Source organism: Dorea sp. AM58-8 (assembly GCF_003464045.1).
Taxonomy (GTDB): domain Bacteria; phylum Bacillota; class Clostridia; order Lachnospirales; family Lachnospiraceae; genus Claveliimonas; species Claveliimonas ammoniilytica.
This window is the reverse complement of the sequence record NZ_QSDM01000013.1, coordinates 57,672-101,911: the sequence shown is the minus strand read 5'-3', so window position 1 is coordinate 101,911 and position 44,240 is coordinate 57,672. Positions and strand designations below refer to the sequence as shown.

Below are 44,240 nucleotides of genomic sequence, written 5' to 3'. Positions count from 1 at the left end.
GAGGTGCGGTTGGGGACCTTATTTTCGTAGGACCTTTGAGGTCCAAGCCGGTAATAGTCCCTTACAGGGACAGAGCAAACCACCAGCTAAGCTGGTGGTGCTGATTGATTATAGAGATGGGGAGTAACTATGAAAAAAATCGAGATGCATTGTCATATCCTCCCGGGGATCGATGATGGTGCTGAAGATATGAAACAGAGCCTTCAGATGCTGCATATTGCTATGGAGCATGAGATCGTGGGAGCGATTGTTACGCCACATGGTTCTGCCAGAGATGCCTCTCGTGAACGGACAGAAAAGATCCGCAAGCTGTGCAGGATATTCCGGGCAAAGGCAGAGCAGCAATTTGATGTGATATTTCCGGTGTTTCCGGGACAGGAGATCCTGTATTCATCCGATGCCAGAAGACTTCTGGATGAAGGAAAGCTACTGACACTGGCAGATACCCGGTATGTGCTGGTGGAGTTTATGCCATCCACACCGTACTCCATGCTGTATGGAGCAGTGCGGGAGATGCGCATGGGCGGATATGTCCCGATTATGGCACACGTAGAACGGTATAATGCTTTGCGCGAGGGAGACAGGCTCGCAGAGCTCGCGGAAGCCGGAGCAAAGATACAGATGAATTACAGTTCGGTAGGCGGCAGCATTCGCAGTCAGACCACCAGATGGTGCAGAAAGCAGTTGGAAGAGCAGTGGGTCGATTTTTTATCGACAGACATGCATGATCCGGTACACCGCAAGCCGGATACGAGCAGCGCAGACCGCTGGATGCAGAAGCATCTGGATGAAGAATATATCAGGCTGCTGGTGCAGGGCAATGCACGAGCGATTCTGGAAGAAAAAAGACAACAGGCTAGAGGAAAGAGATAGATGGAAAAGAGATTTGAGAATGACGAGATGGAGATCGATCTGTTAGAGATCTTCTATATATTAAGATCAAAGATACTGATCATTATACTGACAGGCATTATATTTGGAGCAGCAGCGTTTGGGTATGCCGGATTTCTGGCGACGCCGAGCTATACCTCATCATCCATGATGCTGGTACTTACAAAGGAGACGACGCTGAGTTCGCTGGCAGACCTGCAGATCGGTTCACAGCTGACCAAGGACTATTCGATCCTGATTACGAGCAGACCGGTGCTGAATGATGTCATCGATAACCTGGATCTGGATATGAATTATAAGCAGCTGCGCGACTGCATTACGGTTAATAATGAATCGGATACACGTATCCTGCAGATATCAGTAGAATATCCGAATGCAAAGAAGGCAAAAGAGATTGTAGATGAGCTGTCTACCGTATCTTCCGAGTATATCGGAGATAAGATGGAAGTTACACCGCCTAAGATCATTGAAAAGGGTGAGGCATCCTACGAAAGAACAGACTTGAGCGTAAAGAAGACGATCGCGATTGGGGCACTGCTTGGCATGATCCTGTGTGCAGCTATTGTGATAGTGCGTGCACTGATGGATGACAGCATCTGCGTAGAAGAAGACATTGAGAAATATCTGGGTATCTCTACACTGAGTGTGATCCCGGACAGAAAGGACTATATTAATGGATCAGGAAAGAAGAAGTCAAAGAAGTGATGGCGCGTCGAAGCTTCGACCGACTGTCACACTGACGGACCGACGCAAAGAAGACTATTTTTATGAAGAAGCATTAAAGACTCTGCGAACCAATATTCAGTTCGCGGGAGCAGACATACATTCGATACTGGTGACCAGCTGTTTCCTAATGAAGGAAAAAGTGATGTGATCTCACAGTTGGCAAAAGAGATGGGCAAGGCAGGCAAGAAAGTCCTGCTGATCGACGCGGATATCCGTAAGTCATCCTTTGTACAGAGATATCAGGTACAGCAGGAGGTCAAAGGACTGTCGCAGTATCTGAGTGGACAGGTGCCGATCAGAGAGATCCTGTATTCTACGAACTTTGAGAACGTAGACATCATCTTTGCAGGACCTGTGGCTCCGAATCCATCAGAGCTGCTGGAAGGCAAAGGGTTTGGCAGACTGATCGAAGGCCTCAGCCAGCGTTATGACTATGTGCTGGTAGATACTCCGCCGATGGGCAGCGTAATCGATGCTGCGATCGTAGGCGGTGCGTGCGATGGAGCGATCCTTGTGATCGAGAGCGGTCGCGTAGGCTACCGCATGGCACAGAAGGTCAAGAGCCAGCTGGAAAAGAGTGGCAGCCACATCCTGGGAGCTGTATTAAATAAGGTCGATATGAAGAAAGGCAAGTATTATTCATATGACAAATACGGCAAGTACGGTAAATATGGTAAGTATGGGAAGTACTAGATGATGAGAAAGAAGAGTATCATACATAGTCTGCTGATTATTACACTTGTACTGGGCATGGTCGGTATGACAGGATGCCATAAGAAAGACACGGATAGCACGGCGAAGCAGCAGGCACAGACAGAAGACGAGAAAGAACCGACGATCCAGTGGCAGGGCAAGAACTGGCAATATAATAAGAACATCAGCAATTATCTGTTTATCGGTGTAGACACCAGAGAACAGAGCGATACACGAGTGGGACGAAGTGATGCCGGACAGGCAGATGCATTGTTCCTGTTGTCGCTGAACCGCAAGAACGGAGAAGTGACGATGATCTCCATTCCACGAGATACCATGACGGCGGTCGAAAGTTTTGATCTGGAAGGCAACAGCCTTGGTACCTCCACCGATCACATCAGCTTATCCTATGGATATGGCGATGGCGGTCAGGAGAGTTGCAAGCTCACACAGAAAGCGGTGGAGAATCTAATGTATGGCGTGCCGATTCAGGGCTACATTGCGTTGAATCTGGATGGACTGCCGGCACTCAGTAAAAGCCTGGGCGGTGTGACGGTGACTGTACCGAATAACAGCCTGGCAAGCGCGTATCCGGAATACACGCAGGGTACAGAAGTAACACTGGATGAAAGCAATACCGAGCTTTTTGTCAGAAGCAGAGATGTCGAGACTAGTCAGAGCGCTATCGCCAGACTGGAACGCCAGAAGGTCTATATCAATGCATTTATCAAGAAGGCGAAAGAGCGCTATGCAGAGAGCAAGACTTACGCGGCAGAACTGTATCAGACGCTTACACCGTATATGGTAACAAATATCAGTCAGGATCGTCTGCTGACATTGATCCAGTCCGTAGACCAGGACAAGGATTATACAGAATGGACCATTCCGGGCGAAGGCGTGGAAGGCGAGTCCTTTGATGAATATCACGTAGACGATGACGCACTGTATGAGCAGATCATACATACTTTCTATAAAGAAGTGAAATAAAGGAGAATCAGAGCATGAAGAAGCGTACCGCGATCGCGGGCATCCTGGTACTTGCCGGAGTCATCTGTGCAGGAGTGGCTGAATATCAGTACTACCAGGACAGACATGCAGGTAAGGAATACGATAAGCTAAAAAAAGAAGTAGTAAAAGAAGATACCGATCAGGCGGAGGAGAAGCCTGCGCTTGACATACCGATAGACTTTGCCACACTGCAGAGCAAGAATCCGGAGATCTATGCATGGATCCGGATACCGGGGACAGTGATCGATTATCCGATCGCACAGAGTGAGACGGATAATGCTTACTACCTGGATCACAATGCTGAGAAAGAAGAGAATGCGGCAGGAGCCATATTCACCGAGGATTATAATTCGAAGACATTCGAAGATCCGAATACCGTGATCTACGGTCACGGCATGACGAATGGAACGATGTTCAATGGCTTACATCAGTACATGGACCGCTCGTTCTTCGATGAGAACAGAGAGATCATCATTTACATGCCGGATCAGATCCTGCATTATAAGATTTTTGCAGCATACTTATATGACAACAGACATCTGATGCAAAGCATCAATTTCAATAATAAAGATATATTTCAGGCATATCTGGACAATGTATTCAACATCCGTGATATGCAGGCATCGGTCGATACCTCTATGAAGGTAACGGCAGACGACAAGGTCATCACGCTCTCCACCTGTTACGGGGGGATGAGCGATAAAAGATATCTGGTACAAGCAGTACTGGAGTCTAAAGAACAATAATGATGATAGAAGGAGGAAAACAACAAATGAAGAAGAAACTCATTGGATTGGCAATGCTCGTAACTCTGGCAGCTATGCAGGTTATGGGTGTGTCAGCAGCAGGAAGCAAGACTACAGGAATGGCAGTCGTTGGTGATACTCAGGGTTCATATGCATTTGAGGACGTGTCAAAAGCACAGGGACTGGATGCAGATACAGCAGATCTGATCAGCCAGATCAACGCTGGTACTAAGACTCTGGATGACCTTGCTAAGGCAGCACCGGAGATCGCATCTTCACTGGAAGGCAAGAGCCTGGTTACATCAATCCAGGATCTGGCAGCCCTGGATGGAGCTTCAACTACAGATGTTAAACTGACAATGTCTGTACCTGCTCTGACAAGCGGAATGACAGATGTAGCCGTACTGCACTACAGTACAGCTCGTTCTACATGGGAAGTTATTACACCGGACAGCGTAGACCTGGAGAACAAAGAAGTTACAGCTTCGTTCAAAGATCTGTCTCCAGTAGCAGTTATCGCTAAGGTAGATGCTACAAAAGCAGCTGACAATGCTACAGGTACAGCTCCTAAGACAGGAGTAGAGGCTAACAACTCATGGATGGCATGGGGATGTGCAGCAGTAGTTCTTATGGCAGCAGCAGTTCTGACATTCAAAAAGAAAAGAGTGTAAGATAATATTCGGAGATCATCCGAAAAGGTAAGAAGCTGGCATATGATATCTGGTATGTCAGCTTCTTAATTGAAGCGAAAGCAGTATATGTGATTGATGATAATTTAAATAAATGGAACAATGGTAGAAAATGCCATACGGGATTGTTTCTTAGTAGTATTGAATGTAATATACAAAGCTCTGTGGCGGACTTTGTATTTCTTATAAAAAGGCTTTGTTCGTTGGTAAGTAAGAGGATTGTAACAGCTAGTTAAAAACGAACGTAATAGGATCTGGGAAATGAGAAAAGAGGAAAGAAAAGTATGTATAGAAAAGATTCTGTTGGATGGATAAAGCATGTGGATTTTATCATCTTAGATTTGATCTGTTTGCAGGTGGCGTTCGTTCTGGCGTATGCATTAAGCGGATATGGAGCTAATCCATACCAGCTAATTCTTTATAGAAATATGGCTGTCTTTATGGAAGTAGCAGATCTGGTAGTGCTGTTTGTAATGGGGACGTTGAAAAACGTTCTGAAAAGAGGACATTATAAAGATTTTGTTGTAACTGTACAGCATGGAGTGATTCTTGGAGCATGTTTATTGCTTTATTTGTTTATGCTTCAGGAAGGACAGCGATATTCCAGACTGGCATTAGTACTGAATCTCGTTATCTATATTCTACTTACTTATCTGGTAAGAGAGCTGTGGAAATATTTGCTTAAAAAGAAAATGGAAGATGGTGAAGATCGTTCCTTACTTCTTGTAGTTTCAGCAGATGTAGTGAGTTCAGTAGTAGAAAGCATGAAAGAGCATAATTATGCCCTGTATAAGATTGCTGGAATTGCTGTCATAGATAAGGAAATGACAGGAAAGTATATAGATGGCGTGAAAGTAGTTGCCAATATGGAAAACGCAGCAGAGTATGTCTGCAAAGAATGGATTGATGAAGTTCTCATAGTGACATCCAGTGCAGTTCCATATCCAAAAGAACTGATCGAGCAGTTTACGGAAACCGGAGTAACCGTGCATCTGAATCTTGCAAAGGTACAAAGCGTGTCGGGGAAAAAACAGTTTGTAGAAAAAGTTGGAGATTATACAGTATTGACTACCAGTATTAACTCCGCATCTACAAGAGATCTGATGCTGAAACGACTGATGGATATTGCCGGAGGTCTGGCAGGATGCCTGATTACCGGAATCTTGTGTATATTTGTTGCTCCGGCAATTTACATAGCATCACCGGGACCGATCTTTTTTGCACAGGAACGTGTAGGAAAGAATGGAAAAAGATTTAAAATGTATAAATTCCGAAGCATGTATATGGATGCAGAAGAACGTAAGGCTGAACTGATGAAAGATAACAAACTTGGGGATGGCAAGATGTTTAAACTGGACTTTGATCCACGTGTTATCGGAAATAAGATACTTCCGGATGGAACGCATAAGACAGGAGTCGGTGATTTTATCAGACGAACAAGCTTGGATGAATTTCCGCAATTCTTTAACGTATTACGTGGAGATAGCGGTATAATAGGGACAACCAAGAAAAACCTTGATTTTACAAGGGTTTCGCTGGCTTAGTCGAATTTTGTTATGATAATTTTTCTGTATGGTTGTGTCGAGTAAGTTGCGAAACTGCGAAAAGTGAATGGTTTCTTGGATGCTTATTTTGACCCACACTATAAGCTGAAAAATTATGATAAGGAGGTTTGACCTAGCCTGCGAATGATCTTTTTAATAAGAACATTCACAGGCTAGTCGTCGTGTTGAAGAGCTTACCTAATAAAAATAAATAATTATGAGGAGTGTGTTGAAAATGAGAAGAAAATTATTAATTGTAGCCTCTAAAAGATATGGAGATTATGTGAAAGAGATAGCAGAGTCAATGGGTTGCTTTGAAGAAATCTCCTTTGTAGATAATGACAGAGAAGGTGCTATTGGAAAACTGGAAGAAGTAGAAACTTTTTATCCAGAATATAACTGTGCGATAGCTGCATGTGATGATGGAACAGAAAGACTTGAATGGAATAAGAAATTAGAAACACTTTATAATATTCCGGTTTTATTCCATATGGATTCTACAATTTCTCCATCAGCTAATTTAATGCCTGGTTGTATTGTTGAGCCGAGAGCAGTTGTTGGTTGTGGAAGCACTATCGGTCAGGCAACAGTTATAGGTGCTAATACAGTAGTGGAGCCATATAGCTTTATTGGAGATAGCTGTACATTAAAATCTGGAACGATTGTGAAATCAACAAGTGTACTTGAAATGGGAACTGAAACAGAGCAGGGAACTGTTTTATTTACACCGCTTGAAAAGAAGTAAATCACGAAATTGAAAAGAATTATGAAAGGATGAAACCCGCCCAATTTTCGTGGGGGGGTAAACAATGAATAGAGCGAATGAGAATAATATGAACGTGAATCGTACAAAGCAGAACAGTACGCCAAATATCAGATGGATGCTGGTCGGGTATGATTTGATTGTGTATGCAGTAGTAGCAGTAATACTGTTGGTGCTGTACGGAGGAATGGATAAGTTATCAACTACAGGAATACTTCAACAAGTATGCCTCTCTGTACTGTGTATTTTTGTAGCACGTCTTATTGGTAAAGTATATGGGCAGGTATGGAGATATGGTGGGATACAATGTTATATCCGGCTGCTGTTTACCGATTCTATTGCTTTTGTTGCCTATCTGTGTCTGGAGTTATTACTTCCAGTTCAAAAAATTACATTTGCCAGAATGCTTTCGCTTGTCTGCCTCAATCTCTTAGGGGCTTTAGCACTTCGTATGATGTATCGCTACGCATATAAGTGCGGAAATCAGGAAACAACAAGAGGAAAAATTCTTTCTACATTATTACATATGTTTTCTGGTATAGAGGCAGGAAATGAAAAAGAAGTTCAGAAAATCAAAGTTGCAATTATTGGCGCTGGTCGAGTAGGAGTCAGTTTAGCTGAGGAACTTTTGAATAACTCAGAAGCAGCTTATATTCCAAGGGGATTTATTGATGTAAACAAAGAGAAAGTTGGGCGTGAAATTCATGACATTCCAGTTTGGTCAGAAGATGAGGCAACACTTCAGAAGTTAGGAGAGTTTGAAGTGCAGGAGATTATTTTTGCTATTCCATCTATGGATGCCGAAAAGAAGAAAGCTCTTTATGAATATTACAAAAACGCAGGATATAAGTTAAAGGTTTACGATTATCCGACCATGTACACTGCAGGTGGAAAGAGGCATCTTAGAGAATTTGATATTGAAGAACTTCTGTTTAGAAAGCCATTAGTGGTTTCTGATGAAAGAACAAATGCTTACTACAAAGACAAGATAGTACTTATCACTGGCGGTGGTGGTTCCATTGGATCAGAGCTTTGCAGACAGTTGGCAAAGATGAATCCGAAGAAAATCATTATCTTAGATATTTATGAGAATGGTGCATATGATGTTCAGCAGGAATTGAAGATTGCCTATGGAAATAAACTGGATTTACAGATTGAAATTTGCTCTATTACGCATAGAAAAGCACTGGAAAAAGTATTTGAAAAATATCATCCGCAGATCATCATCAATGCAGCCGCTCATAAGCATGTTCCTTTGATGGAGCATAACTGTGTAGAAGCTATTTACAACAATGTATTTGGTACACAGAATCTGGTAGAGCTTTGTGAGGAGTATGGTGCAGAACGCTTTATGATGGTATCAACGGATAAAGCAGTTAATCCTACAAATGTTATGGGCGCAACTAAGAGAATGTGCGAGATGATTGTCCAGAGTGCAAGTACACACGGAAAAGTAAAATACAGTGCAACACGTTTTGGAAATGTACTTGGCAGTGCCGGATCAGTTATTCCGTTGTTTAAGCGTCAGATCGCAAATGGGGGTCCGGTTACTGTTACAGATAAGAGGATTATCAGATACTTTATGACAATTCCAGAGGCTTCACAGCTTGTTCTGCAGAGTGGGGCGATTGCGAATAATGGAGAATTATTTGTTCTGGATATGGGACAACCGGTTAAGATTATGGATCTGGCAGAGAATATGATCCGTTTATCTGGTGTCCAGGGAATTGAAATTGTTGAAACTGGATTAAGGCCAGGAGAAAAGTTGTATGAGGAACTGTTAGTTAAGACAGAAGAACTCGATAAAACAGACAACAGTATGATTTTCATTGAAAGAGATAATGCACTGAGTAAAGAAGAAATCTATAAAAAGATTAATGTACTTAGAGATGCATGTGATACAGGTGATGATCTGATTGCAAAAGAAGCTCTCCGAAGTGTTGTTCCAACATTTAAAAGACCGGAAGACGTAAATAAAGAGATTGCTTAATAACAAGTTAATACATTCTGAAAAAATGAGATTAGGCGAAAAGAGGTAGAAAGTTATGTTTAAAGAAAATAATAAATTTGAAAAATTTGAGTCTAAAGTATGGTTGAGCAGCCCAACCATGCATGGTCTGGAAATTGAATATGTGAAAGAAGCGTATGAAACAAACTGGATGTCCACAGTTGGTAAGAATATCAATGAAGTAGAAAGAATGGCATGTGAATATATCGGCTGCAAATACGCAGTTGCATTATCAGCAGGAACAGCGTCACTTCATCTTGCAATGAAATTGGCTGGTATTGAAGCATATGGAATGCCGAAAGTTGGACATGGTGCATTAGAAGGGAAAAAAGTATTTTGTTCTGATATGACATTTGATGCAACTGTAAATCCGGTAGTCTACGAAGGCGGAGAACCTGTATTTATTGATACAGAGTATGATACTTGGAATATGGATCCGGTTGCGTTAGAAAAAGCATTTGAAATTTATCCAGATACAAAAGTAGTTGTGGTTGCACATTTGTATGGTACACCTGGTAAAGTAGATGAGTTAAATGCAATCATTAAAAAGCATGGTGCCATTTTAGTAGAAGATGCAGCAGAATCTATGGGAGCTACATATAAAGGCGTGCAGACAGGTACATTTGGAAAATATAACACTATTTCTTTTAATGGAAATAAGATCATTACCGGCAGTGCTGGTGGATGCTTCCTGACAGATGATGAAGAAGCAGCAAATAAGGTTCGTAAATGGTCTACTCAGGCGAGGGAAAATGCTGCATGGTATCAGCATGAAGAACTGGGATACAACTATCGTATGAGTAATGTGGTTGCTGGTGTTGTTCGTGGACAGTTCCCTTACCTGAAAGAACATATTGCACAGAAGAAAGCAATTTATGAGAGATATAAAGAGGGCTTAAAAGGACTGCCGGTATCTATGAATCCAATGGATCTGGAAAACTCTGAACCAAACTATTGGCTGTCTTGTCTGATTATTAATAAGGAAGCCATGTGCAAACAGGTTCGTGGCGAGCAGGATGTGTGCTATGTAAAAGAAACAGGAAAGTCTTGCCCGACAGAGATTCTGGAAGCGATTGCATCTATTAATGCTGAGGGGCGTCCAATTTGGAAACCAATGCATATGCAGCCGATTTATCGTTTGAATCCATTTGTTGTCAGAGATGGAAACGGACGTGCCAGATCAAATGCGTATATTGCAGGCGGAGTAGCTGATGTAGGTATGGATATTTTTACAAGAGGATTATGTCTGCCAAGTGACAATAAAATGACAGCAGAGCAGCAGGATAGAATTATTGAAGTAATAAAGGCTTGCTTTGAATAAGGAAGTGTTTTAGGAGAGATTTATGAAGAAAGAAAAAAATCATAAATTGTACCGTAAAATGGGATTTTACGAAAGATACATAAAAAGAGCGATTGATATTTTTTGCTCTGGATTGGCAATTATTGTATTCTGTTGGCTGTATGCAATCATCGCTCTGCTGGTTCGAATCAAACTGGGAAGTCCAGTGTTGTTTACTCAATATAGACCTGGACTGATTGATCCGAAAACGGGAAAAGAACGAATTTTTAAAATGTATAAATTTCGGACTATGACAGACAAGAAAGATGCAGAGGGAAACTTGCTGCCCGATGAAGTGCGTCTGACAAAATTTGGTGCATGGCTTAGATCTACCTCTTTGGATGAACTGCCAGAAGCATTTTGCATTTTAAATGGCACGATGACACTGATAGGGCCACGTCCGCAGTTAGTTCGAGATATGGTGTTTATGTCAGAAGAACAAAGAATGCGTCATACTGCAAAACCTGGATTGTCTGGGCTTGCACAGGTAAGTGGCAGAAATGCAATTTCATGGGATAGAAAATTGCAGTATGACTTGGAGTATATAGAACATGTTTCTTTTGGGCGTGATTTAAAAATTCTTTTTAAAACTGTTGAAAAAGCATTTATTAAGCAGGAGGGAATTACAGAAGAAGGTAGTGTAACTGCTGCAGATTATGGGGATTATCTTCTCCAAACAAAACAGATAAGTAAAGAAGAATACGATAAAAAACAGAACGAAGCAAAAGAACTACTAAAAGGATTGAAGTAATGAACGAGTTAGTTTCAATAATAATGCCCTCATATAATACTGCGAAATTTATTAGTAAGACAATAGAATCTGTATTAGAGCAAACATACAAAAATTGGGAACTGTTGATAGTTGATGATTGTTCAACTGATAATACAGATGAGATTGTATCGAAGTATGATGATGACCGAATTATTTATTTAAAAAACAAAAAAAATTCTGGTGCTGCCGTATCAAGAAATAAAGCATTAAAAAATGCAAAGGGTAAGTGGATTGCATTTTTGGACAGTGATGATTTATGGTATCCGACCAAGCTGGAAGAACAAATAAAGTATATGAAAAAAAATAAATACTCTTTTTCATATACTAGTTATGAAGAAATTGATGAAAATGATGTGACGAATGGAGTGAAAGTAACCGGACCTAAGAAGATTACGAAAATGGGAATGTATCGTTATTGTTGGCCGGGGTGTTTGACCGTAATGTATGATGCGGAGAAGATTGGCAAAATACAGATTGCAGATATTAAAAAGAATAACGATTATGCCATGTGGCTGAAAGTAATCAAAAAGGCAAACTGTTATCATTATGATAAAGTGCTGGCACAGTATAGAAAACGGTCAGGATCAATATCTAATCATGGCTATTTAAAATTAGTAAAATGGCACTATAAGTTATTCAAGGAAGCAGATAATAAGAATAGTATTGCATCGTTATTTTTGACTTTACAAAATTTAATTTATGGATGCTGGAAAAAGGTGCGGTACGTTAAAAAGGTGAGTTAATTATGGGTATGAATGATATGCTGCGTAAAATGGCTGTTCTTTTGGAAAGAAGGCAAGACGCATTATTCTCATATGATGTCAGTAAACAAAAAAAATACATTGCTAAATTAGGAAATCCACGAGATGAGATTGAAAGATCGTATTTTCAGTATAAGTGTCAGATGCAGTTTAATGGAAAAGGAATCACTTTTTTGTTAAATCTGGTTTCATTTCCAGTGGCGATTCTCTATTGGTTCAAATATGGAAAAAAGGTTCAGGTGAATCGGCTAGAGCATAAAAATTTGGTATTTTTTAGAGATGGTAAACCGGAAAATATTTTGCCAAAGTCTTTGAAAAAAAGGTATAAAGCAATTGAAAGTAATCCGGTAGAAGGAACTTTATTAACTGCAAAAGATAAAAAGTTTATAAAAGGAATAATATGTAGATATCCATTTTCTTGGCAGTTTATTTTAAAATGTTTGATTAAAATTGGAAGATATAGTTTTGCCATTGAAGAATATTCACCTGAAGCAATAGCGGTTTGTGCGGAATACTCTTTTACGTCTTCAGTACTGACAGCTTACTGTAAACAAAGAAATATCAAGCATATAGATGTCATGCATGGAGAAAAAATGTACTATATGAGAGATTCGTTCTTTAAATTTGATGAATGCTATATTTGGGATGAATACTATGGAAAAATATTAGCTTCTATGAAGGCAGATAAAAATCAGTTTGTTGTTGAAGTTCCGGCTTCTTTGAAATTCGATGGAGAGCTGATCAGAACACAGAAATATGATTATACATATTATTTAGGTGCAGAATCGGAAGAGGTATTAAAGGAAATATCAAAAATATTGGAACAGTTATATAAGAGTGGAAATAAAATTTCAATACGTCCACATCCGAGATATTCTAATATGGATATTGTTAAAAAGATATTTACTTTTGCAGATGTAGAGGATACAACCCAAATTTCGATAGAGCAATCTTTATTACAATCTGGTGCCGCAATTTCGCTTTATTCAACGGTATTGAATCAGGCATTATGCAATTCAATTCCAATAATAATAGATAATATGAGTAATCCTGAAAATTTTAATAAATTGAAAGAATTGGGATATGTTTGTCTTTATAAGGAACATAGACTTTTATCAGAAGTATTGGAGAAAAGCGTATGATAGGAAAAATTATAAAAAAAATACGAACAGGTTTTTATACAAATCTATGTAAAAAAACAGCCAAGCAATATGGAAAGGGATTACATATAAACCATTGGAGTAAATTTACATCTAAGACTTATATCGGAGATAATTGTCATTTTAATGGGATGAAAGTTACAGGAAATGGAAATGTTACTATTGGAAATAATTTTCATTCAGGAGGAGGAATATTGATATTAACCTCTAATCATAACTATGAGGGAAAATCTATTCCTTATGACGAAACGACTATAGACGGTGATGTCGTGATAGAAGACAATGTTTGGCTTGGGCAAAATGTTACAATTTTACAAGGGGTTAAAATTGGTGAAGGGGCTATTATTCAAGCTGGAAGCGTTGTTGTATCGGATATTCCATCATGTTCAATTGCAGGAGGACATCCGGCGAAAGTATTTAAAATGAGAAACGAACAACATTATTATGAATTAAAATCAGAAAACAAATTTTTTTAGGTGACGATATAAATGAAAGTAATGATTATTGCTCCGTATATATATGATGACAATATAATTGAATTTACTAAAAATAAGACTGGATTTGGAATAATGGTTCAAAATATAGTAAGTTCAGTGGCCGAATTAGAAAATGTTGTTTTATTAACACGAGTTATTACAAAGGGAAAAAATGAAAAGAATTTTAAAATCCTTTCTCATACATGGGGACAGTTCTTTTCTAATGCAAAATTAAAGGATTGGTTAATAGGAATAAAAGCATTTTTTGCGAATGGTGTTACAGTAAAAGATAGAGCCAGACATGTTTTTTATGAAGTAGATGGTGGATATGTTAGAAAACAAATTCAAATGGAAAAACCGGATATAGTTCATATACATGGTATAGGAACTATTACAGAAAGCTATATTAGAATTTGTGAAGAAATGAAAGTAAGGTATACAGTTACTTTACATGGTTTAATTGGTTTGAATGATTCGGTTTCTGCACCGGTATATGAAAAGCAGATAGAACGTGATTTTTTAATAAAAGCAGAAAAAAACAATATACCAATTAGTGTAATTAGTAGTGGTATGAAAGCCAGAATAGAAGAAAACTATTTAGGAAAAAAAGCAAATAATATCACTGTTATTACGAATGGAACGAAAAAAAACGATGAAAATGATACAAAGTTTATTCGAGAAGAAGGCACTTTAACGCAAGAAAAGTTTCAGGAATATTATAGCGATTGTTTGAATCAGAATGATTTATATCCAAAGTTGAGTGATACATATGCTTATTTGCAGCATAGCAAAAAAAATGGTAAGAAAATTCTCTTTTTCGTGGGAAATATAACCAAAAACAAAAATCAAATGCAAGCAGTAGAAATATTGAAAAATACAAAAGTATTTGAAAACACCCTGTTGGTGCTTTGGGGAAGAGAAGTAGATAATGGAGAAGTCCGAAAAAAAATTGTGGAATATCAATTACATAAAAATGTTATTTTAGGCGGATTTAATGATCGAATGGATATTTTTTGGAAATTCTGTGATGTAAATTTATTTTTGAGTTTAAATGATGGGTTTGGATTGCCTATTGTTGAGGGATATATGCATGGAGTACCATGCGTTACCTTTGAGGATTTAGATGCAACACAGGATTTATATTATCCAGAAGCAATGTTAAAAGTAAAAGATAGAAGTAATGAATCAGTTACAGATACATTAAAGACAGCATTGGATAAAAATTGGAAATATGAAGAGATTATTGAAATAGGTAATATGTTTTCGATTGATATTATGTCTGAAAAATATGTGAATTGGTATAAAGAGGTCATGGCGTAGTCAAAGCCTTAGAAAGATTTTATTGATGTGAGGGAAAATAATGAATGAAGGAATAAATAATAGACAAAAAAAGAAGATAAGTTTGATGGAAATTTTTATCCCATTGTTTTGCCTGATCAATCAGTATGAAATTGCAGGTCTTCATTTAGGATTAATTTGTGTAATTGCTGTTGTAGCTATTTATTTTATAAAATATAGAGAATTTTATTTATATAAACCATTATTTATATTTTTTCTATTTATGATAGTACATGATTTTTTCAGGATGTTTATAACTGGATTTAATACAGGACTCTGGGTAGAGAGAGTTTTATACTTATTAATTTTATCGTGTATATATAAAAAAGTTGATGAAGAAAATCTATTTAGGGTTTGGAAAATTATAGGAATTATTGTTATGGCTGGAATTTTTTACCAATCTTTCCAGGTATATATATTGGGACAATCAGTGTCTACAATTAATATATTTCCATTTTTGCAGTCAAATAGCGAAAATTATTTATTGGGTTATGATAGACCACATTCTTTCTTTTTAGAACCGGCAGCATACTGTACATGGATATTACCGCTTTTATGTATGTGTATGAAAAGAAAAAAGCATATCTGGATGGTATTTATTTCGATAAGCATTTTATTATCGACATCTTCAACGGGAATATTAATGACCGGAGTAATATGGCTGTTTTATGCGTTTGTAAGTGCCAGAAGCGAAGGGAAATATTTTAATTCGTTAATGATAGTAGGTGTTTTGATAATAGGTATAGGAGCATTTTCAAACTTGAGTATTTTTTCAATGGCATTAAATAAGTTGACGAATATTTCGGTTACAAATACATCTAATTCAGTTAGGCTTGTGTTGGGATTTCAATTGTTTTGGGCTGCACCTTTGATCTATAAAGTATTAGGAATACCATATATGAATGTAGAGAATTATATGCGTTCTGGAGAAGTGGCATTAAGTAAATATAAATTAAGTCTTAATCTTTCATATTTGGGCTTTGTTAATGCTATTGGAAATTGCATGTTAATTTACGGTGTATTTGGATTGCTTTTATATTTGAAACTTTTTTGGAATATATGGAAAGAATCAGATTTATATAGTAAATGTTATGTTTTAACATGTATCATTTCAATATTTGGTCAATCGGTATTTTGGAATAGTCTTTTCGTAACGCAATTTGCGGTGATGTTATGCTCAGTAGAAAGAACATCATTTATTAGAGTGACGTTGGGTCAAGGAGTAACGAGCAATTCATATGAATAAGAAATATAAATATTTATCGAAAAATTTTATTTTGTTTGGGATAAGTAGTTTTGGTCCTAAGATAATAGCATTCCTTATGGTTCCTTTATATACTAATTGTTTATCCACAGCAGACTATGGAATCGGGGACATAGTAAGTACTTCTGCCAATTTGGTATTACCAATCATTATCCTTTGCATCGAAAGTGCAATATTAAGATTTTGCTTTGATAAAGAGTATGAATCCGATGAAGTAATATCAAGCGGGTTATTTGTTTGCCTGAAGGGAATGGTGTTATGTGCTATTTGTACAATTATGATAGGAATACTTCCTTTCTTTAAAATTAATACATCATATTTAGTTGCATTTTATTTAATGGTATTGTCTACAGGACTGTATAATGTACTGACTAATTATGCCAGAGGCATTGATAAAGTACAATATATGGTTGAAATGAGTTTGATTACCACAATAGCATCATGTGTATTAAATGTTGTTTTGTTGGTTGTGCTGAAGTGTGGATTAAATGGATATTTAATAGCTAATTACCTGGGAACCTTTATGGCTGTAGCTTGGGGATCTGTACGACTGAAAATACATAAACACATTAAGTTTAATAAAGTAAATAAAACTACAGTTAAGGAATTGCAAAAATTTGGGTTCCCATTAATTTTTAATAAAATTGGTTGGTGGATTAATAGTTCATCGGATAGATATATTGTTACATGGATTTTAGGTGCAACTGCGAATGGAATTTATACGGTATCATATAAAATACCGACTATGCTGACTGCATGTAGTGATATATTTACGCAGGCATGGCAGTTATCAGCCATAAAAGATTTTGATCCAGAAGATAGTGATCATTTTGTTGCTGATATGTATGAGGCATATAATGGTTTTTTAGTTTTGTGTTGTTCAATGTTAATTATATTAACTATTCCATTTGCACATATTTTATATGCAAAGAGCTTTTTTGTAGCATGGAAATATGTTCCTCCATTGATGATTTCTTTCGTCTTTGGTGGTTTGGCTGGCTTTTTAGGGAGCATTTTTACAGCAGTAAAAGATACTAAAATATTCTCATATTCAACTATGATAGGTGCAGTCGTAAATACCATATTAAATTTTGTATTAGTGTCTTATATTGGTGTAATGGGTGCTGCAGTTGCAACACTTGTGTCTAATATTGTTATTTGGTTAGTTAGATTACAAAGAAGTAAAAGATATATACATATACGAGTGAATTTTCTAAAACATACAATAATGTATATCTTGTTAGTTGTACAATTCATAGTCTGTTTAGGTGGATTTACTATAGTGCCTGTAATAATACAATTAATAATTCTTGTTGCTTTGATTGCTGCTAATAGAAAATTGATAATTAATATAATGAGAAAAGGAAAAATAATGTTAGCAAAATATTTACATCGTTAGGAGAAATAAATTATGAAAACAATAGGAATAATTACATATCATCATTATTATAATTACGGTACAATGCTGCAGGCTCTTGCCTTGCAGGAAAAGGTAGAACAACTAGGCTATCAGGCAGAGTTAATAGATTTTAAACAAGATAATTCTCTATCAAGATATGAAATGCTTAAATTAAGAATAAAAAGAATGCCAGTGTATATTAAAGAAAGAAAAAAATATCGAGCGTTGGCTGATTCGAGAGAAAAAATAAAGGAAAAGAATGAATTATTTGAACAGTTTTATAAAACATATTTGCATGTAGGAAAAAAGAAATATACAACCACACAGCAGTTAATGGAAAATCCACCAGTATATGATGGATATGTAGTAGGTAGTGACCAGACTTGGAATCCTTTTGTTGCGAACTCGCCGGAAGCATTTTTTTTACCATTTGTTGAAAACAAATCGAAAAAAGGCAGTTATGGTCCGAGCTTAGCGGTAAAATCATTATCTGACGAGAAAGAAAAGGAATATAGAAAAAAATTATCTAATTTTTCCTTTTTATCATGCAGAGAGCAGGATGGAGCGCAATTGTTAAGCCGTATTACACAAAAAGAAGTTAAATGTGTATTAGATCCAACATTGTTATTATCTGCTAAAGAGTGGGGAAAATATTGCGAGTTTGAGATACCTAAAGAGCCATATATTTTGGTTTATTTTTTGGGAGAAAAATCAGAACATAGAAGGGCTGTAGAAAAGATACAAAAATTAACAAATTGGAAAATAATAAGTCTTCCGGCAGCATATTTAGAAATGGAAAATAATGATTATAAAAAAGTATGGGGAGGTCCTAAAGAATTTTTATCATTGATAAGAGGGGCTGCTTTAATTTGTACAGATTCATTTCATGGAACTATGTTTTCGATAAATTTCCAAAGAAATTTTTTCTCTTTTTGTAAAAGCAGTGATTCAGAGGAATCATCTGAAAATTCCAGATTATATAGTGCTTTAAATATCTTTGGATTATCAAATAGAATAATTCATAATATGGATAATTTGACTGCAGAAGATATTTCTATAGATTACAAAAATGTGATTCCGATTTTGGAGGAACAGAGAAGGGATTCGATTGAGTATTTAGAAAACATGTTATTCGAGATGACGAAAGGATAAAAAATGAAAGTTGCTATTCGGGATGATGATACATCATATTTTACAAAACCTAAAGATTTACAAAGAGCATATGATTTTTTAAATGAGGATGATTGTGTATCTCTTTCAGTTGTGCCGTATACGGTTCCAGTTCATAGAGATGATGTGTTTCCATATGGAAAAGAAATTGGAATGGGATATTATGATATAGCTGAAAATACAGAATTATTAGAATATTTAAAGAAAAAATATAAACAGGGAAAAGTTGATATATTGTTACATGGCTATTCACATGAATATCAGCTAAGTGAAAACAAATGGCTTGCTGAAATGAAATGGAAAAGTAGTAGTCAATTAAAAGAGGAAATACCGAAAGGAAAAAAACATTTAGAGAAATTGTTAGGTATGAATATATCAGTATTTGTTGCACCTAATAATAGTATTGATAAAAAAGCTATTTCAGTATTAGAAGATCTTCAAATGAATTACTCTGGCATTATTGGGGTGAGAGATAGAAAAGTAAATTTAAGATATATATATAATTTTATAATTCGTTGGGGATTTAGGATAGTAAAAAAAGTACAGTATCCAGGTATTATGAACTATGGAAAGCATAAAGAACTGAATGCATATACAATAGATAATTATGAACGGCTGATTTATGAGTACCATATTTGCAAAGCAAGAAAAGTGCCATTTGTTATATATACTCATTATTGGCAATTAAATACAGATGAAAAAGCGAAAAAGTTAATTAAACAAATATATAATTATGTAATTAAAGATGGTGCAGAAATAGTTCCTTTAAGTGAGTGTTTTAAATAATATGATAAATTTTGATTTTAAAGAAAAATGTTACTCTTGTTCAGCATGTGCAGAAGCTTGTCCAACCAAAGCAATATCATTTGATGAAAACATACATCCAGAAATTGATTTGCAAAAGTGTATTAATTGCAATAGATGTGAAAGAGTATGTATTGAATTGAATAAACCTGAAGATATAGAAGAACTGAATTGTATTGAGGGATATATAGTTAAAAACAAAAACAATGAAATCAGAAAAGTAAGTTCGTCAGGCGGTGTTTTTTTTCAAATAGCACAAAAAGTATTAGAAATGGACGGATATGTTTGTGGTTGTATATATGATGACAAGTTTATGCCCAAACATATTGTTTCTAATGAGATAGAAATTTGCAAAAAAATGATGGGATCAAAATATGTGAAAAGTGACTTAAATGATTGCATAGTGAAAATCAAGCAGATTGTAGAAAAGGGAAAAATAGTACTTTTTTCAGGAGTCCCATGTCAAGTTGCAGCAGTAAAAAAGTGTGTTAAAAGTGATAAATTAATTACGCTGGCAGTTGTATGTCATGGATCTATAGAACGTAAAATATGGAAAAAATATTTAGCTGAAGAGGAAAGAATGAGTGAAAGTTCAATTATTAAAGTGTCTATGAGAGATAAAACAAAAGGATGCTTAAATTATGGATTGAAGTTTCAATTTAAGAATGGAACTGAACATATAACGTTTAGAAAAAATGATGGTTACTTTTTGAAATGCTTTACAGATGGTTTGTTTGAAAGAAATAGATGTTTGAGTTGCGAATATAAGGGACAGAATATTATGAGTGATCTATTGATAGGAGATGCGTGGGGAATGGAAAAAGTATGTCCCGAATTTACAGATAGTCTTGGGTGTTCGGCAGTATTAGTGTTGACTGAAAAAGGAAAAAAAATTTTTAATGAAGTAGAAAAATACTTTTTAATTAGAAATGTAGATAGCCAAGAAATAATTCGTAATAATCCAAGAATTATATTACCAGCGCCACGAAATACTTTTCAGAAGAGTTTTGAAAAGAAGTTAGAAAAATCAGATGCGAATATTCATTTCTGGACAGAAAAGTATGCAAAACCAACTATTTTGAATCGTATAAAATGGAAAGTATTGGGAGGAGAAAATTAAAATGTTTAGTATAAAAAAGATGTTGGTAGATTTATATGATAGTAGAACAGCTCAGTCATGTAGTGCTTCTATTGGAGATATAATGAATTTAAGAAGAAATGTAGAACATAATCAGTTTCTAGCTACTACGAGGTATTTGGATATAAAGGATTATGTGGAATATAATAAACAAACATTTGTATGGCAAAATACGGTTAGTAGGGCAGCATATGGTAATAAACATCGGGAGGAAGATGGGAACATGGCTTTCTCAAAATTAATTACATCATATCAAAGCAAAGGATATGATCCGAATTCTTTATTTATAGTAGATAAGGATATGAGGCTTCTCGATGGTAATCATAGAATGGGGATGAATTTATATACAGATCAACATAAAATAAATGTTCGAGTTTTGAAGAGAAAAAGCAAAAATCCAGGTAATTTGGATTGGTATTTACAAAAGAAAATATCGGCAGATTTTTTGAAAAAAGTCTATAATGCATATTTACAAATACAAGAATGGTTAATTGAAACGGGAGATACTTTTTGTTGTATTGTGCCTGAAAATGAAAAATTATCCGAATTGGATTTAATGGTTAATATAAAAAGTGTACACAGATATAGATTACAGAGTCCATTATTCGTGGGGGGCATAAAGCTTAATCAAGCAGGAAAACTTATACAGTTTACGTTAGATGAACCAGAATACATGATTGAGGATAGTAAAGCTGTATCAAAAAGGATAAGAGATATAAAAAATATTTTGGAAATGAGATATGGTATGGAATTTGTTTCACAAATTTATTTTTCACAATCTTGTCTTGAGGGTAAGGAAATTTTTGATAAAGTAAAGAACGATTTTATAGAATAAAAGTGAGTGGATTAAATGGAAAAGTTTATATTGATAGCCACATGTACATATGTAAAAAATGAATAAAAGAATAGTGTCATCATTTGTTAAAATAGGTATAAAAAATTGGAATAAATTGAGAGAGTATCTTAGAAAATAGACTTGAGGTGATTTTAGATGAAAAAACTGATTTTAATAGGAGCTGGTGGACATGCAAAGTCAGTTGCAGATTCAATTAATAAATCAGAATATGAATTATGTGGATTCATAGATAGCAACAAAAAAGGTATGCATATGGGATTACCAATCTTGGGTACGGGACTTGAAGATATTCTAAATTGTGAAAAATATAGTTATTTTGTTTCTATTGGAGATGTTGGATACCGTAAGTTATGGTTTGACAGAATTAGAGAACGAAGATTGAACATAATCAATATTATTGATTCTTCAGCAATTATATCGGCCAGTGCAAAAATGGGAATAGGGAATTTTGTAGGTAAAATGGCAGTAATAAATGCTGATGCAGAGATAGGAAATAATAATGTTATAAATACAAAGGCTTTGATTGAACACGAGTGTAAAGTGGGTGATCACAATCATTTATCAACAAATTCTGTTATAAATGGAAATGTAATTGTAGGAAATAGTGTTTTTTTGGGCAGTTCATCTGTGTGTAACGGTCAATTGAAAATCGGTTCCAATGCAATTATTGGTTCAGGTAGTGTGATTATTAAAGATATACCGGAGAAAGTAACTGTAGTAGGTGTACCTGCTAGAGTTATAAAGAGGAGAGATTAGAAATGAGTGATATTCAAATTGTTGCAGAGATTGGCTGCAATCATAATGGAAGTGTTGAATTGGCAAAAACAATGATGAAAAAAGCGAAAGAAGCTGGAGCAGATGCAGTTAAATTCCAAAGTTTTGTGCCAGAAAATCTTGTTTCAAGATATGCCCCTAAAGCCGAATATCAGAAAAAAAATGATGGAAATGGTTCACAGCTAGATATGTTAAAAAAATTGGCATTAACGGAAACTGAATATTTGGAATTGGTACAGTATGCTTCTACTTTAGATATTCAGATTTTTTCTACGCCATTTGATTTTGAATCTTTTTCATTTTTGCAAAAAATCGGTCAGAATATATGGAAAGTACCATCAGGAGAGATTACAAATCTTCCTTATTTACAGAGGGTAGCAGCAATTGAATGTCAAAATAAACAAGTAATTCTATCAACAGGAATGTCTACGATTGATGAAGTTAAATATGCAATAAATGTTTTGCAACAAAGTAAAGACACAAGTTTTACGGTATTACACTGTAATACACAATATCCAACAGAGCCGGAAGATATGAATTTGCTTGCCATGAATAAGCTTCAAGAATTAGCACCAGATTGGAAAATCGGACTTTCAGATCATTCAGAAGGAATTGTTGCTTCTCTTGTGGCGGTTGGATTGGGAGCTAAATTTATCGAAAAACATTTTACTTTAGATAAAGCTATGCCAGGACCTGATCATAAAGCGTCTATTACACCAGAAGAACTAAAAGAATTGTGTGTAGGTGTGCATAAAGCTGAAATTATGCTTGGAAATGAAACGAAAGAAGTGACTGAATCTGAACGAAGCAATATATTCGTTGCAAGAAAATCTATTGTAGCAAAAAGAAAAATCATGAGAGGTGAAATGTTTTCCGAAGAGAATATCACTTGTAAAAGACCAGGAAATGGAATTTCTCCGATTCATTGGTATGAGGTGTTGGGGAAAGAAGCTGAAAAAGATTTTGAAATAGATGAATTGATTTCTTGTAAAGGAGTGAATAGAGAAGATGAATAATTTAGCAATAATACCTGCAAGAAGCGGTTCGAAAGGCTTGAAAGATAAAAATATAAAATTATTAAATGGAAAACCTTTAATTGCATATAGCATAGAAGCAGCGAAGAAATCAGAGATTTATTCACACATATTGGTTTCTACGGATTCTGAAAGATATGGCGAGATTGCAATACAATATGGAGCAGAAGTACCTTTTTATCGATCAGAAGAAAATGCATCAGATGTAGCGTCATCATGGGATGTTGTAAAAGAAGTATTGAAAAAATATCAGGAGATGGGAATTGTATTTGATACATTTACGCTTTTACAGCCAACATCTCCATTGCGAAAGTACGAAGATATAAAAAAAGCTTATGAATTATTTAAAGAGAAAGATGCAATAGCGGTTGTATCAGTTTGTGAAATGGAGCATTCGCCATTGTGGAGTAATACTTTACCAGAAAATAATTCGTTATCCGGATTTTTGCGGGCAGACAGTAATAAACAAAGACAGAAATTAGAAACGTTTTATAGGATAAATGGGGCAATTTATATGGCAGATGTGAAGGCTTTTTTGGAAAATACAAATCTGTATAGAGAAGATTGTTACGCATATAAAATGCCGGCAGAGCGCAGTATAGATATAGATACAGAACTTGATTTTAAAATTGCCGAAACTATTATAAATCAGTAAAAGAAGGTTAGTATGGGAAAGTATAGAGTAGCGTATGCGACTGGTTCAAGAGCAGATTATGGAATAGTAAAAAATTTTTTAAGATTATTAGATAATGACAAAGCTATAGAGTTTTCAGTATTGGTTACAGGCTCACATTTGGAAGATAAGTTTGGTCACTCTGTAGATATAATACGACAGGATGGATTTAAAATCGATTTGGAGATTCCGCTAAATATAGAGAATGACAGTAATGCGAATGTGATGCATTGCATGGCAACAGCTTTAGATTGTTTTGGAAATTATTTTGAAAATAATAAATTTGATTTATTAATTATACTTGGAGATAGATATGAAATGATGGCGGTTGCGATTGCAGCAGCTATGCAAAGAATCCCAATTTTGCATTTACATGGTGGGGAAGTTACATATGGCAATTATGATGAATTTATACGTCATTCTATTACCAAAATGAGTCAGTATCATTTTACCAGTACAGAAGAATATAGAAAACGTGTAATACAGTTGGGAGAAGATCCTAAAAGAGTATTTTATCTTGGGGCATTAGGGGCAGAAAATTGTTGCAAGATAGATGAAGAGAAAGTAATTGAAAAAGTAAAAGAACTTATTCCACAAAAATATTGGGTTGTAGCTTTTCATCCCGAAACACTAACTGATGTGAAAATGGAAGATCAGGTGAAAGAAGTATTGACTGCATTGCAGGAAAATATGAATGGAATGAGTGTTATTTTTATGGGGACGAATGCAGATACAAAATCTGATATCATACGTTCTTCATGGCTCAATTATGTGGATGAACATGAAAATGCGTATTATTATGAAAACTTGAATGTAGATTCGTTTTTATATTTAGTAAAAAATTCTGTGGCATTAATAGGAAATTCTTCATCTGGAATTATTGAAACACCGTCATTAGGAAGGTATACAATTAATATTGGAGATAGACAAAGAGGACGAGTACATGGTAACAGTGTTATTGATGTCACTTGCGACAGTAGTATGATCGGTCAGGCAATGAAAGAGATTACCGGGAAAAATGAAAAAATAATTAATCCGTATTATGTAGAAAATACTGCAGAAAATTATTATAAAAAGACAAAAGAAATTTTAGAAAATGGAACGTCCATTTTAAAGGAATTTTATGATATAGTCTAAAATTCAGTAGAAACAGAAGTGTAAAGCAGGAGGTATGCGAATATGAAAATTGCAGTTGCAGGAACTGGATATGTGGGATTATCCATAGCTACTTTGTTATCGCAACACCATGAAGTGATGGCAGTAGATATTATTCCAGAAAAAGTAGAATTAATAAACCAAAAAAAATCTCCAATTCAGGATGAATATATTGAAAAATATCTGTCAGAGAAGAAATTGCATTTAACGGCAACATTAGATGCAAAATCAGCGTATAAAGATGCGGACTTTGTAGTTATTGCTGCTCCCACAAACTATGACAGTAAGAAAAATTTCTTTGATACATCAGCAGTAGAAGCTGTGATCAAGTTGGTTATTGAATATAATCCAGATGCGATTATGGTTATAAAATCGACAATTCCAGTAGGATATACAGCAAGTATTAGAGAAAAATTTCATTGTGACAATATTATTTTTAGCCCTGAGTTTTTGCGTGAATCTAAGGCATTGTACGATAATCTATATCCGTCAAGAATTATTGTGGGAACGGATATTCAAAATGCTAGACTTGTAAAGGCTGCGAATACATTTGCCGGATTATTACAGGAAGGTGCTATTAAAGAGAATATTGATACTTTGATTATGGGATTTACAGAAGCGGAAGCAGTGAAGTTATTTGCTAATACATATCTGGCTCTCAGAGTATCATATTTTAATGAGCTTGACACATATGCCGAAATGAAAGGATTGAACACACAACAGATCATTAACGGTGTGTGTCTTGATCCAAGAATTGGATCACATTATAATAATCCGTCATTTGGATATGGTGGTTATTGCTTACCAAAGGATACTAAGCAGCTTTTGGCTAATTATGAAGATGTTCCACAGAATATGATGTCTGCTATTGTTGAATCAAATAGAACCAGGAAAGATTTCATAGCAGATCGTGTTTTACAGAAGGCAGGGTATTATGCTTATGAAGATGAAAATACTTATGATGCTTCTATGGAAAAAGAGGTTGTGATTGGTGTATATCGTCTTACTATGAAATCAAATTCAGATAATTTCCGCCAGTCTTCTATACAGGGAGTTATGAAGAGAATCAAGGCTAAAGGAGCATCTGTTATTATTTATGAGCCAACATTGGAAGATGGAAGCACTTTCTTTGGAAGTAAGGTTGTGAATGATTTGGATAAATTTAAGGAGCAGAGTCAGGCAATCATTGCAAATAGATATAATGATTGTTTAGATGATGTGAAAGATAAAGTATATACAAGGGATTTATATAGACGGGATTGATACTATTTTGTATGGAGGAAGTAAATAATGAACATAGAAATGAATGAAACATACGCAAGAGATACTTCAACCGTATGGGAACATGAGATAATTAGTTCTGCATTGGATTTGAAAGAATGGATTAAATATGAAGGTGCGAAATATCCAAAGAGAACATTAGTGGGGGGGGGTATTTCCGCTAACGGAAAACGATGCTATTTTTAAGTATCAAAAAAGACTTAGAAAAACGGAATATTACCTTAATACTGGGAAAAAATGGATGTACTATTTGAGCTTGGTCAAATTAAATAGATTAAGATTTAAATATGGTATGAAAGTTAGATTGAACAGTTGTGGAAAGGGGTTATGTATAGTTCACTTAGGCTCTATTATAACTAATGGAGATGTTGGTGAAGATGCAAGGCTATTTGTAAATTCTGCAATTGTATCAAATGGTGGTGGCGAAAGAGAACCAAGACTTGGAAATCATGTTACATTATTTACAAATGCAGTAGTATGTGGAGATGTCAAAATAGGAAACAACAATATTATAGGGGCTAATTCTGTTGTGACAAAAAATTTTGAAGAGTCCAATATTATTATTGCAGGAACACCTGCAAAAAAAATAAAGAATAGATTGTTAGAATAATAGAGAATACAATGATAAGAATGGGGAGATTGAAATGTGTGGAATAGTTGGTTTTACTGGAACACAGCAGGCAGCACCTATTTTATTAAATGGTCTGTCTAAATTAGAGTACCGAGGGTACGATTCGGCTGGAATCGCTGTGCGAGATGGGGAGCGTTTGGCACAGGTGGTTAAAGCCAAGGGAAGATTAGGCAATCTGATTGAAAAAACAGATGAAGGAAAAGCACTGATAGGAACATGTGGAATCGGACATACACGTTGGGCAACACATGGAGAGCCAAGTCAGATTAATGCACATCCGCATGTATCTGGAAATTGTACAAGATCAGGTTCTGGAGAAGTAGAATCAGAAGTAGTTGGCGTACACAATGGTATTATTGAAAATTATACAGAACTTAAAGAAAAATTATTAAAGCATGGTTATACTTTTTACAGTCAGACTGACACAGAGGTAGTAATTAAACTAGTGGACTATTATTATAAGAAGTATAATCTCGGACCGATTGATGCGATTGCAAAAACGATGGTTCGTGTGCGTGGTTCCTATGCCCTGGAACTTATGTTCAAAGATTATCCGGGAGAAATTTGGGTAGCAAGAAAAGACAGTCCAATGATTATAGGAGTGGCAGACGGAGAAACCTATGTAGCTTCTGATGTCCCGGCTATTCTGAAATATACAAGAAATGTTTATTACATTGGTAATCTGGAATTTGCCAGATTGACACCTGGAGAAGCTCATTTCTTTAACCTTGATGGGGATGAGATTGAAAAGCAGACAACAGAAATTAAGTGGGATGCTGAAGCAGCAGAAAAAGCAGGATTTGAACACTTTATGATGAAAGAGATCCATGAACAGCCGAAAGCAGTTCAGGATACTTTAAGTTCTGTCATAAAAAATAATGGTATTGATTTATCATCAGTTGAGATTACAGAAGAGGAAATTCAGAAATTTGAACAGATATATATTGTTGCATGTGGTTCAGCTTGGCATGTTGGAATGGCAGCACAGTATGTGATTGAGGATTTGGTGGATGTTCCTGTAAGAGTGGATCTTGCATCTGAATTTAGATACAGAAAAATGCCAATAAATAAAAACTCGTTGGTTATTGTTATCAGCCAGTCAGGGGAAACAGCGGATACTTTAGCAGCTTTGCGTTTGGCAAAGGAAAAAGGTATAACAACTCTGGCAATCGTAAATGTTGTTGGCAGCAGTATTGCTCGTGAGGCAGATAAAGTATTTTATACTCTTGCTGGTCCGGAAATATCAGTGGCAACGACAAAGGCTTACAGCGCCCAACTTGTAGCAATGTATTGTCTTGCTGTTCAATTTGCTAGAGTTAGAAATACCATTACAGAAGAGCAGTATGGCAATTACATTACTGAGTTATTGACAATTCCGGATAAGATTCAGAAAATCCTGCAGGATAAAGAAAGACTTCAATGGTTTGCTGCGAAATATGCGAATGCTCATGATGTGTTTTTTGTGGGCAGAGGAATTGATTATGCAATTTCTCTGGAAGGCAGTTTAAAGCTGAAAGAAATTTCTTATATTCATTCTGAAGCATACGCAGCCGGGGAATTAAAGCATGGTACGATCAGTCTGATCGAGCCAGGAACGTTAGTAATTGGTGTATTGACACAGAGTGATCTTTACGAGAAAACCATCAGTAATATGTTGGAGTGCAAGAGTCGTGGTGCGTATTTGATGGGATTGACAACATATGGAAAATACGAGATTGAAGATCAGGTAAATTTTGCAGTTTACGTTCCGAAGATAGATGAACACTTCGTAGGAAGTCTGGCAGTTGTTCCGTTGCAGCTAATGGGGTATTATGTCAGCGTGGCTAAAGGGTTAGATGTAGACAAACCTAGAAATCTGGCAAAAAGCGTTACTGTAGAATAAGATATGAATACTCTGGCACTGGTGGTTGCCAGAGTATCAGTATAATATGATTGGATTGACACGAAAAAGGAGAAAGTATGAAGGTATGGCTTAAAGCAGGTGTGATTATATTTTATGTTTTGGGATATTGTTTTTTGAGAAAACGTATGCGGAGGGATATTGTCAAATTATTTAAAACATATATGCTATTTATGATTTTCTTGCTTTCGCTCTTGCCGGAACCGTTTATGCTGAAGCATTTAGGGGTAACGCTTCGGGCGGATACCTTGGTGCTATGGATGGCAGGGATAGAGGCAGTGGATGCATGGGATGAATATAAAAGAGAGAAAAATAGAAATAAAAGCAATCATGGCAGTGGTGTAAAGAAAAATGGGAAGAACAAAAAAGAAACCAGGGTATGATCAGAACAGAATAATGGAACAGTTCCAGAATTGTATTGTAGAGGCATATACTTCGGGAGTGGCTGATGGATCAGGTATTTCGTTAAGGCAAGTATCAGAAGAGTTTGGCATTACATTGATGAAAACACGAAAAATATTGATTACTGCAGGCGTATATCATACTGAGAACAGTGAGCAGATTAACTTAATGCGAGAGCAGGGAATGAGTATTACAGAAATAATGAAGGCAACTGGTTTGAGCAAGTCATCTGTACATTCCTATCTGCCATATACCAAAATGATCTATAATGTAGATGAACTTAGTCTTTACGCAGAACGTTGTAGAATGTATAGAAAAAGAAAGCAAGCTGTTGAGCAATTACAGATATGTAAGGGGGCTTCCTTAGAATGTGTGGAAAATTATTTGTGGAGTACGATTGAAATTTTTTCAGGATATTCCTTTACAACGGTAAAAGGATTACGATTTCGATATGCCGTAAACGGAAATGAAATACAGATTAATCGAAAGAAAAAATCTATAACGAGAAGTAGTGTGAAAGTTGCTTTAAAAGCGACGTTAGAGAAGAACGAAAATATAAGCGGACCGAAAAAATTAGGAGTATTCGGTGCCAGTTATTTGTATCCGATGTTCTTGAGATTTGGATTGATTGATACAGAAAGGAAATTGAATGGACATTTACCAGATATGGACAACATATAATAAGCAATGGTCAAGATATGAAATATTGGCTTTTACAGGAGTATTGATACTGGTATGTACAGCGATGGCAGTGTGTGTACATAGAAAGAAGTTGAATATAATTCAGGCAGCAGCAGTATTGGCGTTGGTGGTGTTCCTGGGAATTGTATTTGGATCAACTGTATTTACCAGGACGGGAACTATTCGTCAGTATGAATTAGTACCATTCTGGTCATGGAGAGATATTATTCGCTACCATGATTGGACGTTATTAAAAGAGAATTTGCTGAATTGCATATTGTTATTACCTGCCGGAGTCCTGCTTCCCATAATTGCAAATCATAAAGTGAAGTGGTATCAGGCTCTGGCTGTAGGAATATTGGTATCAGCAATAATAGAGTTCAGTCAGTTGATTTTTATGCGTGGTTTATTTGAATGGGACGATATGATTCATAATGGACTGGGATGTATGCTTGGCAGCATGGTAACGAATTATATAATGAATGTATGGAGAAAAATAAATAAGCCCCGGTTGCTATTTGCCGGGACTTATGATGCATGGTGCGAGATCTGTTTCATCTTTGGTAATTTTATCGTTGCATGGCATAGAAGAGTATTGCAACAGTAAAGATAGTTCTTGCGCGTATTTTTCATTTGGAACAGGTGGTTGAATCATATTGATGGGTATATTATAGAACGTTTCTGGTGTTGTCAAAGCTCGCTCAATATTACTTTTGAATTTTAGGTCTAAACCGGAATGATTCATAAAAGCATTTAACTGTTTCTTAGAAATTGTAATTTCATCACGATATAATCGAAGCAATCCACTGACATAACGCTGCTGTTCTTCACTGAGTTCCGTAGAACTAAGGAAGACCTTATGTATAGTAGGAAAACGCTTACTTCCAGAAGCTGAAGTGATGCCGCACCCTATGGCTCCGATAAATGAATGGATGTTAAGCTGAAGATGATTAAAGGCAAGCGTCCATATATCTCCGTACTCGTAAGAAACTAAATTGCAATATATGCATCCGACTCGTGAGATTACCATATCTCCGGTGTATGATTTAGTGCGTGATATGTTTGTGTCTGGATCAGGCTCGCCAGTATAGAGTTCCAGTGATGCTTCACATGGAGATGGAGCATTACGGTTTTTGAAATCAAGTTCACCATAAACAAGTTCGCCGTTATTTTTTTCATCTGTACTTAAAAAATAGATAAAGTATTTTTTGAAATAGCCTCTATATGAGGGATCAGAAGTGTCATAAATCATCAGGTTAGAGGAAGGATCTGGTAGTTTTTGTGAAAGCTCAATATTCTTCATGAGAGAGGAAAGGCTAATATCCAGTCCGTCACATATATTGATTAAAGTAGAAAGACGTGCTGAGGAGGGTTTGGCAAAAATATTTGAAATAGTACCCTGAGATACCGCAGCGTCTTTTTCTTTACACAAAGATTCTAGTTTTTTCTGAGTGATGTTATTCTGTTCCATGTATGAACGGATATAAGAAACAATTTTTTTTACATATTCTTGATTATTCATCGACAATCCCTCACTTTATTATGTAATTCTGTTTCAGTTCTATTATAGAATTAATGCGTTACACTGTCAATCATTAAAATAATAGGCGTATTAAAATATTAATAAAATGGTGTAACCAAATATCAAAAAATAAGTAAATGTGACGGAAATAAAGAAAGATTTTACAAAAACTTTAAGCAATATTGACATTTATTACATATGGGAGTATAATCAAAAAAGAGACTTCCCCTTTAGGGAAAGTCTCTGCAATAACTGGAAAATCAATAAAGTTGTTTTATTAACCAACTATTCTGATTTATGAGATTGTACCAGAATCTCATCCTGACATGAGCCATTATCTATGACTATACCACATTAAAGTGATAATATATAGGCAATGTGAACATGACATTATTCATTTTACTTCAGAAAACATTGGATGTCAAGCACTTTATTGAAAAAATCACAAGGAGGTGTAGGACAAAAATCCAATGAAAGCGTTAAAAAATCAGCAATACTATAACAGAAACATGGAGAAAGTACACTGTCAGTGTAAGTAGAGGTATACAGCTTTGAGAGGTAAAAATGAATTAAGGACGAGAATGTATAATGTACGAGTAGGGGACAAAGTTTGGGTAGACGGACAGCCCGCCTTTTCTGTAAAAGGTGGAGGAAACAGATTTGATGTCTACACCATGAAAGAAATGATTGCAGCATTTTACGGAGAAAACTGTAAGTGCATCATTATTAAACAGAGTGGTAGAAAAGTAGTAATTGAATAAAGAAGGATAATCGCTCGGACAAGAGCTATCCGCAATGCGAGATAAGCCGGAGCAGAATGGTATGGGTATGCCATTTTGCTTCGGCTTATTTTTTGCCACAAAAGAAGTGGATGACAAATGAAAAAACAGATGAAACAGATGAAAAATATAAACATAATATTTGACAAAAAGAACATATGTTCGTATAATATAAGCATCGCTACCTTGGAAATGCTAAACAATCTATTGTTGTTGGAAAACTTGGTCGGCTTTGACTTTCCCTTTAGCTGGCTTTCTGCTGAAGGAGGCTAATATGCAAAAAGTTGACATTATACCAGTTGCGTGCCCAACATGCAAAAACAAAAGATTATTTGACATTGATTTACATACAGAGGGAAACATACAGATAAAATGCCCAAAGTGCAGATCAATCGTTAAAGTAAAAATGCATAGACAAGAAATTCATACTGAGCAAATCGGGATATAGAATTAGTCTATAATCACCTACGCCTGATGAATATGGGATGTTTATTAAAGGACAACAACCATATCATCAGGCGTTTTTATGTCCGCAAGAGGGAGGTGAGTCGGTTTGACAGATGAAGAAAAGAATATCTTTGGGAATCAATTAAGGGAACGGAGAAATGAATTAAATCTTACAACACAGAAGGTTGCTTTAGATGCGGAGGTAGGAGAGTCAACTTACAAACGGTTAGAGGCTGGCGATGGAAACCCTCGTTTAGATACACTGGTCAGAATTGCAAAATGTTTGAAAACCGACTTAAACTCTGTGGTGCCGCAGGAACATTTATGTAAAGATTCTGGGATTTGGCAAATAGTACGAAAGTTGTTAAGCATGGATAAAAAGAAAATGAATAAGGCGATAAAAGCAATTCTAGCAATGTTGGATGCAATGTCTGATGATTAAAGGTTATTGAACTTAGAGTAATAAGTCAATGACCTTTATTTTTTTGAAAAAGACAATAAAGGAGCTTTTATTAGATGAGAAAATTATATAAAATTGTTGTATGTTTGATTCATGAACGATAATGAATAATAAAATAGATACTAACGGAGGGTATGTTAAAAATGGGAAGAACAAGTGATTATACTAAGCAGGTGCGTAACGAAGAATGCGAGAACACTGTTGAAACAAAGAAAAGCTCTAAAAGTTTCACAGATATAAAGAGGATGTTTGCAAAAGAACCAATGACAGCGGAGCAATTTGGAATATATTTAGGTGAATGTAAAGCAGCGGGAGATTTTATAAGTGATAAGACAATCAAAAGATATATCGAAAAATTATGCAAAATGAGTGACGGGAAAATAACACCTCGAAATTTATGAAAACAGTAGACGGAACAGATGTTTATATTATTCAACCGGAAATACAGGAATTATTAGTTGCAATGTTCGATACAGATTTTTTTGGTGCAAAGGGGAAACCCAAAGCGGGAATTGACGTGAAACAGCGTCTGCGAGCTCAGCTTGCAGAGAATGTTGAAATATATTTGGATGAAGATATAAAGAAACAGGTAAAATCAGCACCACAGTTTCTAAATGCAAGGTTGGAGGATATTCTAACAGAGAAAATAAATAATGAAGTTCGTGGTATGTTTGCTACAATGCAGGACTCAGATGATACTATTCAATATCAGTTGATGTTAGAAACTTTAGACCGGTTGGTTGCTATCAGAAAGTGGATGAATGAGTGGAATGCCAGAATAAACTTGATTAAACAGGAATTTGCTAAAACAGAACAGGAAAAACAGGACGCTAAGAACAAAACAGGGTTATTTAAGCATAAACAGCTTCAGGATATATTAATTGATGTAATTTCCAACTTATTGGAAGGAAAAGAGTACGAATATATATCTGAGGAAGAGGAAATATTTTATCCTACTTTATATGCTGCTAGTAAAATGTATGATATTACGGCAATGCCAGGAAACGAATTGACACTATGGTTACAGGAAGTTGAAGAAAACATATCAAATTTAAAAAGATACAAATATATTCGAAGAAAAGCAAGAGCTTTGTTCGACGAGAATGATCATTTGGAGAAAAAGATATTAGATTCGATTGATAAAATTGCAAGGACACAGTTGGTATCAAATGAAAGTGATATGACACCAGAACAGTATGAAAGATTAGTCAGATTTACAGAAGATGCAAGTATGGAAGAAAAGCAAGAAATTTTGTGTAAACTTGAACAATCAGGGAATCTTACATTGGATGAGCAGACTTTAAAGGAAATAATGGACATTAAAGATGCAGTAGAAAAGAAACAAGAATATGGAATGCTTTAAGGCTGGACAGATTATATTTTATTAGTGTCTGGCAAGATGGATTGTGAATGGAGCGGTTTAGCTATATAATAACGCCATAGTCAATAAGGAAAGGAGATTTGGAATATGGCATATAGCAATGCGGAAATTTACGATAGAAATAAGTCGGAAGCTGAAAGAGAACAGAAACTCTTGAGTAAGCTGAAGCGAATATCTGCAAAGGGTAATAATGCGGAGGTAAAGCAAGATCGAGATGGAAACTGGATTGTATATGAAGTGAAAAAAACAAAGGCTATTGTCTGAAGTGGCAGACGATAGGGCTAAGCGGAGCCTGAGTAATTTGATGCGTGTTCATCAAATTATTCAGGCTTTTTGTATGTTGAGGTTCATATATGGACTGTTTTAGAAAAAATTGGTCAGTATGTGGTACTGAGGTAGGCGAGTTGATTCGGTAAAATATAATCATCAAAAGAGAGGAGGCAATAAAATATGAGCCGAGAAGAATATCTGGAATTTATCACACATCAGCCTATGACGCAATGGGAGATTTTAGTTTCCTGTTGGATGAAAAGTCTGATAAAGCTGAAAACACTACGGTAGAAAATGAAAACATGAACGCTGATTAATCTGCGTGCAGGGAGTGCCCTGTATAGCTGATTGATACATAAAGCAGCAAGGAGAGGCTTCGCAAGTCGCTCGGTATAAAAAAAACCGGGCAGATCGGAGTCTTTTTTTGCTGCTTTTTTATCTGCTGACAGCCCGGAGCCGAAAGGCAGAAAGGCGGTTGTCATGCTGACACTTAGAAAACTGAAAGAAATGGTGGAATCTCCAAAGAAAGGCGAAAAGAAACCGAGCTGTAAAAGTTTACGGGAGGGGAAATACCCGGTTGTTGTTCAGAAGATTATTAAGAACGAGGTAGGCGTAGTCACGATCACTGTTTATAAGAACGGATATGTGGTCTATCAGGCACAGAATCGGGTAACAGTATTTCCTATCGAAGATATTTCCGGTTATCGCTATTCTTCTGTGGCTGGAAATGGATATGGATGTAATCTGACGGAATCTTACTTTGAAGAGGCTGAGTGGTATCTGCGTTTTGTTCTTCGAGGAGAAGATCGCCTGAGCATCAATCTGGATAGCTGCAATCAGAAACGCTGTATTTCTTTATCTTCTGCTATGGAAGAAATGCAGCTTGGAGAGAGTGTGGCACCGGACATGGAGGAAATGATTGTTCAGCAAATGATGACAGAAAACATGATGGATATGCTGACGGATAAGCAGAAGGAACTTATTTATGCCCTTTATTTTGAGAAACAGACTTATCAGGAATACGCCGATATTCATGGAATCAGTTCAGCAGCAGTCAACAACATGAGAAATAAGGCAGTTGCCAAGCTGAGAGCCAGTTTAGAAGAACTCGCAGAAAGTAATGAGAAAAAGAAACTGAGAAAAAAATAAAAAAGTTTGCAAAAGGGGGTTGGTAAACACCCTATGCCGAGCTTTATAGGTGAAGGGTTAATTCTTCAAAAAGAAAAAGCCCGGACTTGTACCTTGACAATTTCATATAGATAGCAAGAGGGGATACCCGGAAACTCAGCTACGCATAATAATCAGCGGCCAGGATTCGGAGAGAACGTGAAAGAGAAACGGCTGAAAGGCACTTTTACAAGGAACGGCCTCTTGCGGCTTAAATGCTTGATCCTTATTAAAACTGTTATTTCCATTTATTGGAGATGACAGCAGATACCATGTGGCGGTGCTTCGCTTAGTGCAGGTGCCGCCATATGCATGTGCTGTTATCTTTTCAGAAATGTACAGGTATCAGTAACAAAAACATCGGGAGGTGGTTCCAATGATTGAATAGTGCAGGTACAGACCTGCTGAAAAGAAAAACGATGATAAGTGAAGAAAGAGAGGATTAAGTCAAAATGAAAATGAAGTTCAAAAGATTCTTATCAGGAGTCATGGCAGTTGCTACATTAGCATCTGTAATCGTTCAGCCGGTAGCTGTTTCAGCATCGGAATTAGAACCGGAAGAAATACCGTTTGAGCAGCAGTATCCGGAATTAAAAGAGGTACAGGATTCGCTTGATCCAGATGAAATTGTAGCAGCAAATGACATTGAACTTGCCTATGGACAGGAATTTGAAGTGGAAGTAGATCTGTCCGGTATTGACGGAGTGGATGAGAGTAAAATAAAAATCATGTTCCATGAAGCAAAAAATGAATCCGGAGCTGATTTCGATACACATACACCGGACACCTACAAGGCAGTATATGCGGTAGAGCCGGTAAGTGGTCATCCATCTTACAGAATCAGCAGAAATATCACTGTAAAAGAACCTGAAACAGAAATGCAGTCAGAGAGTTCTTCTGAAATTACAGTGGACGATGATAGTGGCACTGGAGATACAGAGCAGAGTGATGACGATTCAGAGTCGCACCGGGAAAACACAGTTGATACGAAAACTGAACTTACGGTGCCTGAAGTGCTGGAACAGGCAGAGACAAATGGAATTGATCTGTATGCAATGGATGCAGGAGAAACCGTAACCTTTATGGCTTCTGCAGGAAATGCAAGAAGTTCACAGCAGGTTTCTGTTACAAGGGGAACCATGTATCGTTACGCAGATTATGGATATGGTAGTTACCTTACTTATCAGTATACTGTGAAATTTGGTAATGTATCTGCCACAGCATACTGTGTACAGCCATCAAAACCAGGACCAGGAAGTGGAACTTATACAATTAATAAGGTGGGAGATGGAAAAGCACTTGCTAAGGTATGTTATTATGGCACAAAAGCTTCTGGAGATGATGGATTTTTCACAGAAGAGAATGGATACGGCAATTTAAGTGCCGGAGCCAGATTTATTCTGGTACACCTTGCAGCATCTTATGCAAATGGTAGTGGAGACGCTTTTTCAGGTGCAAACAGCACTGCACAGAATCTTGCAAAGAAACTTTATAATTATTGCGTTTCTCAACCGGATATTCCATCAGTGGCAATGTCTTTTTCAGATGCAAACGTAAAAGCCTATGTAGAGGGTAACAGTCAGAGAACAAAGGATATAACATTTAAGGCAGATGCATTACAGACAATTACTATGAAACTCCCTGCAGGTGTAAAACTTCATAACCTGTCAACAGGAAAAACAAGCAAAGCTGGAGCAAATGTTGAAATCTGCGGTGGTACGAAGTTTTATCTATCAGCACCACTGACACAGGTAAGTGATGTGGCAGAGAGTTGGTCTACAACAATGAAAGGAAGCATTACTAAAGATTATTCAGCTTATAAGATTTCTACAGGATCTGGAAATCAGGATCTGGCATTGGTGTTTGGTGAAGGCGTGGATGATGAAAAATACGTGGATTTTAAAGTATCCTGGATTGAACTTGCAACTGTAGAAGTTATGAAGAAAGATTCAGCAGCAGATGTAAACCTTGCAGGAGCCGTATTTGGTATTTACAGTGATGCAGATTGCAAAAATCTGATTACTACAATGCCGGAAACAGACAGCAATGGCAAATCTTCTGCAACGATTGTAAAAACACAGGATACGGTATATCTGAAAGAAATCACAGCACCGAAAGGTTATGTGGTAAATACAACCGCTTACAATGTGAAGCTGGTAGCAAGTAAGACCACGACAACAACGGTACCGGATAAAGAGCAGCTTGGCGAACTGACTGTATATAAAGAAGGACAGGTTCTTGCAGGGGCAGATGTCAGCGAGAATGGTACAGTATTCCAGTATGAAAACAGACGTCAGAAAGGTGCTGTTTATAATGTATATGCAGGAGAAGATATTATCTCTGCCTATGGTGCGAAGATTTACAGCAAAGGCGATCTTGTGAAAGAAAACCTTTCGACAGACGAAAACGGTGCTTGTATCCTGAAAAATCTGCATCTTGGAACTTATGTTGTCAAAGAAATGCAGGCACCGGAGAACTTTTATAATGCTGGAGAGGAAAAGACAGTTACACTTTCCTATGCTGGACAGAATGTGGAAGTAGTCTTTTCTGATGTGACATTCACAAATGACAGACAGAAGGCAGATGTGAGTGTTGTAAAGAAAGACAAGGATACCGAAAATCCGTTATCTGGAGGTGTGTTTGCCCTGTATGCTGGCAGTGATATTGCCAACGCAGACGGAAATGTAGTAGTGAAGAAAGGCACATTGATTGAAAAATTAACGACAGGAGCAGATGGAAAAGCGGCATTTAACGCAGATCTTCCGATTGGATTTTCTTATGTAGTCAAAGAGGAACAGGCACCACAGGGATATTTGAGAAATTCTAAAGATGTTTATACATTTAAGTTCTCATATACCAGTGACAGTGAGCCAAAAGTTTCATTCACTCATACATTTGTAAATGAGAGAGTCAAAGCAAAGATTTCTCTGGAAAAGAGAGATGCGGAAACAAAACAGGCGGTTGCACAGGGAGATGCGACACTGGAAAAAGCAGTTTATGGACTGTACGCTCGTAATGATATTGTTCATCCGGACGGTATTACCGGTGTGATCTATAAAGCCGGGGAGCAGGTTGCTACTCTTACAACAGATAAGAATGGACAGGCTTCTGTAGATGGCTTGTATCTTGGAGATTACTATGTGAAAGAGATTAGTCCGTCAGTGGGTTATCTGGCAGACGAAACAGAACATGATCTGGTCTGCAATTATGAAGGCGATCTGGTAGCAGAGGTTAAACGTGACTGCACTTCACTGGAGCAGGTAATGAAACAGCCGTTCCAGATCATCAAAGCAGCCAATAATGGAAAAACAGACGCTGATCTGCTGAAAGGTGCCGGATTTACGGCATATCTGGAATCTTCCCTGACAAAGAAAGCAGACGGAAACTATGAGTTTGCTTCTGCAACACCAGTTGTGATCGGGGAAAATGGTGCAACAGAAATGTTCACAGACGAAAAGGGTTATGCTTGCAGTATCGCACTTCCATATGGAACTTATATTGTGCGTGAAACTACAACTCCTCACAATTATACTCCGGTAGATGATTTTACAGTGCGTATCACAGAGAATAATCCGAACCAGCCACAGACGTGGAGAGTACTTCTGGATGATGAGTTTGAAGCAAAGCTGAAAATCATCAAACAGGATGATGAAACTAAGAAACCAGTATTACAGAAAAATACAGAGTTTAAGATTTATGACCTGGATCATAAGAAGTATGTGGAGCAGGTTACAACCTATCCGACAACGGTTAAGCACAAATCTTATTTTACAGATGAGCAGGGATATTTGATTCTTCCGCAGAATCTGAAAATCGGAAATTACCGTATTGAGGAAGTGAATGCCCCGTTCGGTTACACATTGAATAAAAATTATTATGAGGTAACAGTTGATTCTAATACTGCATATCAGATGGATGGAACTTCCGGGGATGTGATCATTGAAGCAATTTATGAGAACCATCCAGTTAAGGGAGAACTGACTATCGTGAAAAAGGGCGAAGTTCTGGACGGATTCAAGGATGATTTTACATATCAGACAGAAAATCTGGAAGGAGCAGAGTTTGCCATTTATGCTGCGGAGGATATTTATACCGCTGATTTCCAGAAAGATGACAATGGAAACCGTATTCTGGAATATGCAGCCGGAACACTTGTAAAAACTGTTACAACCGATAAAGAGGGAAAAGCGGTCCTGAAGAATCTTCCACTTGGAAGTTATAAGATTGTGGAAACGTCTGCGCCAACAGGATTTGTTTTAAACAGCGAAGCACAGACAGTCACTTTTACTTACAAAGATCAGGAAACACCTGTCATTGAGCAGACAGCTACTTTTGAGAATGAACGCCAGAAGGTAGAAATTTCGGTGGAAAAACAGGATGCTGATACAGAAAAAGCAGTTGCAGGGGCAGAATTTGGACTTTATGCGAAGAATGACATAGAAGCTCATGGAACTGTGATTGTGAAAGCAGGCTCACTTCTTGGAAAAGCTGTTTCCGGAGAAGATGGAAAGGCTGTATTTACACAGGATCTGCCATTTGGAGAGTATTATATCAAAGAACTGGCAGCACCGAATGGCTATGTATTTTCAGATGAAGTTCTGGAAGTAAAGGCAGAGTACCAGGGACAGGAGGTTAAGGTCGTGCAGTTATCTTCTGTACTTAAAAATCAGCCTACAAAAGTTGTGGTTTCCAAGTCTGACCTGACTACTGGCGTGGAATTATCTGGTGCGACTCTTACGGTACTGGACAAAGATGGAAATGTAGTTGATACATGGAAGTCTGTAAAAGGTGAGCAGCATATGATTGAACGGCTTACTGTAGGGGAAACCTATACTCTCAGGGAAGAAATAGCTCCTTATGGATACCTCAAGGCAGAAGAGGTCACTTTTACGATTGAGGATACTGGGGAAATCCAGAAAGTGGAAATGAAAGATGATGTGCCGACAGGAACGATCATCATCAATAAAAATGGAGAGTTTCTGGATAAAGTAACGGCATTGGATTCTGTTGGAGGATGGATCAGCCATTTATTCCAGTATGTAACAGGCAGTCTGAAAGATGTTACCTTTGAAGTATTTGCTTTAGAGGACGTGAAATCTGCTGACGGGGAAAGTGAAGATTATTATAAAAAAGATGAACTGGTAGCAACCATTACAACGGATGATACCGGCATTGCAAAGTTATCCGGACTTCCTCTTGGCAAATATTATGTCAAAGAAAAAGCTACAGTGGATGGTTTTGTACTGGATAATGAGGCAAGAGAGATTGACCTGACATATCGTGATCAGGATACTGCAGAAGTCACTTACTCTGCTGACTGGCAGAACAATCGCCAGAAAGCGGAAGTGGAAGTTGTGAAAAAAGAGAAAGATTCGGATCGTGTACTGGAAGGTGCAGTATTTGCCCTTTGTGCCAAGAATGATATTACAGGAGCAGACGGAAAAGTTATTCTGGAAGCGGATACTGTGATTGAAGAACTGGCAACGGATAAAGAAGGAAAACTGACTTTTACAGCAGATTTACCGATTGGTTTTGAGTATTATATCAAGGAAACTTCCCCGGCACCTGGATTTGCAACGACAGATGAAACACAGGAGTTTACATTTGAGTACGAAGGTGCGGAAAAGGAAAAAGTATTTTATTCATTTACTTTTGAGGATGAACCGACAGTAATTGAGATTACCAAGACTTCCCTGACAGATGGAAAAGAGCTGGAAGGTGCCAAGTTACAGGTAACTGATGAAAGCGGTAAGGTTGTAGATTCCTGGATTTCCGGTAAAGAAGCTCATATCATCAAAGAACTGGTAGTCGGACAGAAGTATACCCTGACAGAAACAAAACCAGCAGATGGTTTTGTGACAGCGGAAAGCATTACATTTACCGTTGAAGATACCGTAGAAGCACAGAAAATCGAGATGAAAGACGATGTTACCAAGGTAGAGATCTCCAAGACGGATATTTCCGGTAAGGAACTGCCGGGCGCAAAACTGACAATTCTCGACAAAGACGGTAAAACGGTAGAGAGTTGGACTTCTGAGGAGAAACCGCATTACATTGAAATGCTTCCGATTGGGGAGTATACACTTCGGGAAGAATCTGCCCCTAATGGTTATCTGATAGCTGAGGACGTGAAGTTCACAGTGGAAGATACCGGGGAGATTCAGAAAGTTGTGATGAAAGATGAGGTAAAACCGGAAGAAACATCAACACCGGAAACACCATCTACACAGGTAACAGATACACCGAAAACCGGAGATGATACACATATGCTGCTTTGGATTCTGCTTGCAGTAGCAGGTATGGCAGGTGTAGTGTCAGCGGTATGGGTGGCAAGAAAGAAGAAATAAAAATCAGTTAGTTAAGAGGGCATTTATGGACGAAAAAGATTCATAAATGCTCTCTTTCTGGTTAATACTAGGAAAAATGAAGGGAGAATGTATTATGAAACAGGTATTAATTATAGCGGTTGTAGCAATTATTGCAGCAGTTAATTTTGTGATGTATTGCTGTCTGAGAGTAGCATCACAGGAAGATCAGATGTTGGAAAAACTGAGCAGGAGAAAGGAGTCAGAAAGCGATGGCGATTAGATATGCAGAGGACAAGCCGAAATCCTGTGAATATTGTTATTTCTGGAATGAAAAGAAAAAGGAATGCAGGCAGATGAGATGCTTTTATCAGCTCCCTGAAAAGCCACCTGATCCAGATCCGGCACACAGGTTTTGGGTTCCATGCAAAGGCTGTCCGTATGGAAGAAATCCCTGTATTGGCTATTGCATGGCTAAAATTCTAAAAGAGCAGAGGAAAAAACAATCTGGATAAGGATACATACATATTCCCGTATCACTACGGGGAGGAAGCAGAACAGTATACGTTCTATCGGATTCCCAAGATTCTCTTTACCAGTCCGGTATTTGGAAAACTGACCTGTGAAGCTAAGTTGTTGTATGGTCTATTGCTAGACCGGATGCAGTTATCTGTGAAGAATCGGTGGATGGATTCGGAGGGAAAAGTGTATATATATTTTTCGCAGGAGCAGATAGCAGGGCTTATGGGATGTGGAGTAAAAAAAGTCCGGTGCTTGTTAAAGGAACTGGATGACCGGAAAGGAATCGGATTGATTACGAGAGTCAGACAGGGATTGGGAAATCCCGATAGAATCTATGTAAAAAAATGCGTATCACCAGAACGGTTCAAAGAGAACTTCCAGACAGGTCAAAATGACTTCTCAGGAAAGGTACAAATGACCGATGCAGACAGGTGTAAACTGCCAGGTAATGATATAGAGGATAGTAATACTGAGAATAACGATACAGAGTATCTTTCTTTCTATTCAGATGCCAGTGAAGTGAAAAGGAAAGAAGCTGAAAGGAATGCTTATCAGCAGATTATCCTTGAACACATTGGATATGACTATATCGTAGATGATTTCAACCGGCATATGTTGGATGAGATTGTGGGGTTAATGGTAGATGTGGTGTGTTCGGAACAGGAGTTTATACGGATTGGAGGGGACAGAAAACCTTTATCCGTAGTAAAAAGCCAGTTTTTAAAACTGGATGCAGAGCATATTCGGTTCGTATTGCATTGCATGAAAGAAAATACCAGTAAAGTAGTAAATATGCGTCAGTATTTGTTGACAGTATTATATAATGCACCGCTGACCATCAGCAATTATTACTCATCTTTGGTGCAGCATGATATGTACGAAGGGAATATATGAATTTTAGATTTTCAGGAAGGGAGTGATTCTATTGCAGGAAGAAGTAAATGAGAAAACCGTATCGTTATGTATCACTGGTGGAAAAGTGACAGTCCGTTTATTGAAACAGGCAATGATGCGTTTTCTGGCGGCAGTGGAGAAAGAAAAAGCAGAGAAAGCAAGAAAACAGCAGACAAAGGCACCTCCGGATAAAGAATATCATGGAAAGCAGAGTTTAAAGAAGCTGACACAGCAGAATATTCAACTTTCCAACATTGAGATTACAGATAATAACATTAAGGCTTTTGAAAAGGTTGCAAAAAAATATGGTATTGATTTCAGCCTAAAACGTGATAAGTCTGTAGATCCACCAAGATATTTTGTTTTCTTTAAGGCGAGAGATGTGGAGGTGATGACAGCAGCATTTCGGGAGTTTAC

General features: G+C 36.9%; 42 protein-coding genes and 1 pseudogene (1 of these 43 only partly in view). 42 read left to right on the top strand and 1 reads right to left on the bottom strand.

The annotated features are described in order from the left end of the window. Positions 1 to 129 precede the first annotated feature (129 nt). The 32 genes and pseudogenes from DXA18_RS10640 to DXA18_RS10490 all read left to right on the top strand — a co-directional run bounded on the left by DXA18_RS10640 (position 130) and on the right by DXA18_RS10490 (position 30,683). Positions 130 to 873: a CpsB/CapC family capsule biosynthesis tyrosine phosphatase gene (locus DXA18_RS10640; protein ID WP_118383849.1), complete on the top strand. Its 744-nt coding sequence runs from the start codon at positions 130 to 132 to the stop codon at positions 871 to 873. After that, positions 874 to 1,596, top strand: a complete 723-nt coding sequence (locus DXA18_RS10635) for a YveK family protein (protein ID WP_118383848.1) — start codon at positions 874 to 876, stop codon at positions 1,594 to 1,596. After that, positions 1,565 to 2,310, top strand: a pseudogene (locus DXA18_RS10630) (polysaccharide biosynthesis tyrosine autokinase). Before DXA18_RS10635 ends, DXA18_RS10630 begins: the two are co-directional and overlap by 32 nt. Continuing rightward, positions 2,311 to 3,297: an LCP family protein gene (locus tag DXA18_RS10625; RefSeq protein WP_243007100.1), complete on the top strand. Its 987-nt coding sequence runs from the start codon at positions 2,311 to 2,313 to the stop codon at positions 3,295 to 3,297. A 14-nt stretch (positions 3,298 to 3,311) separates the two neighbouring features. Beyond that, complete coding sequence (gene srtB / locus DXA18_RS10620; protein WP_118383847.1) at positions 3,312 to 4,064, top strand: class B sortase; 753 nt, start codon at positions 3,312 to 3,314, stop codon at positions 4,062 to 4,064. 26 nt (positions 4,065 to 4,090) lie between these two features. Further along, a complete protein-coding gene (locus DXA18_RS10615) occupies positions 4,091 to 4,735 on the top strand; it encodes an LPXTG cell wall anchor domain-containing protein (RefSeq protein ID WP_118383846.1) in 645 nt (214 codons plus the stop codon). A gap of 302 nt (positions 4,736 to 5,037) precedes the next feature. Further along, positions 5,038 to 6,297 carry a sugar transferase gene (locus DXA18_RS10610; RefSeq protein ID WP_243007099.1) on the top strand — a complete coding sequence of 420 codons (1,260 nt, stop codon included), beginning with the start codon at positions 5,038 to 5,040 and terminating at the stop codon, positions 6,295 to 6,297. Between the two features lie 235 nt (positions 6,298 to 6,532). Then, positions 6,533 to 7,042, top strand: coding sequence for a hypothetical protein (locus DXA18_RS10605; RefSeq protein ID WP_117636401.1), 510 nt, complete (start codon positions 6,533 to 6,535; stop codon positions 7,040 to 7,042). Positions 7,043 to 7,106: 64 nt separating this feature from the next. Then, positions 7,107 to 9,050, top strand: coding sequence for a polysaccharide biosynthesis protein (locus tag DXA18_RS10600; RefSeq protein ID WP_242987483.1), 1,944 nt, complete (start codon positions 7,107 to 7,109; stop codon positions 9,048 to 9,050). A gap of 55 nt (positions 9,051 to 9,105) precedes the next feature. Beyond that, complete coding sequence (locus tag DXA18_RS10595) at positions 9,106 to 10,389, top strand: DegT/DnrJ/EryC1/StrS family aminotransferase (RefSeq protein WP_117636402.1); 1,284 nt, start codon at positions 9,106 to 9,108, stop codon at positions 10,387 to 10,389. Positions 10,390 to 10,411: 22 nt separating this feature from the next. Continuing rightward, positions 10,412 to 11,158 carry a sugar transferase gene (locus DXA18_RS10590; protein WP_272491531.1) on the top strand — a complete coding sequence of 249 codons (747 nt, stop codon included), beginning with the start codon at positions 10,412 to 10,414 and terminating at the stop codon, positions 11,156 to 11,158. Then, positions 11,158 to 11,922, top strand: coding sequence for a glycosyltransferase family 2 protein (locus tag DXA18_RS10585; RefSeq protein WP_055282591.1), 765 nt, complete (start codon positions 11,158 to 11,160; stop codon positions 11,920 to 11,922). The genes DXA18_RS10590 and DXA18_RS10585 overlap by 1 nt, the downstream gene beginning before the upstream one ends. Before the next feature lie 2 nt (positions 11,923 to 11,924). Next, entirely contained in the window at positions 11,925 to 13,082 is a 1,158-nt protein-coding gene (locus tag DXA18_RS10580; protein ID WP_117636403.1) for a hypothetical protein, read from the top strand. Continuing rightward, a complete protein-coding gene (locus DXA18_RS10575; protein ID WP_055282588.1) occupies positions 13,079 to 13,576 on the top strand; it encodes an acyltransferase in 498 nt (165 codons plus the stop codon). Before DXA18_RS10580 ends, DXA18_RS10575 begins: the two co-directional genes overlap by 4 nt. A gap of 12 nt (positions 13,577 to 13,588) precedes the next feature. Further along, entirely contained in the window at positions 13,589 to 14,896 is a 1,308-nt protein-coding gene (locus DXA18_RS10570; protein WP_117636404.1) for a glycosyltransferase family 4 protein, read from the top strand. A gap of 40 nt (positions 14,897 to 14,936) precedes the next feature. Next, complete coding sequence (locus DXA18_RS10565; protein ID WP_117636405.1) at positions 14,937 to 16,160, top strand: hypothetical protein; 1,224 nt, start codon at positions 14,937 to 14,939, stop codon at positions 16,158 to 16,160. Further along, complete coding sequence (locus DXA18_RS10560) at positions 16,153 to 17,577, top strand: lipopolysaccharide biosynthesis protein (protein WP_117636406.1); 1,425 nt, start codon at positions 16,153 to 16,155, stop codon at positions 17,575 to 17,577. The genes DXA18_RS10565 and DXA18_RS10560 overlap by 8 nt, the downstream gene beginning before the upstream one ends. 12 nt (positions 17,578 to 17,589) lie before the next feature. Beyond that, a complete protein-coding gene (locus DXA18_RS10555; protein WP_055282580.1) occupies positions 17,590 to 18,729 on the top strand; it encodes a polysaccharide pyruvyl transferase family protein in 1,140 nt (379 codons plus the stop codon). Positions 18,730 to 18,732: 3 nt separating this feature from the next. Further along, a complete protein-coding gene (locus DXA18_RS10550; RefSeq protein ID WP_117636408.1) occupies positions 18,733 to 19,533 on the top strand; it encodes a DUF2334 domain-containing protein in 801 nt (266 codons plus the stop codon). Between the two features lies 1 nt (position 19,534). Further along, positions 19,535 to 20,671 carry a Coenzyme F420 hydrogenase/dehydrogenase, beta subunit C-terminal domain gene (locus tag DXA18_RS10545; protein ID WP_117636409.1) on the top strand — a complete coding sequence of 379 codons (1,137 nt, stop codon included), beginning with the start codon at positions 19,535 to 19,537 and terminating at the stop codon, positions 20,669 to 20,671. Position 20,672: 1 nt separating this feature from the next. Next, positions 20,673 to 21,524 carry a hypothetical protein gene (locus DXA18_RS10540; RefSeq protein WP_118383845.1) on the top strand — a complete coding sequence of 284 codons (852 nt, stop codon included), beginning with the start codon at positions 20,673 to 20,675 and terminating at the stop codon, positions 21,522 to 21,524. Between the two features lie 156 nt (positions 21,525 to 21,680). Then, positions 21,681 to 22,301 carry an acetyltransferase gene (locus DXA18_RS10535; protein WP_117636411.1) on the top strand — a complete coding sequence of 207 codons (621 nt, stop codon included), beginning with the start codon at positions 21,681 to 21,683 and terminating at the stop codon, positions 22,299 to 22,301. Positions 22,302 to 22,303: 2 nt separating this feature from the next. Continuing rightward, positions 22,304 to 23,335: an N-acetylneuraminate synthase gene (neuB, locus tag DXA18_RS10530; RefSeq protein WP_117636412.1), complete on the top strand. Its 1,032-nt coding sequence runs from the start codon at positions 22,304 to 22,306 to the stop codon at positions 23,333 to 23,335. Further along, entirely contained in the window at positions 23,328 to 24,008 is a 681-nt protein-coding gene (locus tag DXA18_RS10525) for an acylneuraminate cytidylyltransferase family protein (RefSeq protein ID WP_055282569.1), read from the top strand. The genes neuB and DXA18_RS10525 overlap by 8 nt, the downstream gene beginning before the upstream one ends. A gap of 12 nt (positions 24,009 to 24,020) precedes the next feature. Beyond that, positions 24,021 to 25,163: a UDP-N-acetylglucosamine 2-epimerase gene (gene neuC / locus DXA18_RS10520; RefSeq protein WP_117636413.1), complete on the top strand. Its 1,143-nt coding sequence runs from the start codon at positions 24,021 to 24,023 to the stop codon at positions 25,161 to 25,163. A gap of 42 nt (positions 25,164 to 25,205) precedes the next feature. Then, entirely contained in the window at positions 25,206 to 26,444 is a 1,239-nt protein-coding gene (locus DXA18_RS10515; RefSeq protein WP_117636414.1) for a nucleotide sugar dehydrogenase, read from the top strand. 27 nt (positions 26,445 to 26,471) lie between these two features. Beyond that, positions 26,472 to 26,648: a hypothetical protein gene (locus DXA18_RS15665; protein WP_158567122.1), complete on the top strand. Its 177-nt coding sequence runs from the start codon at positions 26,472 to 26,474 to the stop codon at positions 26,646 to 26,648. Between the two features lie 55 nt (positions 26,649 to 26,703). Continuing rightward, positions 26,704 to 27,072 carry a hypothetical protein gene (locus DXA18_RS10510; protein WP_055282561.1) on the top strand — a complete coding sequence of 123 codons (369 nt, stop codon included), beginning with the start codon at positions 26,704 to 26,706 and terminating at the stop codon, positions 27,070 to 27,072. 34 nt (positions 27,073 to 27,106) lie between these two features. Continuing rightward, on the top strand, positions 27,107 to 28,975 hold the full coding sequence (gene glmS, locus DXA18_RS10505; RefSeq protein WP_117636416.1) for a glutamine--fructose-6-phosphate transaminase (isomerizing): 1,869 nt from the start codon (positions 27,107 to 27,109) through the stop codon (positions 28,973 to 28,975). Positions 28,976 to 29,109: 134 nt separating this feature from the next. Beyond that, positions 29,110 to 29,376: a hypothetical protein gene (locus DXA18_RS10500; RefSeq protein WP_158567121.1), complete on the top strand. Its 267-nt coding sequence runs from the start codon at positions 29,110 to 29,112 to the stop codon at positions 29,374 to 29,376. After that, positions 29,345 to 30,076: a helix-turn-helix domain-containing protein gene (locus DXA18_RS10495; protein ID WP_117636418.1), complete on the top strand. Its 732-nt coding sequence runs from the start codon at positions 29,345 to 29,347 to the stop codon at positions 30,074 to 30,076. The genes DXA18_RS10500 and DXA18_RS10495 overlap by 32 nt, the downstream gene beginning before the upstream one ends. Beyond that, entirely contained in the window at positions 30,045 to 30,683 is a 639-nt protein-coding gene (locus tag DXA18_RS10490) for a VanZ family protein (protein ID WP_118383843.1), read from the top strand. Before DXA18_RS10495 ends, DXA18_RS10490 begins: the two co-directional genes overlap by 32 nt. Here the strand turns inward: DXA18_RS10490 and DXA18_RS10485 are convergent. Beyond that, complete coding sequence (locus tag DXA18_RS10485; RefSeq protein ID WP_117636420.1) at positions 30,591 to 31,598, bottom strand: helix-turn-helix domain-containing protein; 1,008 nt, start codon at positions 31,596 to 31,598, stop codon at positions 30,591 to 30,593. The two genes, DXA18_RS10490 and DXA18_RS10485, sit on opposite strands and share 93 nt — an antisense overlap. 581 nt (positions 31,599 to 32,179) lie before the next feature. On the opposite strand from DXA18_RS10485, the gene DXA18_RS10480 reads away from it, so the two are divergent. The 10 genes from DXA18_RS10480 to DXA18_RS10435 all read left to right on the top strand — a co-directional run. After that, positions 32,180 to 32,359 (top strand): hypothetical protein, encoded by a 180-nt coding sequence (locus DXA18_RS10480; protein ID WP_117636421.1) that lies wholly within the window; start codon positions 32,180 to 32,182, stop codon positions 32,357 to 32,359. A gap of 571 nt (positions 32,360 to 32,930) precedes the next feature. Beyond that, positions 32,931 to 33,266, top strand: coding sequence for a helix-turn-helix transcriptional regulator (locus DXA18_RS10475; RefSeq protein WP_029730825.1), 336 nt, complete (start codon positions 32,931 to 32,933; stop codon positions 33,264 to 33,266). 161 nt (positions 33,267 to 33,427) lie between these two features. Further along, positions 33,428 to 33,685 (top strand): hypothetical protein, encoded by a 258-nt coding sequence (locus DXA18_RS10470; protein WP_118383842.1) that lies wholly within the window; start codon positions 33,428 to 33,430, stop codon positions 33,683 to 33,685. Then, the gene (locus tag DXA18_RS10465) at positions 33,682 to 34,647 is read left to right on the top strand and encodes a hypothetical protein (RefSeq protein ID WP_118383841.1); all 966 of its coding nucleotides are present in this window, start codon (positions 33,682 to 33,684) and stop codon (positions 34,645 to 34,647) included. Before DXA18_RS10470 ends, DXA18_RS10465 begins: the two co-directional genes overlap by 4 nt. Before the next feature lie 105 nt (positions 34,648 to 34,752). Further along, positions 34,753 to 34,929, top strand: coding sequence for a hypothetical protein (locus DXA18_RS15660; protein WP_155961773.1), 177 nt, complete (start codon positions 34,753 to 34,755; stop codon positions 34,927 to 34,929). Positions 34,930 to 35,415: 486 nt separating this feature from the next. Continuing rightward, the gene (locus DXA18_RS10455) at positions 35,416 to 36,084 is read left to right on the top strand and encodes an RNA polymerase sigma factor (protein ID WP_118383839.1); all 669 of its coding nucleotides are present in this window, start codon (positions 35,416 to 35,418) and stop codon (positions 36,082 to 36,084) included. A 470-nt stretch (positions 36,085 to 36,554) separates the two neighbouring features. Next, positions 36,555 to 42,449, top strand: coding sequence for a SpaA isopeptide-forming pilin-related protein (locus DXA18_RS10450; RefSeq protein ID WP_118383838.1), 5,895 nt, complete (start codon positions 36,555 to 36,557; stop codon positions 42,447 to 42,449). A 94-nt stretch (positions 42,450 to 42,543) separates the two neighbouring features. Then, the gene (locus DXA18_RS15840; RefSeq protein ID WP_172677208.1) at positions 42,544 to 42,690 is read left to right on the top strand and encodes a hypothetical protein; all 147 of its coding nucleotides are present in this window, start codon (positions 42,544 to 42,546) and stop codon (positions 42,688 to 42,690) included. Positions 42,691 to 42,914: 224 nt separating this feature from the next. Continuing rightward, the gene (locus DXA18_RS10440) at positions 42,915 to 43,823 is read left to right on the top strand and encodes a DUF6017 domain-containing protein (protein WP_330424537.1); all 909 of its coding nucleotides are present in this window, start codon (positions 42,915 to 42,917) and stop codon (positions 43,821 to 43,823) included. A 31-nt stretch (positions 43,824 to 43,854) separates the two neighbouring features. Further along, positions 43,855 to 44,240, top strand: the 5' portion of a protein-coding gene (locus DXA18_RS10435) for a PcfB family protein (protein WP_029730832.1). Its footprint extends 133 nt past the window's final position; only the first 386 of its 519 coding nucleotides appear in the window; its start codon is at positions 43,855 to 43,857; the stop codon falls past the right edge of the window.

Bases quoted from the DNA above. Each gene is read 5' to 3' on its own strand.
- DXA18_RS10560 (WP_117636406.1), top strand. From the start codon at position 16,153: ATGAATAAGAAATATAAATATTTATCGAAAAATTTTATTTTGTTTGGG.
- DXA18_RS10600 (WP_242987483.1), top strand. From the start codon at position 7,107: ATGAATAGAGCGAATGAGAATAATATGAACGTGAATCGTACAAAGCAG.
- DXA18_RS10480 (WP_117636421.1), top strand. From the start codon at position 32,180: ATGTATAATGTACGAGTAGGGGACAAAGTTTGGGTAGACGGACAGCCC.
- neuB (WP_117636412.1), top strand. From the start codon at position 22,304: ATGAGTGATATTCAAATTGTTGCAGAGATTGGCTGCAATCATAATGGA.
- DXA18_RS10490 (WP_118383843.1), top strand. From the start codon at position 30,045: ATGGACATTTACCAGATATGGACAACATATAATAAGCAATGGTCAAGA.
- DXA18_RS10525 (WP_055282569.1), top strand. From the start codon at position 23,328: ATGAATAATTTAGCAATAATACCTGCAAGAAGCGGTTCGAAAGGCTTG.
- DXA18_RS10550 (WP_117636408.1), top strand. From the start codon at position 18,733: ATGAAAGTTGCTATTCGGGATGATGATACATCATATTTTACAAAACCT.
- DXA18_RS15660 (WP_155961773.1), top strand. From the start codon at position 34,753: ATGGCATATAGCAATGCGGAAATTTACGATAGAAATAAGTCGGAAGCT.
- DXA18_RS15665 (WP_158567122.1), top strand. From the start codon at position 26,472: ATGAACATAGAAATGAATGAAACATACGCAAGAGATACTTCAACCGTA.
- DXA18_RS10535 (WP_117636411.1), top strand. From the start codon at position 21,681: ATGAAAAAACTGATTTTAATAGGAGCTGGTGGACATGCAAAGTCAGTT.
- DXA18_RS10510 (WP_055282561.1), top strand. From the start codon at position 26,704: ATGTACTATTTGAGCTTGGTCAAATTAAATAGATTAAGATTTAAATAT.
- DXA18_RS10575 (WP_055282588.1), top strand. From the start codon at position 13,079: ATGATAGGAAAAATTATAAAAAAAATACGAACAGGTTTTTATACAAAT.
- DXA18_RS10585 (WP_055282591.1), top strand. From the start codon at position 11,158: ATGAACGAGTTAGTTTCAATAATAATGCCCTCATATAATACTGCGAAA.
- DXA18_RS10540 (WP_118383845.1), top strand. From the start codon at position 20,673: ATGTTTAGTATAAAAAAGATGTTGGTAGATTTATATGATAGTAGAACA.
- DXA18_RS10640 (WP_118383849.1), top strand. From the start codon at position 130: ATGAAAAAAATCGAGATGCATTGTCATATCCTCCCGGGGATCGATGAT.
- DXA18_RS10495 (WP_117636418.1), top strand. From the start codon at position 29,345: ATGGGAAGAACAAAAAAGAAACCAGGGTATGATCAGAACAGAATAATG.
- DXA18_RS10545 (WP_117636409.1), top strand. From the start codon at position 19,535: ATGATAAATTTTGATTTTAAAGAAAAATGTTACTCTTGTTCAGCATGT.
- DXA18_RS10515 (WP_117636414.1), top strand. From the start codon at position 25,206: ATGAAAATTGCAGTTGCAGGAACTGGATATGTGGGATTATCCATAGCT.
- DXA18_RS10635 (WP_118383848.1), top strand. From the start codon at position 874: ATGGAAAAGAGATTTGAGAATGACGAGATGGAGATCGATCTGTTAGAG.
- DXA18_RS10470 (WP_118383842.1), top strand. From the start codon at position 33,428: ATGGGAAGAACAAGTGATTATACTAAGCAGGTGCGTAACGAAGAATGC.
- DXA18_RS10465 (WP_118383841.1), top strand. From the start codon at position 33,682: ATGAAAACAGTAGACGGAACAGATGTTTATATTATTCAACCGGAAATA.
- DXA18_RS10570 (WP_117636404.1), top strand. From the start codon at position 13,589: ATGAAAGTAATGATTATTGCTCCGTATATATATGATGACAATATAATT.
- DXA18_RS10450 (WP_118383838.1), top strand. From the start codon at position 36,555: ATGAAAATGAAGTTCAAAAGATTCTTATCAGGAGTCATGGCAGTTGCT.
- glmS (WP_117636416.1), top strand. From the start codon at position 27,107: ATGTGTGGAATAGTTGGTTTTACTGGAACACAGCAGGCAGCACCTATT.
- DXA18_RS10595 (WP_117636402.1), top strand. From the start codon at position 9,106: ATGTTTAAAGAAAATAATAAATTTGAAAAATTTGAGTCTAAAGTATGG.
- DXA18_RS10615 (WP_118383846.1), top strand. From the start codon at position 4,091: ATGAAGAAGAAACTCATTGGATTGGCAATGCTCGTAACTCTGGCAGCT.
- DXA18_RS10605 (WP_117636401.1), top strand. From the start codon at position 6,533: ATGAGAAGAAAATTATTAATTGTAGCCTCTAAAAGATATGGAGATTAT.
- DXA18_RS10610 (WP_243007099.1), top strand. From the start codon at position 5,038: ATGTATAGAAAAGATTCTGTTGGATGGATAAAGCATGTGGATTTTATC.
- srtB (WP_118383847.1), top strand. From the start codon at position 3,312: ATGAAGAAGCGTACCGCGATCGCGGGCATCCTGGTACTTGCCGGAGTC.
- DXA18_RS10625 (WP_243007100.1), top strand. From the start codon at position 2,311: ATGATGAGAAAGAAGAGTATCATACATAGTCTGCTGATTATTACACTT.
- DXA18_RS10565 (WP_117636405.1), top strand. From the start codon at position 14,937: ATGAATGAAGGAATAAATAATAGACAAAAAAAGAAGATAAGTTTGATG.
- DXA18_RS10485 (WP_117636420.1), bottom strand. From the start codon at position 31,598: ATGAATAATCAAGAATATGTAAAAAAAATTGTTTCTTATATCCGTTCA.
- DXA18_RS15840 (WP_172677208.1), top strand. From the start codon at position 42,544: ATGAAACAGGTATTAATTATAGCGGTTGTAGCAATTATTGCAGCAGTT.
- neuC (WP_117636413.1), top strand. From the start codon at position 24,021: ATGGGAAAGTATAGAGTAGCGTATGCGACTGGTTCAAGAGCAGATTAT.
- DXA18_RS10455 (WP_118383839.1), top strand. From the start codon at position 35,416: ATGCTGACACTTAGAAAACTGAAAGAAATGGTGGAATCTCCAAAGAAA.
- DXA18_RS10590 (WP_272491531.1), top strand. From the start codon at position 10,412: ATGAAGAAAGAAAAAAATCATAAATTGTACCGTAAAATGGGATTTTAC.
- DXA18_RS10580 (WP_117636403.1), top strand. From the start codon at position 11,925: ATGGGTATGAATGATATGCTGCGTAAAATGGCTGTTCTTTTGGAAAGA.
- DXA18_RS10555 (WP_055282580.1), top strand. From the start codon at position 17,590: ATGAAAACAATAGGAATAATTACATATCATCATTATTATAATTACGGT.